Source organism: Sphingomonas sp. IBVSS2, assembly GCF_002127225.1.
Classification (GTDB): domain Bacteria; phylum Pseudomonadota; class Alphaproteobacteria; order Sphingomonadales; family Sphingomonadaceae; genus Sphingomonas.
Genome location: NZ_NFUR01000007.1, coordinates 109,344 through 164,677, shown reverse-complemented (window position 1 = coordinate 164,677; position 55,334 = coordinate 109,344). Strand labels below are relative to the sequence as shown.

Here is a 55,334-nt window from a genome sequence, read left to right as displayed (position 1 = left end):
ATCACCAATGCCGATGCGAATGTGCAGGCGCGCCGCCGCGCCCAGATGATGCTCTACGTCGCGGCGACCAGCCCGATGTTCCTGGTCGACCGCTGAGGAGCCGGACCGATGACGATTTCCCGACGCGACTTCCTCAAGGTCACTGCCGGTACCGGCGCGCTCGCCGCGATCGGCCAGCTCGGCCGCACCACCGCCATCGCCGCGCCGAGCGGCAGCTATCGCGCGATGGTGGGCGTGTTCCTGTTCGGCGGGAACGACGGCTGGAACATGGTGATCCCCACCGATGCCCGGCATGCCCAGTATCTGGCCTCCCGCGGCACCGTGGGCATCAAGGCGAGCCAGCTCACCGGGCTGACCGGCGCCCCCTATGCGCTGCATCCGGCGATGGCGGCGCTGCGCCCGCTCTGGGACGAGGGCAGCCTGGCGCTCGTCCTCAACGCCGGCACCCTCTTTGCCCCGCTTACCAAGGCAACCTATCAGTCGCGCGCCGATCTGCGCCCGATGAACCTGCTCAGCCACTCGGACGAGCAGGCGCACTGGCAGGGCCTGCGCGCCCGCGACTTCGCGACCGACGGCTTCATGGGGCGGTTGACCGACCGGATGGGCACGAGCGCGGTCCCGTCGATGATCTCGATCGCCGGCTCGAACCTGGCGGTGATCGGCAAGACCAGCTCGGCGCTGGTGCTGCCGTCCACCGGCACGCTCACCCGCTCGGGCTATTCGAGCATGAGCAACGCGGCGAACAACGCCAAGAACGCCGCGCTCGCCAGCTTCTCCTCCGCCACCGGCCTGGGCGACGTCGCCGAGGCGAGCGCGCGCGACATCAATGCCAGCTATGATCAGGCGATCACCGCCAACACGATCATCTCGGCGAACAGCGCGCTCGACGGCTATTTCGTCAATCCGGTGACCGGTGCCGCGCTCACCAGCGACGTCGCGCGCCAGCTGATGCGCGTCGCCCGGATGATCGACGCGCGCGGCAGCCTGGGCCATGGCCGCCAGACCTTCTTCGTCAGCCAGGGCGGGTACGACAATCACTCCGGCCAGACCAATGGCGGCAACAACGACACCGGCACGCATGCGAATCTGCTCGGCGACCTCGCCATGGCGCTGGCCGGCTTCCACCGCGCGATGCAGGCGATCGGCATGGCCGAGAACGTCACCAGCTTCACGATGAGCGACTTCGGCCGCACCTATCGCGGCAATGCCCAGAACGGCACCGATCACGCCTGGGGCAGCAATCACCTGGTGGTGGGCGGCAATGTCGCGCCCGGCGGGATCTTCGGCGCCTATCCGGACCCGGTGCTCGGCGGCGCCGCCGATGTGAGCAGCGAGGGCCGCTTCGTTCCCGCCGTGGCGCAGGAGGAATATATCGGCGCGATCGCCCGCTGGCACGGCGTCGCCGATGCGGACCTGCCCTATGTCTTCCCCAACTGGTCGACCTGGAGCACCGGCGGGCGCGGGCCGCTGGGCCTGTTCCGAACTTAGGTTCCTCGGCGCTTAACTGCGTATCGGGATTGCGCTATCGTTCCGCTCCGGTAATGGGGCGCGCCTTTCGGGGAGGCGGACGATGGCCAATCTCTATCGCGTTACACCGTTCATGCACGTGCCGGATTTCGAGAAGGCCGTCTGGTTCTTCACCGAGGTGCTGGGCTTCACGCTCTATTTCCGCACCTCCAACTATGCCTATGTCCAGCGCGAACAGGCCGCGTTCCGCCTGCTCGAGAATGCCGGAGACGACGGCGCCCCGCCGGGCAATCGGCGCTTCTGCTATTATGTCGACGTCGAGGATGTGGAGGCGATCGCCGAGGAACTGAAGCCCAGGGCGCACCTGCTCAACGATGGCGACATCCATGGGCCGGTCGACCAGATCTATGGCCAGCGCGAGCTGATGGTGGTGGCACCGGACGGCAACCTGCTGGTGTTCGGGCAGGACATCTCGAAGCGGTGATCAGAGGGGAACGCTCCCCTCCCCCATGAACCGGGCCCGTGTGGAGAAGCCCGCGCCTTCGATACTGAGCTCGTTGAACGAAGGCGGCCGTGCCCGCACCCGCTCGGACAAGGTGCCCGCCCCGATCAGCCGCACCGTCCGCTCGCCGATCCGCCGCTCGACATCGAACGGATCATGGACATGACCGGTGAGCACCGCATCCACCCCGGCCCGGCCCAGCGCGTCCAGGGCCTGGGCCCCGCAATGCGTCTCCGAGGTCATCTGCGTCCCGCCCTCGACCAACGGATGATGGCAGGCAACGAACACCAGGCCGCCCGGCGGCACGGCTTCGACCAATGCCAGCGATGTCCGCAGCGCCCGGCTGCTGACATAGCCCTTCGACCAGTTGAGCCGCCATTGGAAGCGCGCGGTGGTCTTGAGCGGCACTATCGCCACGCCCTTCATGTCGAGCGGCCGCTCGATCATCCGCTCGAGCGCATGGTAGCGCTTATAGGGCGTCACGAACCGCGCCCAGAGGTTGAACCAGGGCAGGTCGTGATTGCCCACCTCCAACGTCACCGGCCGGCCAAGGCCCTTGAGCCACTGCGCGGCGGCCGAGAATTCGCTTGCCCGTGCCTGCATCGTCAGGTCGCCGGTCACGATCACGGCGTCGGGCTGCTCCTCGCGCACCCGCGCGGCGAACCAGTCGACCGCGGCACGGTCCTCGCGCCCGAAATGGACGTCGCTGACATGGAAGAGCCGCGTCATCCCGGCCCCTGGCGCGTGGCGATGAAGGCCTTGCGGCTCAACCCCGCCGTGATCGGGGTTCCCGGCGCCAGCGGGACCGGCTCGCCATCGAACAGCGCCAGCACCGGCTTCTTCCCGCGGGCGGCGAACTCGCGGGTGAGGCTCTCGCTCACCGCATGCGCCGCGACCCAATCCCCGGTCAGCCATTCCCAGCCCAGCTGGACGATCGCGCTCCAGTCGCGCGCGTCCACCGCCGCCACGTGCAGTTCGCCCTTTTCGGGCCGGACGAACACCGCCTGATAGCGGCCCGCGAGCGCCGATATGCCGGAGATGCGGATGCCGCCGCCGAACGTGCGGGTCCATGCGACACGCGCCGCCTGGAACAGCCGCCGGAACGCCCCCTTGCGCACCGCCTCGCGCGCGCGGAACCAGGCAGTGGCGGGCCCCAGGATCAGCCCGACGAACGCGCGATGCCCGGCCGCCTGGACATAGGGCAGGGCGATGCGGGTGGCTTCGTCATGCGCGGCCTGGACGATCGCCTGGGGGTCGAGCGTGTCGTGCAGCGACTTGGCGAGGAGGTTCATCGTTCCGCCCGGCAGGATCAGGAAGCTGCCCTCCCATGCCCTGAGCGCCGAGAGTGCCGCGTTGATCGTTCCGTCGCCCGCGAACAGCACCACGGTGTCGACCCCGTCCCGATCGAGATCGGCCCCGGCGGGCATCTTCTGCTCCGGAAACTCGGTGCGGCCGACGAGCGCCAGCCCACGTTCCGCGAACACGATTTCAAGGGCATCGCATTTGGCCCTGGTGGTCGATCCCGAGCCGGGGTTGGTGATGAACCAGAGTCTTTCCATCCGGATCGTAACGCTCGAGATATGATTTGGCTCAACCGGATCTCAATAACGATAGAGCCGCACCTTCTGGATGCCGAACTGCCCGGGCGGCAGGCGGACGTGCCGGCCCTGATGCGTCTCGTCGCCGTTGAGCCTACGCCCGGCCACCCATTTCCCGTCGACGAACCTGCCCTCCTCGACGAAATCCAGGCCAATGCGCGGCCCGAAGGTCACGGTGATCCCGCTGCCCGCGACCAGATAGTCCTCGCCGCCCAGCCACAGCAGGATCCCGCCATGCTCGGCCGGCTCCTGCTTGTCCTTCGGCGTCCAGGGATCGACGAACCCGACGGTCAGAACATAGCCGCCCAGCGTCGCCGCCTGCGGCGCACTGTCGACCACCCCTTCGAAGCTCACCGGCGGCGCGAACCCCGCGCGCGCGCTGGCCGCGAACAGTGCCGGGGTCAGCTGCTCGAGCATCGCATAGAAGCTGCCCAGGCGGTCCTTGTCGGCAATGTTCTCGATCGCGAAGGGGCTGAACCCGATCGCGCCATGCTTGCCGATCACCCGCATGGCATTGGCCGGCGCGCGCGGATCGCCCGCCTGGTTCGCCTCGGGCACGAACAGGGGGTTGCCCGGCACGGCATAGCCGTCGGCAATGCCCGCGAAGTTCGGGAAGTAGATGTCGGGCGCGAGCATGTCGATCGCAGGCGCGGCCTCCCGCCATATCCGCATCAGATGCGCGAGCGGGCCGCCGCTCGGATAGTCGCCCGGCAGCTTGCCGGGTCGCCCCTGCGCGCCGTTGACGTACATCGGCAGTGCATATTCGCGCTTGCCGGCCTCGGCCACGGCATTGGCCCAGCGCGCATAATGACGCGCGGTGAACGCCTCCTCGCCGCCCTTCCATTTGGCGAAGGCGGCGTCGGCCAGCGGGCCGTGCTCGCGCGCGGTCGGCAGGAAGCCGATCTCGTTCTCCACCTGCACCATGAGCACGGTGTGCCGGCCGTCGTCGATCGCCTTCAGATGCTTCATCAACGCGGCAAAGGCCCGTGCATCGGCGTCACGCGTGGCCTTGCCGAACACCGACAATATGTCCTGCGGCTGCCCATCCTTGCCGGTCGAGCGCGGGAAGCGCTTGCCGTCGCGCTTCACCCAGGCGGGCACATAGGTCGACATGCTGTTCTTCCAGCTGCCGAACCATAGCAGCACAAGCCGCATGTCGTTGGCCCGCGCATCCTCGACCAGCCAGTCGAGGCTGGAGAAATCGAACCGGCCTTCCTCCGGCTCGATCGCTTCCCAGGTCACCGGTGCCAGCACCGTGTTGAGATGCAGCGCCTTTAGCCGCTGCCAGTGCGGCGCGAGCCAGGCGCGATCGGTGGCCGAACTGTTCCCCAGTTCGCCGCCCCTAATCAGGAACGGCTTGCCGTCGACGATCAGCCGCCCGCCCTCCAGATGCGGCGCCTGGGCGAAAGCGGGGGCGGCGAGGAAAAGGGCGAGCGCGGAGAGCCAGCGGAGCATGGCATGCACAATAGTCTGATTTAATCGCGCATGGGAACCACGCATGGCGTATCGCCCGCGATTCGCGGCAACGGCTTCGGAATCAACGGGAAGCTGGAGCGGGTAGCGGGAATCGAACCCGCGCTAGAAGCTTGGGAAGCTCCTGTGATACCATTTCACCATACCCGCTCGGGCCCGCCGAAATCCCCGCTTTTGCCGATTCTGTCAAGCCGCTCCGCTCAGTGTCGAAGCTTCAGACGATGCGGCAGCGGCCGGCGCTTGCGGAACAGCAGCTTCAGGCACACCCAGAGCAGCAGCCACTCCCATAAGGTCGGCACGCGATCGGCACGCATCACTTCGGCTCCCATGGCTCGAGGAAGGCGGGCGGCACCTGCTCGGTCAGCCACACCCCGTTGCTCGTGAGGAAGAAGTCCCGGCCGGCCTTGGCAAGCGCCGCCGCGCGAACCGCCAGGATGACCGCTGTCCCGCGCCGCTGCCCGACGCGCGTCGCGGTATCGAGGTCGCCCGAGAGGTGGACGTGATGGCGCCGCATCGGTTTCAGCCCCTCCGCCAGGATCATCGGCAGGAAGCGCTCGACGGTGCCGTGCCACAGCAAATCCGGTGGGTCGGCGCGCGGCCAGTCGAGCGCCACTTCCACGGAATGCCCCTGCCGGGCCCGGATCCGCGCCGCATCATCCGAAAGCTCGAAGCGCTGCTTGTCGCTTTCCTCCACGAGCCGGAGCAGGTCCTCCCAGTTGCAGGCCATGCCTGCCTGGGCGAAGCCCGCCAGCACCGCGTCCACCTCGGTCCAGCCCTGGGCGTCGAGCGCCAGTCCGCCCGCTCCAGGATCGTGCCGCAACCACAATGACAACCGCTTCGAGAGTCGAACATCGTTCACTGCCTTGCCCCCTCGATAGCAACCGCCGCGCCGGGCCATTCCTCGGCCGCGACCTGGTCGATCGGCCGGGCGATGCCGCGCGTCAGGCCGGCCGGCACCGTCACCCGGAAGCCGCGCGCGATCAGCCCCTCGATTGCCCAACGCACGCAATAGTCCGCCGCTACGCCGACCACCGTCACCGCCTCGATCCCGGCGCCGCGCAGCCCGCCGAAGAATGCGTCGCGATCCACCGCCTCGCGCACGCCGATCCGCTCCACCGCCAGGCCCGGCTCGGCCCACATGTCGAACACGCCCTTCTCCAGCCGCAGCACCGGGATCGCCGGATCGACCGCATCGGCGTCGACCACCAGCTCCCAGCCCGGCGTGCCCTTCTCGCAATGCGGCGGGAACTGCTTCGCCTCTTCGGAAATGGCGTAGATCGCCGGTACATGCGTATCGAAGGTGAAAAGCACGCCGGCCGTTTCCTCGGGACGCAGCCCGGCCAGCCAGTCCCGCATCGGCGCAACGATCTGCCCGGCGCCCGGAACCGGCAAGGCACCGTCCGCCGCCACGAAATCCCGCTGCATGTCCACCACGATCACGAAGTCCGACATCGTTCGTCTCCACATTCCGCATTTGACATATATCCAGTACGAACATAAGTAAAGTGCAGAACGCACATAAGGGTGACGCGATGGACGAGGCCGCCTTTCTCGAAAGCTATGATCCGGCCGTGTTCGAGCGCCCGTCGGTGGCGGTCGACCTGATCCTGATGAGCGTGGTCGACGGTGTCCCCGTGGTGCTGCTCGCCCGCCGCGACCAGCATCCCTTTCACGGCGCATGGGCGCTGCCCGGCGGCTTTGTCGGCATCGGCGAGAGCCTGGACGCGGCCGCGCGCCGCATCCTCGCCGATAAGGCGCACATGGCCGATGCCTGGGTCGAGCAACTCTACACCTTCGGCGCGGTCGACCGTGACCCCCGCATGCGGATCGTCAGCGTCGCCTATTTCGCGCTGATCCCCGCCAGCGCCTTCGCCGCCGCGCTCAAGGCCGCGCCCGAGTTGGCGCTGGCCGAACTGACCGTCCCCTGGCGGGGCGAGGCCGGTGGCCCGGTCGAGGTCCGGCCCGCCGAGGGAGCACCGCTCGCCCTCGCCTTCGACCATGGCGAGATGCTCGGCGTCGCGATGCGGCGGCTGCGCGGCAAGCTCGACTATTCCGGCATCGCCTTCGCCCTGCTGCCCGAGCGCTTCACCCTGCGTGCGCTCCAGGACGTGTACGAAGCGATCCTCGACACCCGTCTCAACAAGCCCGCCTTCCGCCGCCGCATGCTCGATCGCGGCTGGCTGGAGCCGACCGGCGAGCGCGAGACCGGCGCATCGTTCCGGCCGGCCGAACTCTATCGTTACCGCCCGCCCGGCGAAGCCCCTCGCTGAGCCGCGCCGCCGCGTCTATCGTCACCGGCCACATCCGGAGGAAGCCTTGCCCGTCACCGACATCGCCACTCGAGTCTACAATCATGGCTGGCGGCTCGATCCGATCGTCCGCAGCCTGCTCGACACCGATTTCTACAAGCTGCTGATGCTGCAGATGATCCGCCATCTGCACCCGGACGTGCAGGCGACCTTCTCGCTGATCAACCGCACGAGAAGCGTCCGCCTGGCCGAGGTGATCGACGAGGCCGAGCTGCGCGCCCAGCTCGATCATGCGCGCACCGTGCGCTTCTCGAAGAAGGAGCTGATCTGGCTCGCGGGCAACAGCTTCTATGGCAAGCAGCGCATGTTCGCGCCCGATTTCATCGCCTGGCTCGCCGAGTTCCAGCTGCCGGAATATGACCTCCACAAAGTCGACGGCCAGTTCGAGCTGCACTTCGCCGGGCCCTGGACCCACACGATGATGTGGGAGATCCCCGCGCTGGCCATCGTCAACGAGCTCCGCTCGCGCGCCGCCTTGAAGGGCAGGGGCCGGTTCGAACTCGACGTGCTCTATGCCCGTGCCAAGGCGAAGATGTGGGACAAGGTCGAGCGCCTGCGCCGGCTCCCCGACCTGGTGATCTCGGACTTCGGCACGCGCCGCCGCCATGGCTTCCTGTGGCAGCGCTGGTGCGTCGAGGCGCTGAAGGAAGGCCTGGGCGGCCGCTTCATCGGCAGCTCGAACGTGCTGCTCGCGATGGACAACGACCTGGAAGCGATCGGCACCAATGCGCACGAGCTGCCGATGGTTCTCGCCGCGCTCGCGGAGACCGACGAGGAAGTCGCCGCCGCGCCCTATCGCGTGCTGGAGGAATGGCGCGCCCATTATGACGGCAACCTGCTGGTCGCCCTGCCCGATGCGTTCGGCACCACCGCGTTCCTGCGCGACGCGCCGGACTGGGTCGCCGACTGGACCGGCTTCCGCCCCGATTCGATGCCGCCGATCGAAGGCGGCGAGCAGATCATCGCCTGGTGGCAGGCGCGCGGCCGCGATCCACGCACCAAGCTGCTGATCTTCTCCGACGGCATGGACGTCGACAGCATCGAGGCGACCTATCGCCACTTTCACGGCCGCGTCCGCATGAGCTTCGGCTGGGGCACCAACCTGACCAACGACTTCCGCGGCTGCGACCCGGCGGGCGGGCACGCCCTCGAGCCGATCTCGCTCGTCGCCAAGGTCACCAGCGCGAACGGCCGCCCGGCGGTCAAGCTCTCCGATAATCCATCCAAGGCCACCGGCGACCCGGCCGAGATCGACCGCTACCTGCGCATCTTCGGCGGCGAGGGCCGGGCGGCGCAGGACGTGGCGGTCTAGCGCGGCGCATCTTTGCACGGACGGCTCGGAAACATCCCCGATCCGGTCCGTCAGAACCCGATCGGGGACGCCGCCTCCGGCCGCGCCGCCGCTTCGGCCCGCAACCGCGCGACGATGTCCGCCGCGCCCTGTGCCGGCCGGTGCCGGAGCTGCCGCGCCACCACCGCGAAGTCGCCGGGCGTCAGTCCGTCGAGCCCCGCCGGCGCGTCCATCCCGAAGAAGCGCGCGAACGCCCGCGCCGACCGTTCCCGCCCCAGCGGCCGCAGCGCCAGCTTGAACACGAAACGGCGCAGCGTCGCCGGATCGAGCCTTCCCGCATGGTTCGTCGCCGCGACTACCGGCAGCGGATGCCGGTCGAGCCAGGTGAGCAGCTCGTTGACCTGCCCCACTTCCCAGCTCGCCTGCGCCGTCGTCCGGTCGAAGAGGAGCGAATCCGCTTCGTCGAACAGCAGCACCCCGCCCCGCCGCCGTGCCTCGGCAAAGGCATCGGCGATGTTCGCCTCGGTCTCGCCGACCCATTTGGACAACAGGTCCGAAGCGCGCTTGACCACCAGCGGCCGGTCGAGCCGCTGCGCCAGATGCCAGGCGAGCGCGGTCTTGCCCGTGCCCGGCGGCCCGGTGAGCAGCAGCGAGACGTCGGCCGCGCCCGACGCCGCGATGCCTTCGATCACTTCCGCCACCGGCGGATCGCTTTCGTACAGCGTCACGTCGAGCGCGCCCGGCCCCGGCTGCGGCAGCTCGCCGCCCCGAAGCGCCTTCACCAGCGCCTCGGCCGAGCGCACCCCGCCATCGGCCTCGCCCGCCAGCCGTCCGGCCCGCGCCGCCACGCGCAGCACCGTCGCCGCCTCGGGCGCCGCGTCGAGTAGCCGGGCGAAGCCGTCCCCCGGCGCCACGCCCTCGTCCGCCGCCACCCGCGCCAGCATCCGCTGCCCGGCGCCGCGCGAAGGCAGGCCGAGCTTCAGCACATGGCTCATCCGCCTGAGGATCGCGCCGTCGACATTGCCGATCGCATTGGTCGTCCAGATCACCGGCACCTTGTTGGTCTCGAGCATCCGGTTGACGAACACCTTGCTGCCCGTGCGCTTCTGGAACCAGTCGCCGTCGCTCGGGCTGGCATCGCCGATCAGGTCCTCCATCTCGTCGAACAGCAGCACCGCACCGCGCCGCCCGCCGAGCACCCGCTGGGAGAGCTGCATCGCCGCGATGCGCTCCCAACGCCTCGGCTCGGAGCCGTCCTCGTCCGCCTCGGCCACCGCATGCAGCCGCGCGCCCGCGGCCACCGCCAGCGTCCGTGCGAACTCGGTCTTGCCGGTGCCGGGCGGCCCATGGATCAGCAGGTTGATCCCCGCCGCCTGTTCGGCCAGCGCGCCACGAAGCAGCCGGACCAGATAGTCCGCCTCCTCCACCGCGAAGTCGTCGAGCCCGAGCCGCGCGACCTGGCAGGTGCCGGCCAGCGCCTCGAGCAGCGGCTGGCCGGGACGCGGCGCCGCGTCGAGCACCCGCTCGAGCGACCAGCTCAGGCTGATCTCGTCCCGGCCCTGATAGTCATGGCCGAAGCTCGCCAGCCCGAGCCGCACCGCCCCCGAGCGCCGGGCCAGCCGCCCGGCATCCACCGGCTCGGCCCCGGCCAGCGCGCCGAGCAGCTCGGGCAGGTCGATGCTCGCCCCGCAGAGCGCCTCGACCAGCCCATAGACGCGCGGCACCCGCCGCGCCGCGATCATCAGCTCGAGCAGCCCGTGGTCGAGCGGGCCGAAGCCGAGCAGCAGCGCCAGCTCGTCGGCGATCTGGAGCACCTGGGGGCGCACCTCGCCGAGCGGCCGCCAGCGCAGCGTCGCCGCGTGCAGCGCCTCCCAGCCGATATCCTCGCCCCCCACGGCCGAGCCGGTGAGCCAGTCGATATGCGGCAATGCCCATTCGTGCACCGCCTTGGCGAGCGGTGCCGTGGCCGGCAGGTTCCGGCCGATCCGGCGGAGCATCCGCCGGACGATCTGATGTTCGTGCATAAATTCCCGTGCTCGCCCCGGGCGCAGGCGCGCGTCTTCGCGACGCGCGGCATCGGCCGGCGCGGTTCTCTGATCATGTTATCGAGACGGATGCTGCGGGCGCCGCTCGGCTCCCACAGCGCTCAGGCGAGCACTATCGGAACGAAGCGACGCAGGGCAGAAGGCCGTTTCGGGCGTTCGTGGCCAACACGTCATTTCTCCATGTCGCCGGGCGGAAATGGTCCCCCGACTGGCGCGGGCTCCTACGCGCGTTTTCGCCCAGATTCAAGTTTGACCTCCCCCGGTCCGGCGCTAGCGTCGCGCGCAGGCAATGGGAGACAGGGGTAATGCGGGTTCTTGCAGGTGCGGCGCTGGTCGCGATGGCGTTCACCGGAACGGCCGCCCGGGCGCAGCAGAACCCCCAGGCGGAGGCGCAGGCGCTCGAGCTGCTCAAGCGCGGCATCGCTTTCCGCACCGTTGCCGGGCCGGGCAACCAGACGCCCGACTATGCCGCCTATCTGAAGGCCCAGCTCGTCGCCGGCGGCTTCGATCCCGCCGACATCCGCATCGAGCGGATCGACGATACCGCCTGGCTGGCCGCCCGCTATCCGGGCACCGACAAGGCGGCCAAGCCGATCTACATCTCCGGCCATATGGACGTGGTCGAGGCGAAGCCCGAGGACTGGACCCGCGATCCGTTCACGCCGATCGTCGAGAACGGCTATATCTTCGGCCGCGGCGCGACCGACATGAAATACGACCTGTCGACGATGGTCGCCACGCTGATCCAGCTGAAGCGCGAAGGCTATCGGCCGTCGCGCGACATCATCCTCCTCGCCTCGGGCGACGAGGAGACCAGCATGAAGACCACCGCCGCGATGGCCGAGCAATATCATGACGGCGAACTGCTGCTGAACATCGACGGCGGCGGCGGCGCGCTCGACGAGCATGGCAAGCCCGAGATCTTCGGCCTGCAGGGCGCCGAGAAGACCTATGCCGATTATGAGCTGACCTTCACCAATCCCGGCGGCCATTCGAGCGCGCCGACCAAGAGCAACGCGATCTATTCGCTCGCCCATGCGCTGGCGAAGATCGAGGCGTATCAGTTCCCCGGCGAGATCAACGACATCACCCGCGCCGGCTTCGTCCAGGGCGCCAAGACCGCCGATCCGGAGATGGCCGCGGCGATGCGCGCGTTCCTGGCCAATCCGCGGGACGCCAAGGCGCTCGCCGTGCTGCGTTCGGAGCCCGGGCTGATCGGCCAGACCGGCACCACCTGCGTGGCCACCATGGTCAATGCCGGCCATGCGACCAACGCGCTGCCCCAGCGCGCCACCGCCAACATCAATTGCCGCATCTTCCCCGGCACCTCGGTCGCGGCCGTCGCGGCGACGCTGGCCAAGGTGGTCGGCGATCCCGAGCTCAAGCTCAGGACGCTCGACAGCGGCACCGTCGCCAGCCCCGCCTCGCCACTGCGGCCCGACCTGATGAAGCTGGTGTCGGACGGCATCCACGCCCGCTTCCCCGGGGTGCCGATCGTCCCGGCGATGTCGGCGGGCGCGAGCGATTCGATGTGGTTCCGCGCCAAGGGGGTGCCGAGCTACGGGGTGAGCCCGATCTTCATGAAGGGTTCGGACAGCTTCGCCCACGGCCTCAACGAGCGCACCCCGCTCAGCGAGATCGCGCCGTCGATCGTATATTACAAATTCCTGCTCCAGGGCCTGACGAAATAGCCGGTTCAGGCCGGATCGCCGCCGTCGGGCGATGCCTCTCGTATCAGCGGGGACGGCCAGCCGATGCGGATCAGCATGCCGTCCGGGCCGGCGATCCCCACTTCGTAGAGGCCCCATTCCCGATGACGAAGCACGCCGCCGGGACGAATGATCAGATCGTCGACCAGGGCGGCGATCGCCTCCACTTCCGGCGTGCGGATGAAGACGCCGAACGGGTTGTGCTCCTCCGGCACGCGCCACGGGCCGGATCCCGCCTGGGTGAGGTTCACCTCGCACCCCCAGCCGGTCATGATCGCATAGGCGGCGTCGCCCCCCACCCGGGTGAAGCCGAGCCGCTCCCAGAACGGGATGGCGGCGGCAAGGTCGTTGTGCGGAACGATGGCGAACGCGCCCACCGTCGCGGGGATCGGCATCCTGCGCCTCCTTGCTTTCGAAACAGTCCTTCGCATGTCCCTTACCACATGCATGCGGGGCCTGGCTTCCGCGGATGGCGGGCGGCCATGGCGGATATCCCGTTCGCGCGGTAAGCCCATGCCGCAACGAAGGGAGAGCCGATGACCGCCAGATACGACGCCCTGATCATCGGGGGCGGCCATAACGGGCTGGTCTGCGCCTTCTACCTCGCCCGCGCCGGCCTGAAGGTGCGGGTGCTGGAACGCCGCCATGTCGTCGGCGGCGCGGCGGTGACCGAGGAATTCCACCCCGGCTTCCGCAACTCCACCGCCAGCTACACGGTCAGCCTGCTCCGCCCCAAGGTGATCGCCGACATGAAGCTCCCGGCACGCGGCTGGCGCGTGGTCGAGCGGCAGATCTCCAACTTCCTGCCGCACGAGGGCGGTTATCTGAAGCTGGGCGGCGGGCACGCGCGCACCCGCGCCGAGTTCGCCCGCTTCTCGGCCAGGGATGCCGAGGCACTGCCCCGCTACGAGGAAGCGCTCGAGCGCGTCGCCGGGGTGCTGCGCGACATGGCGCTGAGGACGCCGCCCAATGCCGGCGGCGGCATCCGCGCGCTGCTCGCCGCCGCCGCGCAAGGGCGCAAGCTGGCGGGCATGCCGATCGAGGCGCAGCGCGACACGATGGACCTGTTCGTCAAGTCGGCGCGCGACTTCCTCGATGGCTGGTTCGAGAACGACTATGTCAAGGCGGCCTTCGGCTTCGACGCCGTGGTCGGCAACTATGCCAGCCCCGATACCCCGGGCAGCGCCTATGTGCTGCTCCACCATGTCTTCGGCGAAGTGAACGGCAAGAAGGGCGCCTGGGGCCATTCGATCGGCGGCATGGGCGCGATCACCCGGCTGATGGCCGAAGCCTGTGCCGAGGCCGGGGTCGAAATCAGCCTGGAAGCCCCGGTCGCGAAGCTGCTGGTCGACGGGAACCGGGCTTCCGGCGTGCGGCTGGAGAGCGGCGAGGAGATCGCCGCCGGCATCGTCGCCGCCAATATCGGCCCCGCCCTGCTCTATCGCCAGCTGGTCGACCGCGCCGACATGCCCGCCGACTTCGCCCGGCGGATGGACCATTACAAGGCCGGCTCGGGCACCTTCCGGATGAACGTCGCCCTCTCCGAACTGCCCGACTTCACCGTCCTGCCCGGCCCCGGCGAGCATCATACCGCCGGCATCATGATCTGCCCGACGCTCGACTATATGGACCGCGCCTATACGAGCGCCAGGGCCAGGGGCATGTCCGACGAGCCGATCGTCGAGATGACCATCCCCTCAACGGTGGACGACAGCCTCGCCCCGCCGGGCCGGCACGTCGCCGCATTGTTCTGCCAGCAATTCGCGCCCGGCCTGGACTGGGACCGGCACCGCGAAGCCGCCGCCGACCGCATCATCGATACCGTCACCAGGCACGCGCCCAATTTCAAGGCATCGGTGATCGCGCGCCAGATCCACTCGCCGCTCGACCTGGAGCGCAAGTTCGGCCTGGTCGGCGGCGACATCATGCATGGCCATATGTCGCTCGACCAGCTCTGGGCCGCCCGCCCGGTGCTGGGCCATGGCGATTATCGCGGGCCGATCCGGGGGCTCTACATGTGCGGCGCCGGCACCCATCCCGGCGGCGGCGTCACCGGCGCGCCGGGGCACAATGCCGCGCACGAGATCCTAAGGGATCGCAGCCTCCTTGGCCGCCTGCTCGGCTGAACCGCGCATCAGGTAGAGCGGGATCGCGGTGGCCATCAGCAACAGGCTGAGCCCGATCGCCTCATAGCCCGCGCCCCAGATCGCCCAGAGCGCGAAGACCAGCCCGATCGCGGCGGCGGGCCGCACCACGCCCAGCACCAGCGCGGACAGGCAGGTGCCGGCATAGAACCACAGCGTCGCCGCCGTCGTCACGCGCAGCATGAAGTCGTAGATCGCGGCGGTATCGCGCGAGACGTTGCTGAGCACCAGCACGCTGGCGAGCACGCTCGACGCGAGCAGCGCCGCCACCGGCACGTCGCGCCCGCTGGTCCGGCCGATACGGGCGGGGATCACGCCCGCACGCGCCATGCCCAGCGGCACCTCGCCCTGCAGCAGCACCCAGCCGTTGAGCGCGCCGATCGCGGCCACCGCGGCAAAGCCGGCCACCGCCAGCCCGGCCCAATGCCCCCAGAAGGTCTCGACGAACAGCGCCACCGGGGCATTGGCGCCCGCCACCGATCCCTGCGGCATCGCGAAGATGATTCCCGAACAGGCGATCAGGTAGAGCAGCCCGGTCAGCCCCACCCCGGTCAGCGTGGCGCGGGGAATGGTCCGGGCCGGATCGCGCACCCGCTCGGCGGCGACGCCCGCGCATTCGAAGCCGACCATCGCGAAAAAGGCCAGCGTCACCGCCGATGCCAGCTGGCCGGCATCGAACGGCGTGTGCGGATGGGCGCTGGCGGCGAGGTCGCCCTTGGCGCCGAGCTGGGCGAGCAGCAGCACGATCGCGGCAAGCGGCACCAGCTTGACCAAAGTCGTCACGACCTGGAACTCGCCGGCCGCCCGCGCCCCGCGCAGGTTGAGCAGCGTGATCCCCCAGAGCAGCGCCACCGCCGCCAGCACCAGGCTCAGCGAAGACTCGGCCAGCGGCGGCCAGAACACCGCCAGATAGCGCACCGCGGTGAGCGCGATGAACGCGTTCGCCGCCCAGACGCCCACCCACATCGTCCAGGCAATCAGCACGCCGGGGAGCGGCCCCAGCGCGCGCGCGCAGATCGCCAGCGTTCCCGTCGCCTCGGGCATCGCGCGCGAAAGGCCGGCGATCACCCAGGCGATCACCATCGCCCCCGCGATCGCGGCGATCCACGCCGCCACGCTGGTGAAGCCATAGGGCGCGAGTTGCGCGGGCAAGGCGAAGAAGCCCGAGCCGATCATGTTGCCGATCACCAGCGCGGTCGCCGTCCAGAAGCCGAATGGCCGCCTCGATTCCGTCATGCCCCATCCCCCCGGAAAGTCAGATGCCGCCTTCGACCGCCTCCAGCCCCCGCTCGGCCAGCCCGCGGAGCAACGCGTCTCCGCATGCATCGAGCAGCGCCTGCCCGGTCGCGCGGACCACGAAATTGGCGCCGGTGCGGCCGTCGCGGAAGAAGGGATAGCTGCCGATCGCCACGCCTTCGTGCGCGCGTTCGGTCTCGCCCAGGAACTCGGCGATCTCGCTCTCCGCCACCCAGGCGCCGATCGTACGCGAGAGCACCGGGCGGCCGCCCTCCAGCGTGCCCGTCAGTGCATCGAGCATGCCCGCCGTGATGTGCGGCACGCCCGCCAGGATGAAGAGATTGCCCAGGCGGATGCCCGGCGCGCCGGACATGCGGTTGGGGATCAGCTCGGCACCCTCCGGCACCCGCGCCATGCGCAGCCGCGCGTCGGTGAGCCCGCCACGCGTCTCGTAATAGCGCTCCAGCACCGCGCGGGCCTGGGGGTGGATCACCACGCCGACGCCCAGGGCCGCGGCAATGGCATCGACGGTGATGTCGTCATGCGTCGGCCCGATCCCGCCGGTCGTGAAGCAATAGTCGTAGCGCGCGCGCAGGGCGTTCACCGCCTCGACGATCCGCGCCTCGACATCCGGCACCACGCGCACCTCGGCCAGGCGGATGCCCTGCACGTTCAGCCAGGTCGCGATCTGGGCGATGTTCTTGTCCTGCGTGCGGCCCGAGAGAATCTCGTCGCCGATCACTGCCAGTCCAGCCGTCCAGATGCGTTCGCCCATTTTCCCGGCATAGACGCATGCGGCGCCCGCGCCTAGCGTTGCGATCATGCTTTCGACGCTCGCCGCGCTCGCCCTTTCGGCCGCCACGCCTTGCCAGGCGGAGCTGGTCGTGCTCGGCACCTCGCAGGATGCCGGCACCCCCCAGATCGGCCATCCCGAGGATCCCGCCTGGCGGGACCCGCGCCTGCGGGCCTGGGCAGCCTCGCTCGCCCTGGTCGATCACGCCAGCGGCGCGCGCTTCCTGTTCGACGCCACGCCGGATCTGCGCGAGCAGTTGGAATGGCTCGACGTGCACGATCCGAAGCGCGCGCCCGGCCTGGGGATCGACGGCATCTTCCTCACCCACGCGCATATCGGCCATTATGCCGGCCTGATGTTCCTCGGCCGGGAATCGGCGAACACCAGCGGCGTTCCCGTCCATGCGATGCCGCGCATGGCCGAATTCCTGGGGAACAACGGCCCGTGGAGCCAGCTGGTCAGCCTGGGAAACATCACGCTCCGGCCGCTCGCCGCCGGGGCCGCCACCCGGCTGCCCGCAGGCATCGCCGTCACGCCCTATCTCGTCCCGCACCGCGACGAATATTCGGAGACGGTGGGCTTCGTCATCGCCGGCTCCGGGCGAAGCGCCCTCTACCTGCCGGACATCGACGGCTGGGACAAATGGGACCAGAAGCTCGAGGACATGCTGGCCCGGGTGGACGTCGCCTATCTCGACGGCACTTTCTTCGACGACACCGAACTCGGCGACCCAGCGCGGATGAAGAGCGTCCCCCATCCCCGCATCGCCGACACGATCCGCCGCCTGCCGCCCGCGCTCGCCGCGAAGGTCCGCTTCATCCATCTGAACCACACCAACCCGGCCCGCTTCCCCGCTTCGGCGAAGCGCCGCGCGGCGGAACGCGGCGGCGCGGGCTTCGCCCGGCTTGGCGAGCGTTTCTGCCTCTCGAAAAACGGCGCCGATCGGCCTATATCGCCGCGATGACCGAATATGTGACCGTTACTGCCGACATGCCCCAGGCGCGCGACGGCGCGATCAAGCTCCATGGCCCAGCGGGCTTCGAGGGCATGCGCCGCGCCGGCCGCCTCGGCGCCGAGATCCTCGATGCGCTCGTCCCCCATGTCGTGCCGGGCGTCGCCACCGCCGAGCTGGACGACATCGTCCGCGAAATGACCGTCGCCGCCGGCGGCGTGCCTGCGACGCTCGGCTATCGCGGCTATACGCACAGCTGCTGCATCTCGATCAACCATGTCGTCTGCCACGGCATCCCGAGCGAGAAGACGCTCAAGGACGGCGACATCGTCAATATCGACGTGACGCCGATGCTCGACGGCTGGCACGGCGATACCAGCCGCATGTTCCTGGTCGGCGATGTCGGCATCAAGGCGCGGCGCCTGGTCGACGTGACCTATGAATGCCTGATGCTCGGGCTCGAACAGGCCAGGCCGGGCAACCATCTCGGCGATGTCGCCCATGCCATCCAGCGCCATGCCGAGAAGCATCGCTACGGCGTGGTCCGCGATTTCTGCGGGCACGGGCTGGGCCAGATCTTCCACGACGCGCCCGAAGTCGTGCATGTCGGCCGCCCGGGCACCGGCCCGGAGCTGCGCCCCGGCATGTTCTTCACCGTCGAGCCGATGATCAACATCGGCCGGCCGGACGTGAAGCTGCTCGACGACGGCTGGACCGCCGTGACGCGCGACCGCTCGCTCTCGGCGCAGTTCGAGCATTCGATCGGGATCACCGAGGACGGCTGCGAGATCTTCACCAAGAGCCCCAAGGGCCTCGACCACCCGCCTTATTGAAGCCTCGCGCAGACGGCCAGTGACACCACGCAACGGGTTGCGTCCGCCAGCGGCCTGAGGGCCGGGCGGACGCATGCGGCGGGTGGAGGGAGTGGGCCGCACCGCCGCCGGGGCTCATTCGCTCGCAAATAGTCAAGCGCGAACCGATTCGAACAACTCACACAAGGAATCCCCATATCGACTAGGGAGTCAATGCAACTTCCCAGGGACATTATTCCCATTTTGGACAGTATTACTTCACAGCAATAGTAAACGCTATTACGTAAATTATGTTATTTGCTGAGGTGGGCCGCATATCAGTGCGCCGCACGCGACCAGAACGATAGCTGCTCCTCGGCAGCCGCCGCGTCCAGATCGCCAATCTCGCTGTGAATCCAGCAGGTCTTGCGCGCCTCGGGATCGAGTGCCAGCAACCCATGCGCCATGATGACAAGCGGCCCCGTGGCGACGATCACGTCGCCGTCCGGCAGGTCGTTCCCGCGCCGATGCAGTTCGGCGGGCAGGTCCATAGGCATAGGCTGCATACATCGCACCCCGGTACGCTCGCCGCCCCCAACGCGATCACACCGAAATGGTTCCACAAGCCGGTCGCCGATAATTTGTTGCCGCCGGGCAACGCTTTCGCCGCTGCCCCCAAATCCGGCACCGCCCGGGGCGCTGCCCATTTGATAGGCACTTGTTAAAGCGGCGCGGCGCGTGCAACCGAGAGGGTGAGCCGAGTCCCGCCTCTGGCACGAAGTTTGCCAGACGCGCGGACAGGCAAGCCTCATGTGCCTCGGGGGAAACCGTGAAAAAGATCGAAGCGATCATCAAGCCGTTCAAGCTCGACGAAGTGAAGGAAGCGCTGCACGAAGTGGGCGTCTCCGGCATCACCGTCACCGAGGCCAAGGGCTTCGGCCGCCAGAAGGGCCATACCGAGCTCTATCGCGGAGCCGAATATGTCGTGGACTTCCTTCCCAAGGTGAAGCTCGAGGTGGTGGTTGAGGATTCGCTTGCCGACCGCGTGGTCGAAGCGGTCGCCGCCGCGGCGCAGACCGGCCGGATCGGCGACGGCAAGATCTTCGTGATCCCGGTCGAGACGGCGCTCCGCATCCGCACCGGCGAGCGCAACGAAAACGCGATTTGACGCGCCGCAACATAGCGTCGATGTAGCGCCCGATTTGGGCAAGATTCTTTCCCGATTCGTCGGGTCAACGAAAGAGAGCGAAAGGGCTTAACAATGGCGAATTCGGCCAGCGACGTTCTGAAGATGGTGAAGGACAACGAGATCGAGTGGATCGATCTGCGTTTCACCGATCCCAAGGGCAAGTGGCAGCACCTCACCATGGTCGCCAAGGTGATCGGCGAGGACGAGCTGACCGACGGCCTGATGTTCGACGGCTCCTCGATCGAGGGCTGGAAGGCGATCAACGAGTCCGACATGATCCTGAAGCCGGATCTGGACGCGGTGTGGATCGATCCCTTCTCGGCCACCCCGATGCTGATCCTGGTCTGCGACATCGTCGAGCCCTCGACCGGCGAGCTCTATGCCCGCGACCCGCGCTCGACCGCGAAGCGCTCGGAAGCCTATCTCAAGTCGCTCGGCATCGGCGACACCGTCTATGTCGGCCCCGAGGCCGAGTTCTTCATGTTCGACGACGTCCGCTTCGAGAACAGCTACGCGACCAGCTACTATGCGATCGACGACATCGAGCTGCCGGGCAATTCGGGCAAGGAATATGAGGCCGGCAATCTCGGCCATCGTCCGCGCGCCAAGGGCGGCTATTTCCCGGTCGCCCCGGTCGACTCCGCCGTCGACATCCGCGGCGAGATGGTCGCGACCATGCTCGAAATGGGCCTGCCCTGCGACAAGCACCACCACGAAGTCGCCGCCGCGCAGCACGAGCTCGGCCTGACCTATGGCACGCTGGTCCAGACCGCGGACCGCATGCAGATCTACAAGTACGTCGTGCACCAGGTCGCGCATGCCTATGGCAAGACCGCGACCTTCATGCCGAAGCCGATCAAGGAAGATAACGGCTCGGGCATGCACACGCACATCTCGATCTGGGAAAAGGGCGCCAACACCTTCGCGGGCAATGGCTATGCCGGCCTGTCGGACGCATGCCTCTATTTCATCGGCGGCGTGATCAAGCATGCCAAGGCGCTCAACGCCTTCACCAACCCGACCACCAACAGCTACAAGCGCCTGGTGCCGGGCTATGAGGCGCCGGTGCTCCTCGCCTATTCGTCGCGCAACCGCTCGGCTTCGTGCCGCATCCCGTACGGTGCCGGCACCAAGGCGAAGCGCGTCGAGTTCCGCTTCCCGGACGCGCTGGCCAACCCGTATCTCTGCTATGCGGCGCTGCTGATGGCCGGCCTGGACGGCATCCAGAACAAGATCCACCCGGGCGACCCGATGGACAAGAACCTGTACGACCTGCCGCCGGCCGAGCTGTCGCAGGTGCCGACGGTGTGCGGTTCGCTCCGCGAGGCGCTCGACAGCCTGGAAGCCGATATGGACTTCCTGCTCAAGGGCGACGTGTTCTCGAAGGACCAGATCGAAGCCTATGTCGAGATCAAGCGCGGCGAGGTCGCCCGCTGGGAGATGACGCCGTCGCCGGTCGAGTACGACATGTACTATTCGGCCTGAGCCACGGGAAATCAGACGATGCGGAAGGGCGTCCGGGGAGACCCGGGCGCCCTTTCCGTTTCGGGAGCCGCGCGCGACGCCGCCGGACTCGACGCGACCCGCCGGTGCGCTCTAGGCTGGCCCCATCTGCCCGCCCCCCCCGCCACGAGGAGCCGAGATGGACGAGGATCATCGCCCGACCGACAAGCGATCGCCCCGCGAGCCTGCGACCGCGATCCCCCTCGAGATTCCGGGCCTCGGCTCGATTTCGCCCATCGGCGCGCTGCCCAAGCCCCCTGGCCCCCTGCCCGCGGACGCGATCGCCGAAGGCCTTGGCATCAAGGGCATCTCGGCACAATTCCCCGGCATCGGCCTGCCGTTCCTGCCCGCCTCTCCCCAGGCTTCACCGCAGGGCATTTTCGGGCACCCGATCGGCAGCCCGGGCGCTCCGCCGGGCGGTGCGCTCGCCATCCATCCCGGCATCCCGGGGACGGTGGGGCCAGGCAGCCAGATAGGAAGCGTGGCGGGCCAGCTCGGCTCGCTCCTCCCCTTCTCCGCCGCTCCGGCACCGGATGTCATGCCCGGAGCCACGCCGGCCGCAGGGGAAAAGGACGCCCCGTCGTCTTCCTGATGCGCCACCCGAACGCGCGCCACGGCTGGCAAAAATACGCCCGGCCCCGAAGGACCGGGCGCATTCCCCCTTTTAACGCGTCAGTGCCCGCCATTCGCTTGCGCAAGCCGTTGGCCCCGGATCATGACATCCCTGTTGCATTGCAGCGTAAGCCGCGTGACTTTCTTTGCCGCCGGAACGGTTCCTTTCCCGGAGACGGAAAGAAAGCGCGTCTCGCCAGTTAAACAATCGTCCTTAGAATGACGGCCATGCGCAGCCTCTCGACGATCTCCGCCCTGCTCCTCGTCGCTGCGTGCAGCGGAGGGGGGGGCAATGGGGGCACGCCGGCGCCCGCCAACACCGCGCCCAGCTTCACGTCGCCGGCCGCCGCGAACATGGTCGAGAACGGGACCGCCGCCTATCAGGCGACCGCGGTCGATGCGGAGGGGAACCCGATCATCTTCTCGATCGCCGGCGGTGCCGACGCGGCGCGCTTCGCGATCACCACCGCCGGGACGCTCAGCTTCGTCGCGGCGCCCAATTTCGAGGCGCCGACCGACGCCGATGGCGACAATGTCTATCGCGTCCAGCTGCGCGCCAGCGACGGTAGCGCCGCCTCGACGCTCGACCTGGCCGTGACCGTCACCAACAGCCGGGAGGGGATCGCGGTGAAACGGGTCGCGACCGGGCTGAACCAGCCGACCTTCGTGACCGGGATCCCCGGCAGCAGCGACGTGTATGTGCTCGAGAAGGGCGGCAACCTCTATCGCCTCACCCCGGCTACCGGCGCGCGCACCCTCGTCTTCACGGTGGGCGATCTCAGCACCGACGGAGAGCGCGGGCTGCTCGGCATGGCCCTGCTGCCCAATCCGATCAACGCCGATCGCTTCATGATCTTCTGCACCGCGGCGAACGGCGATATCGAGCTTCGCCAATATGTCTTCCACGCCGCCGGCTTTCCGCCGACGGTACTGGCCAAGCTGGTGATCCCGCATCCCGGGGCGAACAATCACAATGGCGGCTGGATGGGCTTCGGGCCGGACGGCTATCTCTATGTCGGGATCGGCGACGGTGGCGGTGCCGGGGATCCCGGCAACAATGCCCAGAATCCCTATTCGCAGCTTGGCAAGATCCTGCGGATCAACGTCGTTTCCGATCCCTATGCCGGCGCCGCGCCCATCTTTTTCACGCCGGCCACGGGCAATCCGTTCCTCCTCGGCGTGGGCGGCGATCCCTATGTCTTCGCGCTCGGCCTGCGCAACCCGTTCCGGGCCAGCTTCGGCCCGGACGGGCGCCTTTATATCGGCGATGTCGGCCAGGGCGCGATCGAGGAGATCGACGTGCTGCGACCGGACCAGCCCGGGCTCAATTTCGGCTGGCGCTATCTCGAAGGCACCCGGCCCTATTCCGGCACTGCGCCGGGCGGGCTCACGTCCCCGGTCTCGCAATATGATCATGGCAACGGCCCCAAGCAGGGCGCCTCGATCATCGGTGGCCATGTCTATCGCGGCCCCGTCACTTCGCTGCAGGGGCAATATGTCTTCGGCGACTATGTGAGCGGCAACATCTGGACGCTGCCGGCGGCCTCGCTCGTGCAGGGCCAGCTCTTCCCTGCCGCCGGCTACGAACGGCGCAACCTCGATTTCGCGCCCGACGCCGGCACGATCGGCAGCCTGGTCTCGTTCGGGGAAGATGCCGCCGGCAATCTGTTCCTCGTCGATATCGGCGGCAGCGTCTTCATGGTCCAGCCGGGCTGAGTCGCGCACTTGCGTTGCGAATGGCAACTGTCCATCTAGACGCCATACCGGGTTTTCGAGAATTGGAGAGGCGAGTGATGCGCAGCTATCTGAAGCAGTTCATCGGGGGCGAATGGGTCGAGAGCCAGGACGGCACCCGGCACGAAGTGATCAACCCGGCCACCGAGGAAGCCGTCACCGAGATCACGCTCGGCTCCGCGGCCGATGTCGACCAGGCGGTGGCCGCCGCGCGCAAGGCGTTCGAGAGCTTCTCGCGCACCAGCGTTGACGAGCGGGTGGCGCTGATCGAGTCGATCCTCGCCGAATACAAGGCGCGCGCGGGCGACATGGCCGAGGCGATCAGCCAGGAAATGGGCGCCCCGATCAGCCTGGCCAGGACCGCGCAGGTCGGCTCCGGCCTGGGCCACCTGATGTCGGCCGCCAAGGCGCTGCGCGAGTTTCAGTTCGAGGAGCAGATCGGCAACAGCCTGGTCGTGCACGAGCCCATCGGCGTCGTCGCCATGATCACGCCCTGGAACTGGCCGCTCAACCAGATCGTCTCCAAGGTGGCGCCCGCGCTCGCCGCCGGCTGCACCATGGTGCTCAAGCCCAGCGAGGAAGCGCCGCGCTGCGCGATGATCTTCGCCGAGGTGCTGGCCGCCGCCGGCGTGCCTGCGGGCGTGTTCAACCTTGTCAATGGCGACGGCCCCGGCGTCGGCACCGCGCTCAGCCGCCACAAGGGCGTCGACATGGTGAGCTTCACCGGCTCCACCCGCGCCGGCGTACTCGTCGCCAAGAATGCGGCGGAGACGGTGAAGCGCGTCCATCAGGAGCTGGGCGGCAAATCGCCCTCGCTGATGCTCGAAGGCGCCGATCTCGGCCGCGCGGTCCAGACCACCTTGTTCAGCGTGCTGATGAATTCGGGACAGAGCTGCATCGCCCCCACCCGCCTGCTCGTGCCGAAGGACATGCAGGAACAGGTCGCCGCCGCCGCCGCCGAAGTGATGAAGGCCACCCACACCGGCGATCCGGCCGAGGAGGGCCGCCATATCGGCCCGCTGGTCAACAAGTCCCAATGGGAGAAGGTCCAGGGCCTGATCGCCCGCGGCATGGAGGAAGGCGCCAAGCTCGAGGCGGGCGGCCCCGGCCGTCCGGACGGCGTCGAGACCGGCTATTTCGTCCGCCCCACGCTCTTCTCGGGCGTGCGGAACGACATGACGATCGCCCGCGAGGAGATTTTCGGGCCGGTGGTGACGATCATCCCCTATGAGGATGAGGAAGACGCGGTCCGCATCGCCAACGACACCGATTACGGCCTGTCCGCGGTCGTCTTCGGCGATGCCGCGGCGGTGAAGCGCGTCGCCCCGCGGCTGCGCGCCGGCATGGTCTATGTGAACGGCGGCCAGCCGGACCCGAACCTGCCCTTTGGCGGCTACAAGCAGTCGGGCAATGGCCGCGAGCACGGCAAGTTCGGCCTGGCCGAGTTCATGGAAGTGAAGGCGATGGTCGGCGCGCTGGCATGATGCGCGCGGCCTTCCTCCTCCCTCTCGCGCTGCTCGCGCCGTCCATCGCGGCGGCGCAGCAGCAGGCCGGCGACCGGTTCCAGCTCGTCCGCACCACCCTGGTCGAGCAGCGCGGCCCCGGCACGATGCGCAGTTCGCAGAACAGCGACGCGCTGATCGAGCGCATCGTCGCGGTGACGCCGGCCGGGGTCGAGCTCGAATACAGCCTGCCGCCCGGCAGCCAGGGAGGCGACTGGACCTTCCCGGTCCGCGTGTTCCAGCCCCAGGACGGCCCGCGCCAGCTGCGCGACCGCGCCGCGCTGGAGGCCCGCATCGACAAATGGCTGAAGGACGCCAACCTGACTCGCGCGGCATGCGGCCATTGGGTCGCCGGCTGGACCGCCTTTCGCATCGAGTGCGACCCCGACACGGCGCTGCGCACGGTGGATGCCTTCGCGATCGGCCAGTTGAAGCTCGTCGACGGCGCGCCCTATGCCGATGCCCAGGCGGCACGCCCGGCACCGCTAAGGGCCAGGCCCGACGGCAAGGGCTTCACCGCCGAGCTGGCGGTCGACCCCGCCGCCATCCGCGACGAGCTGGCCCGGGCCGATGTCGCGGCGGCCGAGATCGGCGGGCAGGCGCTCGGTCTCGACGCCGCGCGCAAGGCGCATGCGGGCGACCAGATCGCGGGCACGATCAAGGTGACGATCGACCTGGCCGGCACCATCAGCCGCCGCACCCGCATCGCCACCTGGACGATCACGCGGAGCGGCCGGACCGAGACGCGCACCACCACCGAAAGGGTCGAGCGCCGCCCGATCCAGCAGCGCGTCGATCCGAACAGCATCTGATCTCCTCCCTCTCCCCTGAGAGGGAGGAGATCACGCCCGCCATTGCAGGCAGATGCCGTACCCATCGGGATCGGCGAGATAGAGCTGGCGCATGCCATAGGGCGTCGTCACCGGCGCCCGTGCCGATGCCACGCCCCGGGCCTGAAGCTCCGCCCAGGCGCCGTCCAGGTCGGCGCAGCCGACATAGAGACAGATATCGTCGCCCAGCCGCGCCGTCCGTGCCGGATCGCGCGCCGGCGGACGCTCGCCCGCATCGTGCAGCGTGTTGAGCATCAGTTCGCCCCCGCCGTGGCGCAGCCAGCACCAGTGGAAATAATGCCCCTCCGCCGCTTCGATCTCGGGCGAATGCTCGACAAGCTCGAAGCCGAGCACGTCGCGATAGAACGCCACCGATTCCGGCATGTCGAACACCTGAAGCAGCGGCACCAGACCTTGCAGCTTCATCGCGGCCTCCCCTCTCTCAGGGCAGCAGGATCGTCGATCCCGTCGTCTGCCCGGCTTCCAGCGCCCGGTGCGCTTCGGCCGCGTCCTCCAGCGCGAATCGCTGGTTGACGTCCACCCGCACCGCGCCCGAGCGCAGCATCTGGAACAGCCGGGCGCTGCCCGCGGCGCGTTCCTCGGGCGTCACATAATAGTCGAACATGGTCGGCCGCGTCACGTAGAGCGAGCCCGCCCGGGCCAGCGCACCCAGCGCCACGCCCTCCACCGGCCCGCTGGCATTGCCGAAGCTCACCACCAGCCCGCGCCGCCGGGCGGAGGCCAGCGACGCTTCCCAGGTCGCCTTGCCGACGCCGTCGAGCACCACTTCCACGCCCGCGCCGCCGGTGATCTCGCGCACCCGCGCGGCAATGTCGTCCTCGCGCGAGAGCAGCACATGGTCCGCCCCCGCCGCGCGCGCCAGCGCCACCTTGTCGCCATGCCCCACCGTCGCGATCACCGTCGCGCCGATCGCCTTCAGCCAGCGCACCGCGATCTGCCCCACGCCGCCCGCCGCGGCATGGACCAGCACCGTCCAGCCCGGCTCGACCCGGGCACAGCGCTCGACCAGGAACTCCACCGTCCCGCCCTTGAGCAGGGCCGCCGCCGCCGTCTCGTCGCCGATGTCGTCGGGCAGCGCGAACAGGATCTTCGCCGGCACGTTGCGCGCGGTGGCATAGGCGCCCAGCCCCGGCCCGAAGGTCGCCACCCGGTCGCCGACGGCGAAATCGGTCACGCCCTCGCCCACCGCCTCGACCACGCCCGCCGCCTCGCCGCCCAGCCCGCTCGGCAGCGGCACCGGGTACAGGCCCGAGCGATGATAGGTGTCGATGAAATTGAGTCCCACTGCGGTGTTGCGCATCCGCACTTCGCCCGGCCCGGGCGGTGCCAGCGCGACATCGCTCCACCCGATCACCTCGGGCCCGCCCGTCCGCTCGATCCGCGCCATCCGTTCCATATGTGCGACTCCCGTCAGAATACCGGCCATACCCATAGGATCAGCGGCGTTCCCACCGCCAGCACCAACACCGAGAGCGGCGCGCCCAGCCGGGCATAGTCGCCGAACCGATAGCCCCCCGGCCCCATCACCAGCGTGTTGCACTGGTGGCCGATCGGCGTGAGGAAGTCGCAGCCCGCGCCCACCGCGGTCGCCATCAGGAACGCCTCGGGCCGATAGCCGAGCTGCCCCGCGAAGGTCGCGGCGATCGGCGCCATCACCAGCACGGTCGCGGCGTTGTTGAGGAAGGGCGTCACCGCCATCGCCGCCGCCAGGATCAGCGCCACCGCCCCCCAGGGCGGCAGCGTCGCGGCGAACTGCCCCAGCCAGTCGCCGATGATCTGGCTCGCCCCGGTGGTCCGCAGCGAATCGGAGACGGGGATCAGCGCGCCCAGCATCACCAGGATCGGCCATTCGATATGGTCGTACGCTTCGCGCACCGGCAGCGCGCCGAGCAGGATGGTGAGCCCGGCGGCCGCGAAGAAGGCCACTGCCACCGGCACATAGCCGAGCGCGGTCGCCGCCATCGCCGCAGCCAGGATGGCGACGGGCAGCAACCCCTTGCGGGCGCTGCCGAGCCGCAGCGTCCGCTGGGCGAGCGGCAGGCAGCCCAGCTCACCCAGCCGCTCGAACAGCAGCTCCAGCGGCCCCTGCAGCACGACCACGTCGCCCGCCTCCAGCACGATCGCGCCCAGCCGGCTCGCCAGCCGCTCGCCCTGGCGCGAGACCGCGATCAGGTTCACGCCGAAGCGCTCGTGCAGGCCCAGCCGCCCGGCGCTGCGCCCGATCAGCGGGCTCTCGGTGCCGATCACCGCCTCGATCACGCCCAGCTCGCCCTCGGCGCCCTCCGGCCGCTCGCGCTGCGAGCCCTCGAGCTCCAGCCGGTCGCCGGCGATCACCCGCTCCAGGCTGTCGGGCGCGCCGGTGAGGATCAGCAGGTCCTCGGCCCGCAGCACCGTGTCGGGGAAGGGCGTGGCGCGGATGCCGGCGCGCAGGATCGCGGTGACCTTCACTTCATCGTCGTGGCGCGCGCGAAAGGCGGCGACGGTCTCGTCCACCGCCGGCGACCCGGCGGGAATCGCGGCCTCGGTCACATAGTCCTGGATGTCGATCGCCTCGCCCAGCGTCGGTGCGGCCCGCCGGTCGCGCGGCAACAGCCGATAGGCGAAGCGCAGGAAGACCAGCCCCATCAGCGTCAGCCCCAGCCCGACCGGCGCATAGTCGAACATGCCGAAGGGCCGGCCGGTCATCTCCTCGCGCACCCGGCTGACGATGATGTTGGGCGACGTGCCGATCAGCGTGATCAGCCCGCCGAGCAGCGAGGCGAAGGACATCGGCATCAGATAGGCGGCGGGCGATATGTTCGAGCGCTTGGCCATCTGGAAGGCGACCGGCATCATCATCGCCAGCGCCCCGATATTCTTCACCAGGGCCGAGGCGAAGCCGACCGAGGCGCAGAGCAGCAGCAGTTGCGAGCGGATCCGCGTCACGCGCCGCTGGAGCAACAGCATCGCGCGCTCGATCACGCCCGAGCGCTGCACCGCGCCCGAAAGCACCAGCGCGCTGGCCACGATGATCACGATGTCGTCGGAAAAGCCGGAAAAGGCCTGTTTGGGCGAGACGATCCCCAGCGCCAGCGCCGCGAGCAGCGCGATCACCGCGACCATGTCGTAGCGGAAACGTCCCCAGACAAAGAGCAGCATCATGCCGGCGAGCACGCCGACGGAGAGCAATTGGGGCGTGTTCATCGCTGGAGGAACGCCGCGCGATGGCTTCGGGTCCGTGCCAGGTAATTCCTCCCCGAGCTCGTCTCGGGGAGGGGGACCGTTCGCGTCAGCGAATGGTGGAGGGGCCGCCGGCGAAGTCGGCGGTGTGCCACCGCCGCCCCTCCACCACGCCGCTTCGCGTCGCGGTCCCCCTGCTGGGGGAGGATCCGGATCGTCAGTGCACCGTCCCCACCGCCCGGCCGACCGACATCAGCACGATCAGCCGCTCGATCTGGCGCCAGCGGCAGAAATGGATGTGGTTGCCAAGGTCGCGGCTGCGATCGGCAAGCGCGGCGGCCTCGCTGCCGGCCAGTTCGCCGAACCGGGCGATGAGTTCGTTGGCGTCGGCGATTTCGCGGCGATCGCCGAGATAAGGCATCATGTCCATGCGCGCACGACACTCACGCATCGTGCCAGTTCCGCGGAATCCCCTGCTGCGCGCGCCACACGATGCTGAATTCCCGCTAACCATCCCGAAAATGCCGTATCGCCTGCCCCGGTTCGGCACAGGTGGCGTCCCGGCCCGGGACGTGGCAGAGGAGCGGCCATGACCAAGACCCCCTCCAAGACGCCGATGGCCGGCGGCTTCCTGCTCGCGCTCAGCCTGATCGTCGGCGTGTTCGCCGGCATCGCCCGCGGCGAAGCCTCGTTCGGCTTCCTCATCGGCCTGGGCGTCGGCATCGCGCTGCTGATCCTGGTGTGGCTGGCCGATCGGATGCGGACGGGGCGGTAATTCCCGATCCTCTCCCAAGGGAGAGAGGATCAGATCGCCCGGCCCAGCCAGGCCACGCGCCCCACCACGTCGACCAGCGCCGCCGGCACCACCCGCGCCTCCCAGGCCGGATTGTCCGAGATCACTTCGATCCCGCCCACGCCGGCGCGCAGCCGCTTCACCATCAGCTCGCCGTCGAGCCGGATCACGAACACCCCGCCCCGCCCCTCGACGCGGCGGCGGTCGCGATCGACCAGTATCTCGTCGCCATCCTCCAGCGTCGGCGCCATCGAATCGCCCTTCACCCGGATCATCGAGGCGGCCTCGGCCCGCACGCCCAGTGCGCGCAGCAAGTCGGGCGCGAAGTTCCCCGGCCGCCGACGCGCCTCGCCCTCGACCAGGCCGCCAGGGCCTGCCGAGGCGCCCACGTCGAGCCGCGCCACCGCGACCATCCCCGGCACCTCGGGCCCGCCCAGCCGCGCCTCCGGCACCCCGAAATAGCGCGCCAGCAGCGCGCGGTCCGCCTCCGCCAGCAACCGCGGCGTGCCCCGCATCAGATATTGCTGGAGATAGGCCGGATTGCGCCCGAGCAACCGCGAAAGCTCGGAGAGGCTCGTGCCGTTCTCCGCGATCAGCGCTTCCAGCGCGGCACGTTGCGCTTCCGGATCCATGACATCTCCATACCCGTAGGATTTTTCCTAGACAAGTAGGAAATATAGAACAAATTAGGAACGATCTTCAGCGAATCGGACGGGAGACAGGCGGATGTCGGTGCATCGCAAGATCGAGAAATTCCTTCGGGCGACGGACATGCCGCCCACCAAGTTCGGCCGGCTGGCAGTGCGCGACCCGCGCTTCGTGCTCGACCTGCGCCGGGGCCGCGAACCCGGCCCGCGCATCGTCGCGCGAGTCGAGGCGTTCCTGGCCGCCCAGCAACCGGTACAGCCCCCGCAGCGCGAGACCGGGCAATGAGCCGCGGCCCCGATGCGGAGGCGCTGTTGCGCCGGGCGCTGGAGGCCAGCGCGGAGGCGGCAGGCTGCCCGGTAGCGCTGGTCGAATCGGACTGGACGCGCTGGGCCAGCGCCACCTTCACCGGCGCGCGCCATCTCCTCACGCTCGCCGCCCCGCCCTCGGCCGCGCTCGACGCCTGGATCCTCGGCCTGCCCGATGCGGAACTGCGGCTGCGCCGCCATCTGGTGGCGGACCTGATGATCGAGCATGTCCGCCGCGCGGGCGATCGAGTGACGATCTCGCTCGAAGTGCTGACGGTGGAGGAGGGACGGTGAGCGTTCGCGCGAAATCCATCATCCCGCGAGGACGGGGATGACGAAAGAGACGATCCCGCGCGGTATCAGGCCGTCCGGCGCGCCAGGTTGCGCAGCGTGACCAGGGCCTCTTCCAGTCCGCGTTCATGCTGCTTCGGCGTCGGCGGCGTCGCGGGCGCCAGGCCCTTGTCGGCCACCCCGCGCTCGAGCCGTTCGAGCAGCGCGTGGATCGAGGCATCGGTTTCCGGCCGCACGATCCGTTCGCCCCTGGGCGGCAGCACCGGGGCCTCGGCGGCGGGTTCCGGCACATGGCGGCGCACCGCCGGTGTCAGTTCGAATATCTCGAACCGCTCGCTCTCCTCGAAGATCGACGGGCGCGGCGAGCGGCGTAGCGGAGCGAGCGGCACCGGCGCGGGCTTGGGCACGGCCGGAATCGCCTGCGGATCGAAGGCAGAGAGCGGCTGGTCGAAATCGGCCGGCAGTTCCTGCTCGGCGAGCGGCTGGCGCGCGCGCGCATGGACGTCGCGGCCTTCGTGACCTTCCGGCGTCTCGACGATCGGCTCGGGGGCGGGAATCGGGGCTTGCATGGGATGAACTTCGGAAACTTCCGGCACCGTGATCACGGGCTCGGGCGCGGCGGCAGCCACCGGCACCACAACGGGGGCGGGCGCCGGTGCCACCGGCTCCTTGGGCGGCGTGATCGCACGCGGCGGGAAGATCGCGTCGAAATCGATATGCTCGTCCTCGGGCGCGGGCGCGGGCGGCGCGGGCGTTGCGGCGTGGATTTCGAGGAACGGCCGGCCCAGGTCGCGCGTGGCGAGCAGCGGGGGGCGCGGCGGCGCATCGGGATGCGCATCGGCGCGGCGGAGCACCGGCAGCGGCACTTCCTCCGGATCGAGCGCGATGTCTTCCGCCTCGCCGATGGTCAGCCCGCGCGAGCCGAGCAGGATGAAGGCCGAGAGCCACATGAACGCGCCGACGAACGCGCCGGTGCCCAGCGCCACCGCGAGGCGCGCAGTGGTGCCCAGCGGCGGCTCGGCCGCGGCGAGGATGGAGGGAAGGCCGGAATCCATCACCAGCGCCTCGAGCGCGGGCACGGGGATCATCGCCACGCCGAGCGCGGCGAGCCCCCCCGCGACTGCGGCGATCAACGGCGCCAGCGGCAGGTTCATGCGCTCACCATGGGCGTATGCGACCACGAGTCTTCCATGGCCCCGACTTTGGCGAGTCTTTGGTAAACGGAGTCATAACGCCCGACATTCGTCGCCCAGTTGCGCTCCGCCTCGACAAAGGCACGGCCGCGCGCGCGGCGGGCTTCCCATCCGTCGCGCTCGGCGAACAGCCGGGCCACGGCCTGTGCGAGCGCCACGGGATCGTCGGGCCTGAACAATGTCCCGGTATCGCCATCGCGGATCAGCTCGCGATGCCCGCCCACGTCGGACGCCGCGACCAGCCGGCGCTGGGCCATGGCCTCGAGCGGCTTCAGCGGCGTCACCAGGTCGGTGAGGCGCATATGCTTGCGCGGATAGACCAGCACGTCGATCACGCTGTAGTAACGCTCGACCTGCTGGTGCGGCACCCGGCCGACGAAATGGATGCGATCCGCGACGGGCGAGGCCGCCGCCTGCGCCGTCAGCGCCGCGTCGCACGGTCCGCCGCCGACGAGCACCAGGTGCATCTTCGGCCGCGCGGCAACCAGTGCCGGCATCGCCTCGAGCAGCACGTCGAGCCCCTCATAATCGTAGAAGCTGCCGATGAAGCCGATCGTCTCGGCGCCGTCGATCCCCAGCTCCCTTGCCAAGGCCCCGTCGTAAGGCAGAGGTTCGCCGAACACGCCCAGGTCCACGCCGTTGGGCGAGATCATGATCTTGCCCGGATCGATCCCGCCACGGGCGACCAGGTCGTTCTTCAGCCCCTCGCAGATCACCGCGACGGCATCGGCCCTGCGCACCGCCCGGGTTTCCAGCCAGCGAGTCGCCCGGTATTTCCAGCTGCCTTCGGTCCCCGTGCCGTTGCCCACGGCCGCGTCTTCCCAGAAGGCGCGGATCTCATAGACCAGCGGCAGGCCGAGCCTGTCCGCCACCCGTTGCGCCGCCATTGCCCCCAGCACCGGCGAATGGGCGTGGAGCACGTCCGGCCGCCACTGGCGCGCCACGGCTTCGATCCGCCTGGCGAACGCCGCGACTTCGCGCAGTTCGCCGATCACCGGCGGCCCGGAATTAACCCGCGGCGTCCGGTAGAAGCGGATGCCGTCGATCGTCTCCTCGTCGGTGTCGAACTTGCCGTGGCGCGGGCTGGTCACCGCCGCGACTTCCCAGCCACGCGCCATCTGCGCCTTCAGGATCGCCCGGGTCCGGAAGGTATAGCCGCTGTGCAGCGGCAGGCCGTGATCGAGGATATGGAGGATCCGCATGCCCGCCCATTGCCACGGGAGCACTTAACGCCGCGTCAACCGCATCCCGCTACACCGGCGCTTCGAAGCAGGAGCGCCGACGGGCACATGATCGACAATCTATCGCTCGCGATATCGCACGGGCTGATGCTGCTCGCGGCCTTCCTGCTGCTGCGCCGCCCCGATCTCGACCACGAACCCGGCCCCGGCGACGAGCCGTCCAAGGCCAAGCCCAGCCGCTGGGGCAAGCCCGGTGCGTGATCTCGTCTTCGTCGCCTTTCTGCTGGCCTTTTTCGGGATGGGCTTCCGCAAGCCGTTCCTCTTCGTGCTCGTCTACGCCTATATCGACATCGTCTCGCCGCAGCGGCTCACCTATCTCCTGCTCAACTCGGTGCCGATCTCGCTGATCGCGGTGGGCCTCTCGGTGCTCGGCTGGCTGGCGATGGACGACAAGCGCGACGTGCGCGTCGCGCCGCGCCAGCTGATGATCGTCCTGCTGCTCGCCTATTGCTTCTACACCACCAAGAACGCCGACTTCAAAGTCGAGGCCTTGGACAAATGGGACTGGGTGTGGAAGGCCCTGGCCTTCGCCGCCTTCCTGCCGCTGACGCTGCGCACCAAGCTGCGCATCGAAAGCCTGCTGCTCTTCATGATCCTTTCCGCCGCCTCGATCATCATCGTCGGCGGGATCAAGACGCTCGGCTCGGGCGGCGGCTATGGCGAGCTGAACCTGATGGTCGCCAACAATTCGGGCCTGTACGAAGGCTCGACCATTTCCACCGTCGCGATCGCGATCGTTCCGCTGATCATCTGGTTCATGCGTTTCGGAACCATTTTCCCGCCCGACTGGAAAGTGAAGACGTTCTGCATCGCCCTCATCTTCGCCTGCCTGCTGATCCCGGTCGGCACCTCGACGCGCACCGGCCTGCTCTGCATCGGGCTGGTCGCGCTGCTGATGCTCCGCGATACCAAGCGCAAGTTCGTCTATCTGGCCGCGCTGGGCTGCCTCGGCCTCGTCGCCGTGCCCTTCCTGCCCTCGGCCTTCACCGAGCGCATGGGCACGATCAAGACCTACAAGGCCGACGCCTCGGCCTCCACCCGCCTCGCCGTGTGGCAGTGGACGATCGACTATGCCAAGACCCATCCGATGGGCGGCGGGTTCGAGGCCTATCGCCAGAACCATATCCGCTACGAGAAGGTGGCCGTGGAGAGCGATGGCGCCGGCCAGGCGACCGTCGACCGCAGCCTCGAAGTGGACAAGGCCCGCGCCTATCACAGCGCCTATTTCGAGATGCTCGGCGAACAGGGCTATCCCGGCCTGGCGCTGTGGCTGACGATCAACCTGCTCGGCATCTTCCGCATGGAAGTGCTGCGCCAGCGCTATCGCAAGCCCGATCCGGGCCAGGAATGGGTCGCCCCGCTCGCCTCGGCGCTGCAGACTGCGCACATCGTCTACATGCTGGGCGCCACCTTCATCGCCATCGCCTTCCAGCCCTTCGTCTACATGCTGATCGGGGCCCAGATCGGGCTCGACACCTATATGGCCCGCAAGCGCGAGGAAGCGAGCTGGCGGCCGCTGCGCAAGGCAAGGCCGGCGCTGGCATGAAGGAGGAACGCGCCAGGGGCGAACTCAGGGCCCTCACCAGCGTCCGCGGCATCGCGGCCTGGTTCGTGGTGTTCTTCCACATCCGCTTCGCGCTGGGCCTGCCCGATCCGGAGCTGCACCTGCTCGCCAAGGGCTATCTGGCGGTCGACTTCTTCTTCCTGCTCTCCGGCTTCGTCATCTGGATGACCTGGAGCGAGCGCATCCGCGCCGGCGGGCCGGCCGCGGTGCCCGGCTTCCTGCGGCGGCGTGTCGCCCGGGTCTGGCCGCTCCATCTGTTCATGCTCGGCACGGGCGTGGCGATCGCCGCGGCGCTGGAACTCACCGGCCGGGGCAGCGACCAGTTCCCCTGGCACGAGCTGCCGCTCCATGTCCTGCTGCTCCAGAACTGGGGCTTCACCGAGCATCTGACCTGGAACGACCCGGCCTGGTCGATCTCCTGCGAGCTCGGCGCCTATCTGATCTTCCCGCTGCTCGCCCTCGCGATCGACTGGCGGCGCGTGCCGAGCTGGGCGGTGATCGCCGCCATCGCCGCGCTGCTCGGCCTGCTCCACGCGATCTTCGCCAGCCGCGGCGCCTGGGCGCTCGGCCAGGAAATCACCAGCCTGGGCCTGGTCCGCTGCGTGATCGAGTTCGCCGCCGGCACCGCGATCGCCGCGCTGTGGCTGCGCTGGCGCGAACAGTGGCGCGGGCCCGCGCTGGCCGCCGCCGCGCTCGCGCTCGCCCTGGCCGCCGGCTGGGCGCTGGGCCTGCCCGAGACCTTCGCCGCGCCCGCCACCTTCGCCGCCCTGCTGCTCGCCCTGGGGCTCACCGCCGCGCGCCGCGGCAATCCGCTCGAGGCGGGCTGGATCCATTATCTCGGCGAGATCAGCTACGCGACCTATCTCTCCCACTATCTCCTCTGGTTCGCTTTCAAGCTCGCCTTTGTCGAGAACGAGCATGCCGTGCCCTGGCCGCTGGTCGGCGGATTCCTGCTGCTGGTGCTGCTCGCTTCGATCGCGCTCTACCATCTGGTCGAGCGGCCGGCGCAGCGCTGGGTGAACGCCGCCGGGCTCCCCCGGGGCGCCCCGGAACGGGCGCTGCCCTAGCCCCGCCTCCGGAACGAAGCGAAGGGCCGCGCATTGACCCGGGCATCGCGAGGAGGACCATGCCCGAACCCGAGATCGTCTATGTCGACGACCAGCAGCCCGGCATCACCCGGCACAAGGTGCGCCACGGCTGGGGCTATCGGGACAGCGACGGCATGCGCATCGCCGATCGCGGCACGATCGACCGGCTGAACGCGATCGGCCTGCCCCCGGCCTATGCGGATGCCTGGTTCTGCCCGGATCCGCACGGCCATATCCAGGCGACCGGCCATGACGAGAAGGGCCGCAAGCAATATCGCTACCACGCCGCCTTCCGCGAGGCGCAGGAGGCCGCGAAATATGATCGCTGCGCCGATTTCGGCGCGCATCTGGCGAGGCTCCGCGCCCGGGTGGCGCACGATCTCGGCCTGCGCGGCCTCTGCAAGGAAAAGGCCGTCGCCGCCGTGGTCCGCCTGCTCGATCTCGGCAGCATCCGGGTGGGCAACGAACAATATGTCCAGGCGAACCGGAGCTTCGGCGCCACCACGCTCCGCAAGCGCCACGCCCGGGTGAAGGGGCAGACGCTCCGCCTCCAGTTCCGCGCCAAGTCGGGCAAGCTGCGCGTGCTGACGATCACCGACGGCTCGCTCAGCCGGTTCGTCAGGAAATGCCAGGACCTGCCCGGGCAGCACCTGTTCCGCTGGCTCGACGAAGCCGGCGAGGCGCATCCGGTCACCTCGACCGACGTCAACGCCTATATCCGCGCGGCCATGGCCGAGGATTTCACCGCCAAGCATTTCCGCACCTGGGGCGCCAGCGTGCTCGCCTTCCGCGCGCTGGCCGAGGCACGCGACCCTCTCGGCCTCAAGGCGATGCTCGAGCCGGTGACCGAAGCGCTGGGCAACACGCCCGCCATCGCCCGCAAATCCTATGTCCACCCCGCGCTCGTCGATCTCGCCAAGGATCGCGAAGCCCAGGCGGCGTGGCGCACCGGTCTCCACTTGCCCCGCGCCACGCGCTGGCTCAATCGTTACGAACGCGGCCTGGTCGCCTTTCTCGACGCTCTCGCCGCGCACCAACAGCCCCGAAAGGCCGCATGATCATCAACCGCACCGCCACCGGCTTCCCGCAGAGCGACGACCTCGAGATCCAGGCCGAGGCCTTCGCCAACGACAGCTGGGCCTGGGCCCAGTCGCACTGGCTCCAGATCCTGATCGCCACCGGCATCGCCATTGCCGTGTTCTTCCTCCTCCAGGCGATCAAGGGCTGGGGCGCACGGGTGTGCAAGAAGGGCGAGGGCGTGGCCAACTGGTATGCGGTCATCGGCCGCGCAGTTGCCAAGACCGGCAATTTCTTCATCCTGATGGTCTCGATCCGGCTGGTCACCGGCTATGCCAATCCCCCCCAGATGGTCGAGCGCACGGTCGAGTTCCTCTTCACCATCTCGGCTGCGTTCCAATGCGCGATCTGGCTGCGCGAGCTGATCTTCGGCGCGATCGAGCGCAAGACGACGGCCGACAATTATCACGGCTCCGGCCTTGCCAGCGCGCTCGGCATCATCCGCATCCTGATCACGGTGGTGCTCTTCGCCATCGCGACGGTGATGGTGCTCGGCAATCTGGGCGTGAACGTCACCGGCCTGGTCGCCGGCCTCGGCGTCGGCGGCATCGCCATCGGTCTCGCCGCGCAGGGCATCTTCGCCAACCTCTTCGCCGCGCTGACCATCCTCTTCGATCGCCCCTTCCGCGTCGGCGACAAGATCCGCTTCGACCGCAACAGCGGCACGGTCGTGTCCATCGGCCTGATGAGCACGCGCATCCGCTCGTTCATCGGCGAGGAGCTGGTCTTCTCGAACAAACAGCTGCTCGACAAGCTGATCGAGAACCTCTCGCTGCGCCACCATACCCGCACCAAGCTGCCGATCGGCGTCGCCTATGAAACGCCGGTCGAGAAGCTCGAGGCGCTGCCCGCGATGTTCCGGGAAATCGTCGAGCAGGCCGGCGGCACGCTCTCGCGCGCGAGCACCGAGGGGTTCGGCGCCAGTTCGATCGATTTCGTGATCGAGTTCGACGTGGCCGGCGACGACGTGCCGCACGCCCAGCTGGTGCGCGACAAGATCATGTTCGCGATCCTGCGCCGGTTCGCCGCGGAAGGCATCTCGATCCCCTATCCCACCCAGACCAGCTATACCGCCGATCCCAGCGGCAAGTTCATCCTGCCCTATCCCGAGGAAGCCAGGGCCTGAACGCCCGTGCCGGTGACGATCTGGAGTGAATATCCCATGCTCAAGGACCATAGCAGCCACGCGATCCTCCCCTGCCGGGACATCGCCATCGCCAAGGCCTTCTATACCCAGACGCTCGGGCTGCCGCTGGCAGCGGATCATGGCGAGGTCTTCCTGCTCCGCACCGGCACCACGCTGCTCAACGTCTATCGCAGCGACTTCGCCGGCACCAACCAGGCCAATGCGGTCGTCTTCGACGTGCATGACGACCTGAAGACGATCGCCGCCGACCTGCGGGCCAAGGGCGTGAGGCTGGAGGAATATCCCGGCGGCTTCGACCGGGTGGAGGACGGCGTCCATATCCTCGGCGATTTCCGTGCCATCTGGTTCAAGGATCCGGACGGCAACATCCTCCACGCCAATAGCGGCGGATGACGGCCCCGGGTTCGGGAATGGCGGCGCTTACGTGCCCGGACCGACTCGGAGGCTCGGATTTTCGAATATCGGGTTTGCATCATCGCCGCGTCGACTCCACGTTCCGTCCCCAGCCGGACGCTACGTCAGTCGTGACTTTCAAATTTCCGGTCGGCTGAGGCTTGCGGGAGCCACCGCCTCGCCACTAGATGGGCGCAGAACAGGCGAGAGGACCGCTATCTTGGCGACGATCACCGTGCAGCAGATGGCCGAGAGCATCGGCACCGAACGCGTTTCCGACTGGGTGGAAGTGACCCAGGCGATGATCGACCAGTTCGCCGAGGCGACCGGCGACCACCAGTTCATCCATGTCGACCCCGTCCGCGCCGCGCAGACGCCGTTCGGCGGCACCATCGCCCATGGCTTCCTCACGCTCTCGCTGATGCCGATGCTCGCCGCGCGCACCGATGCGCCGGCGATCGAAGGCGCGAAAATGGGAGTCAATTATGGCGGCAACAAAGTCCGCTTCATGCAGCCGGTACGCTCGGGCAAGCGCGTCCGCGGCCGTTTCAAGCTGCTGAAATTCACCGAGCGCAAGCCCGGTGTCTGGGAACAGGTCCAGGAATATGCGCTCGAGATCGAAGGCGAGGCGAAGCCGGCGCTGATCGCCGAGTGGATCGCGCTGGTATATGTATGAGCGCGCCCCGCATCGCTCCCCTCGAAAGGCCGTTCCCCCCCGCGTTCGATGCCCAGATGAAGGTGCTGATGCGCGGTGCCGAGCCGCTGCGGCTGTTCACCACCCTGGCGAAATCCGATCGCGCCTGGACGAAATTCTCGGCCGGCTCGCTGCTCGACCGCGATAGCCCGCTCTCGCTTCGGCAGCGCGAGATCGTCATCCACCGCACGACGGCACGGTGCGGCTGCGAATATGAGTGGGGCGTCCATGCGGCGATTTTCGCGGCGGCCGTAGAGCTGGACACGACCCAGCTCCACGCCACCGTGCACGGTCCTGCCGACGCCGCGATATGGAGCCCGGAGGAGCGCGTGCTCCTCGCCACGGTCGACGCCTTGCTCGACGATCGCCGGCTGGACGGCGACGCCTGGGCCGGCCTCAAGGCGCATTTCAGCGACGAGCAGGCGTTCGAAATCGTCCAGCTCGTTGCCTTCTACCACGGCGTGGCGCTCATCTGCGGCGCGTTCGATCTTCCCCTCGAAACCCAAGCGGCACGCTTTCCCGCCGCCTGAAGGAGAATAAGTCCATGTCTCGCTCCGCAGTCATCGTCTCCACTGCCCGTACCGGCATCGGCCGCGCCTATCGCGGTGCGTTCAACGCCACGCCGGCGCCGACGCTCGGCGCGCATTCGATCAAGGCCGCCGTCGAGCGCGCCGGCATCGATCCGGCGGAAGTGCAGGACGTCGTGTTCGGCGCCGCGCTCCAGCAGGGCAGCCAGGCCGGCAACATCGCCCGCACCGCGCTGCTGCGCGCCGGCCTGCCCGTCACCGTCGCCGGCATGTCGGTCGATCGCCAGTGCGCCTCGGGCCTGATGGCCATCGCGACCGCCGCCAAGGAGATCATCGTCGACAATATGGACATCGCCATCGGCGGCGGCGTCGAATCGATCAGCCTGGTCCAGACCCCGCAGATGCGCGTCGAGCCCGATCGCGAGCTGCTCGCGATGCATGGCGACATCTACATGCCGATGCTGCAGACCGCCGAAGTGGTCGCCGCCCGCTACGGCATCGGCCGCGACCGCTGCGATGCATATGCCCTCCAGTCGCAGCAGCGCACCGCCGCCGCGCAGGCCGCGGGCAAGTTCGACGACGAGATCGTGCCGGTCACCGCGACGATGAACGTCGTCAACAAGGAGACCAAGGAAGTCTCCCAGAAGGAGATCACGCTCGCCAAGGACGAGGGCAACCGCCCCGAGACGACCGCCGAGGGCCTGGCCTCGCTCCAGCCGGTGCTGCCGAACGGCACCGTCACCGCCGGCAACGCTTCGCAGCTGTCGGACGGCTCCTCGGCCAGCGTGCTGATGGAGGAGAAGGTGGCGGAGAAGCGTGGCCTCACGCCGCTCGGCCGCTATGTCGGCATGGCCGTCGCCGGCACCAAGCCGGACGAGATGGGCATCGGCCCGGTCTTCGCGATCCCGAAGCTGCTCGAGCGCTACAACCTCAAGATGGACGATATCGGCCTGTGGGAGCTGAACGAGGCGTTCGCGGTGCAGGTGCTGTATTGCCAGGACCAGCTCGGCATCCCGAACGAGCTGCTCAACGTCAATGGCGGCGCGATCTCGATCGGCCACCCCTATGGCATGTCGGGCGCCCGCATGACCGGCCATGCGCTGATCGAAGGCAAGCGCCGCGGCGCGAAATATGTCGTCGTCACCATGTGCATCGGCGGCGGCATGGGCGCGGCCGGCCTGTTCGAGGTGCTGTGATCGCCCTTCGTTGAAGGATGACATCTGCAATGCAATAGAGGTGTTGCAAGCGTCATTGGGTTCGTCCCGTTGATATGGGCCCCGATCGTGGCAGCGATCGGGGCCCAAATCGTTCGGGGCCCGGCTGCCAGGCCGCCCTTCGTTGAAGATCAACGTCCGCCATGCTATTCGGATGGCAGGCGATGACATAGGCGCCTTTCTGTGAGCCCCGGTTGTGTCAGCAACCGGGGCTCAAACGTTTGGGGCCCGAGTGTCAGCTCGAGCCCCGCCCGTGCACCTATTTCTTTCGAGTCGCCTCGATCGCCTTCACGACCAGGGTCGCAAAGGCGAACAGCACGCCAAGGAACAGGCACAGATCGGCGAATGACATAGGTTCACCTTCCTGTTGCAGCGGCAGGATTGCCGCCACGCCGAACCTACATCCGGATCGATCATGTGCCGGGAGACTGGCCCGCAACGGATGCGTCTACCGAACCCGGTTGAAATAGTTCGTCCGCATCACCGGCTTGCCGTCCGCGCCGATATAGCCGGCGGTCTCGATCATGGTCTTCCCGTCCGGAGCGACCGTGTAGATCCGCGTCGAGGCGGGGACGCCGCCCTTGCCGAGCACCATCACCAGCACATTGGGCGCCGGCAGCTTGACCGCGGCGATATCGGCTTCCGGGCTGCCCTCCACCACATAGGGCGTGCCGTCGGGCGTATAGGTGCCGGCCGTATGGTTCTCGTAATCCTTGCCGATGATGTCGACCCTGGTCTGCCACCGGCCGCCGGCCACCTCGCTATAGGTGATCGTCACGCTCTTCGGCCGCGCCTCCGGCGGCATCGGCAAGCGCTCGAGATCGACCGCCCAGCTGCCGAGCAGCGGCGACGGCGCCGCCTGCTGGGCCAGGGCAGGCGCGGCATGGCCCAGGCCAGCCGCCAGCAGGATCGCGAAAAGCACCTTCATCCGTCTCTCTCCCAAAGTGGATCCGGCGAGAGGATATGCCGAAGGTCGACGCGCTGTCGCGCCGTAACGCCCTGTGCAGCGATGTAAATCCGCATGTAACAAAGCCGCTTGCATGGGCGCAGTTGTTCGATTTACTCTCTGACAACGCTGCCAATCATAATCTTGTTACGCGCGGAGGGATTGCCGGCGAGAATGAATCCAGACCTCGCAAAGCGAGGCCGGCGAAACAGGGGGTGCGCCAAATGGGCGAGGGCTTGGCATTGGTGGCCGATATCGGCCGCCAATCGGTGCGGTTCGGGCTGACCGGCGGCGAGGCGGGAGCGGCTCCGCGCGACATCCGGCGCTTCTCGACCAGCGAGCATCCCACCTTCACCAGCGCCCTCGTCTCCTATCTGAGCGGCCTCGGCCTGCAGGACGCCAGATTGCCAAGCGTGCTGGCGGTGGCCGGCGCGGCCCGTGGCGACCTGATCAACCTGACGGGCAGCCGCTGGTACATCTCGCTCTCCGGCGTCGAGGCGGTGCTGCGCGCGCCGCCCCGCGCGCTCAATGAATGCGCCGCCAACGCGCTGGCGCTCACCACCCTGCCGCCCAGCGCCTTCACCCCGCTGCACGGGCCGCCGCCCCGCCCCGTCGAGCCCGGCGGCAATTATGTCGTGATCGGCACCGGCACCGGGCTCGGCGTCGCTGCGTTGATCAGCGCGGGTGGCCGGCTCGTCCCCGTGCAGAGCGAGGCCGGCCACATCGCCTTCGCGCCCGAGACGGCGGACGAGCGCACATTCGCCGAATTCTGCCGGAAGCGCGGCCATGCGCTCGACGTGGAGACGCTGCTCAGCGCGCCCGGGCTGTGCCTCGCCTATGAAGCATTGTCCGGCGGCACCAGGCTGGCCTCGCCCGAGGACGTCACCCGCGGCACCGCGCGCGATCCGGTCGCGGCGGCGGTGGTGCGCATGTTCGTCGAGCATCTCGGCGCCTTTGCCGGGGACCTCGCGCTCGCCTTCGGCGCCTGGGACGGCGTCTATCTCACCGGCGCGATCAGCCGCGCACTCCACGCCCATCTCATGGATCGGGGCTTTCGCCGCCGGATGGAGGGCAAGGCCGTGTTCCGCCGCCAGCTCTCCGAAGTCCCGGCAGTGCTGGTCAACCGCAACGATCTCGAGCTGATCGGCGCGGCGGCGGCATATGGCAGCGCCTGACGCAAAGCCCCCGCCAAGGGTGCCGCGCACGACGGATGGCGCTTGACGCTGGGAGCGGCCCGAGCCACCCCGTGTCCATGACCGGACCCTCGCTAGCGCACCGCATCCGCACCGAAGCGCACGCCATCTGGTTCGCGGTGCGCGATCCGCGCACGCCGTTGCTCGCCAAGCTGGTCGGCGTGCTGGTCGCCGCCTATGCGCTTTCGCCGATCGACCTGATCCCGGACTTCATTCCGGTCCTCGGCCTTGTCGACGATGCGATCGTCATTCCGATCGGCGTCTGGCTGTTCGAAAAGCTGATCCCGCCCGCGCTCTTCGCCGAGCACCGCGCCCGCGCCGAGATCGAGACGCAGCGGCCGGTAAGCTGGCCCGGCGTGCTGCTCATCCTGGCGATCTGGATCGGCGCCGCCTGGCTGATCTGGAGCATAGTCGCGACCAGCGAGTATAATTAGGCAAGCGTCACCCCGAACCCCATCGTCATCCCGGCGAAAGCCGGGAGCCCGTGCGGCTCAGCCCTGCGCCTTCGCCCGAGACCCCGGCTTTCGCCGGGGGACGATCTGGGCCCTAGGCGGAATGCGCCGCCATCCACTGCTCCAGGATCGGCGCGATGCGGTTGCGCCACTTGGAGCCGTTGAAAATGCCGTAATGGCCCACGCCCTCGGCGAGGTGATAGTGCTTCAGTTCCTCGGGGAGCGCCGTCGCGATGGTCAGCGCCGCCCTGGTCTGGCCGATGCCCGAGATATCATCCTTCTCGCCCTCGATCGCGAGGATCGCCACGTCGCGGATCGCCGCCGGATCCACCTTGCGCCCGCGATGCGTCATCGTGCCGCGGGGCAGCGCATGCGCCTGGAACACCGTGTCGATCGTCTGGAGATAGAATTCGGCGGTCATGTCGCAGACCGAACGATATTCCTCGTAGAACTTCATCGTCGCATCGGCGCTCTCGTCGTCGCCCTGGACGAGATGCTTGAACATCTCCCAGTGCGAGATCATGTGGTTGCCGAGGTTCATCGTCATGAAGCCCGCGAGTTGCAGGAAGCCCGGATAGACTTTCCGCCCCGCGCCGGCATAGCTCATCGGCACGGTCGCGATGACGTTCTGCTCGAACCAGCTGAACGGCCGCTCGGTGGCGAGCGTGTTCACTGCCGTCGGCGCTTCGCGCGTGTCGATCGGGCCGCCCATCATGGTGAGCGTCGCCGGGCGATTCGGATGCGCGTCGGCGCTCATCACCGCGACGGCGGCATAGGCCGGCACCGAGGGCTGGCACACCGCCAGCACATGCGGCCGCGGATCGCCGTCCTTGCCGATAAAGGCGAGGAACTCGACCAGATAATCGATATAGTCGTCCAGGTCGAAGCGACCGTGCGCGAGCGACACCAGCTTCGCGTCACGCCAATCGGTGATGTAGACGTCCGCCACCGGCAGCATGCGCTCCACCGTGCCGCGCAGCAGCGTGGCATAGTGGCCGGACATGGGCGCGACGATCAGCAGCTTCGGTCCGCCTTCGACCCCTGCGCGCACGAAGCGCTTGAGCTGGCCGAACGGCTTGCGCAGCACCACTTCCTCGTGAACCTCGACCTGCCGGCCGTCGACCACCGTGTGATCGAGCCCGAATTCCGGCTTGCCGCGCGGTGCGGAGGCGTGCGCGAACACCTCGAGCGCCGAGGCGAGCACCGGTCCGCCGCCGAAATAGGCGAAGGGATTTGCGGGGTTGTTCAGCAGACCGGCGGAAAAATTGGCCAGCGCGCTCGCACCTGCGAGAAGCGAGCGCTGAATCTCATAAGCGTCGTACAGCATTGCGTCCCTTCCGCCGTCCCCCTCCCCAAAAACGGCGGCGGCTATGTTAGCGTTATAGGCGAGCCGTGCTGCGGCGCAACGCCGGGCGCAGCCGTAATGCGACGGAACGATGCTCCGCTCCCATACCGCAACCACGAAATCGCAGTCGATATCCGGCTAACCCCCTCTGTACACACGACGAACTGGCCGTTCCGGAATTCCTGTGGATATCTAGGCAACCCGTCCCGGCAAAGGACGGTTCCCCTCTCTCTCCAATCGCGCTAGTCCGCCGCGCATGGCCGAACCCGTCCCGCCTGCGCCCGCGCTCCCCCCGTCCGATGGGCCGCAGCGGCGCAAGATCTCCAATCTCCTGGTCGTGTGGGGCTTCACGCGGCGCTATCCGCTTCAGCTGCTGATCGCGATCGTCGCGCTGATCGGTTCGTCGCTGACGACGCTGCTGATCCCCCGCACCTTTCAGAAGATCGTCGACCATGGCTTCGCCGCCGGGGCCGATACCAGCCGGATCGGCATCTATTTCCAGGGATTGCTGCTCGTCGTCGTGGCACTCGCAGCCTTCACCGCAGTCCGCTTCTATTTCGTCTCCTGGCTGGCCGAGCGCACCGTCGCGGACCTGCGCATGGCGGTGCATCGCAACCTGCTCCGCCTCCCGCCCAAATGGTTCGAGGAGAATCGCCCGTCCGAGATCGCCTCGCGCCTCACCGCGGACACCGCGATCGTCGAGCAGGTGGTCGGCTCCACCGTCTCGATCGCGCTCCGGAACCTGCTCACCGGCGCGGGCGGCGTCCTCTATCTCTTCGCGCTCGCCCCCAAGATCGCCGCCTATCTCGTCGTCGGCATCCCCGTCACCATCCTGCCGATCGTCTGGCTGGGCAGCCGGGTGCGGCAATTCTCGCGCACCAGCCAGGACCGGGTGGCCGATGTCGGCGCGATCGCCTCGGAGACGCTGGGCGCGATGCGCATCGTCCAGGCCTTCGGGCAGGAGCAGCGCGAGGCCGAGCGCTTCCAGGGCGCCGTCACCCGCACCTTCGAGGCGGGCAAGCGCCGCTTCGGCCTGCGCGCGATCATGACGGCGCTGGTGATCGGCTCGCTGTTCACGGCGATCACGCTGATCGTGTGGGCCGCCGTGGCCGATGTCGCCGCCGGCCGGCTCTCGGGCGGCTCGATCATGGCGTTCGTCCTCACCGCCGGCCTCGTCACCGGCTCGTTCGGCGCGCTCACCGAAGTCTATGGCGACCTGCTGCGCGCCTCGGGCGCCGCCAGCCGCCTCGCCGAGCTGCTCCACCAGGAGCCCGACATCGCCGCTCCCGCCAACCCGGTGCCGCTTCCCCAGCCGCCCCTGGGCGCACTCGCGTTCGACCGGGTCACCTTCCGCTATCCCACCCGCCCGGACAGCGCCGCGCTCACCGATTTCTCGCTCGACGTCCGCCCCGGCGAGACGGTGGCGGTGGTCGGCCCCTCGGGCGCCGGCAAGTCGACGCTGTTCCAGCTGCTCCAGCGCTTCTACGATCCCGATGCCGGCGAAGTCCGTGTCGACGGCGTACCGGTCCGGGCAGCCGATCCGGCCGATATCCGCGCGCGCATGGCGATGGTGCCGCAGGAGACGGTGATCTTCGGCGCTTCGGCACGCGACAATCTGCGCTATGGCGCCTGGAGCGCGACCGACGACCAGATCTGGGCCGCCGCCGGTGCCGCCAATGCCGCCGATTTCCTGCGCGACCTGCCCCAGGGCCTCGACACGTTTCTCGGCGAAGGCGGCGCGCGGCTTTCGGGCGGGCAGCGCCAGCGCGTCGCCATCGCCCGCGCGCTGCTCCGCGACGCCCCCATCCTGCTGCTCGACGAAGCCACCTCCGCGCTCGATGCCGAGAGCGAGCGCCTCGTCCAGGACGCGCTCGAGCGGCTGATGGCGAACCGCACCACGCTCGTCATCGCCCATCGCCTCGCCACGGTGCGCGCCGCCGGCCGGATCATCGTGATGGACGAGGGCCGCATCGTCGAGACCGGCACCCATGCCGAGCTGGTCGCGCGGGGCGGCCTCTATGCCCGGCTGGCCGCGTTGCAGTTCCACGAAGCCTGAAAGGCTTCGCGGCGACACGAACCACGCTTCCCACATCCGATCCGGTCTGCTTCACTCGCCGCGGGGAGAGGGTACGGGCAAGGATGGGAAAACCGGTTTACGTCCTCGGCACGGGGCTGTCGCACAATGGCTCGGCAGTGCTGCTGCGGAACGGCCAGGTCGCGGTGGGGATCGAGAAGGAACGCCTCACCCGCCGCAAGCATGACGGCGGCAACGACAGCGATGCGATCCGCTATTGCCTGGATGCCGAGGGGATCGGCCTCGCGGACATCGCCCTCGTCGTCCAGTCCGCCAATTTCGACGTGCCGTCCCGGGCGCGCTTCCAGGGGGCCCGCCTGTTCGCGGACGATGCCCATCCGCCGATCGCCACCATCTCCCACCATCTCGCCCATGCCTGGAGCGCCGCCGGCACCAGCCCGTTCGACAGCTGCGCCATCCTGGTGGTGGACGGCTGCGGCAGCCCGCTTGCGCAGTGCACCGACCTTGCCGGCGCCGTCCTGCCCGGTGACCTTACCGGCCCCGATGCGCCGATGTGGTGCGAGAAGGACAGCTTCTATCGCTTCGACGGCCGCCGCATGACGCCGCTCGTCAAGGATTTCAGCCCGCTCGACCGCACCGCCGATCGCTTCCGCATGAACGCCACCCGCCATTCGATCGGCGGCTTCTATTCGGCGGTGAGCCATTATGTCTTCGGCAACCTGGACGATGTCGGCAAGCTGATGGGCCTGGCCCCTTATGGCCGGCCCGGCGCGGTGGATGCCGCTGCCTTCGCGATGCGCGAAGGCCGCATCTTCGTCGCCGATGGATGGAAGGCAGCGCTCGATCGCCCCTCCACCGGCCATGACGCCTTTCGGGCCGACTTCCAATATTATGCCGACATCGCCTTCTGGGCGCAGCGCCAGGTGGAGACGGCGATCGCCGCGCTGTTCCAGGATCGGCTCGCCCGCTTCCCCGCAAGCCACGCCTGCTATGCCGGCGGCGTCGCGCTCAACGCCGTCGCCAATGCCAGGCTGCTCGACGACGGCGTGGTCCGGCAACTCTATATGGAACCCGCCGCGGGCGACAACGGCATCGCGCTCGGCTGCGCCTATCATGGCTGGATCGAACTGCTCGGCCGCGAGAAGGTGCCGCACGACGGCAGCACCTGTTTCGGCCGCGCCTATGGCCCCGCGGCGATCGGCGCGGCCCTGGCCGATGCGCCCGGCGACTGGGAGATCACCCGCCCGGAGGCGCTTGCCGCGCAAGTCGCCGCGCTGCTCGCCGAGGGCAGGACGATCGGCTGGTTCCAGGGCGGCAGCGAATTCGGCCCCCGCGCGCTCGGCCGCCGCTCGATCCTCGCCCATCCGGGCTGGCCGAGGCGCTGCGCAACGTCACCCATGTCGACGGCACCGCCCGGGTCCAGACGGTGCAGCGGAACTGGAATCCCGAATTCGCGGCGCTGCTCGAGGCGTTTCATGCACGGACCGGCATTCCCGCGCTGCTCAACACCAGCTTCAATCGGCGCGGCATGCCGATGGTCGAGCGCCCGGAGGAAGCCGTCGCGCTGTTCGCCGAAACGGCGCTCGACGCGCTCGTCCTGCACGACGTGCTGGTGCGCAAGCGAACCGGCTGATCCCCGGATCGCTGCCGGCCCCGGCGGACCGGCAGCGATCGGGCGAGACGATGCCTCAGGCGATCGTCAGCCCCACATCGAGGTTGTTGCGGGTCGCGTTGGAATAGGGGCAGATCTGGTGCGCGGCCTGGACGAGCTTCTCGGCATCGGCCTGCTCCACGCCGGGCAGGCTGACTTCCAGATCGGCGGTGATGCCGAAGCCGCCCGCCGCGCGCGGGCCGATGCCGACGGTCGCGGTCACGCTGGTCTCGGCCGGAACCTTGATCTTGAGCTGCATGCCCGCAACCTTCAGCGCGCCGATGAAGCAGGCCGAATAGCCGGCCGCGAACAACTGCTCGGGATTGGTCCCCTCACCGCCCGCGCCGCCCAGTTCCTTCGGCGTCGAGAGCCTGGCGACGAAACGTCCGTCCTCGCTGCGGGCCTCGCCGTCGCGGCCGCCGGTGGCAGTGGCGCGGGTGCTGTACTTTACGTCAACCGACATGCTCGATCTCCTCACTAAGGTTCGCGATATCATTTATCGCGATACCGTTTAGCTAATATGCGAGTCGGGGCTTGTCCAGCGAATTCGTTATCGCGATATGGTTTTGATGATATCGGCCTCGGCCAAGGAGACGAACATGCCCGCCGCGATGCCCCTCGACGACCAGCTCTGCTTCTCGCTCTACGCGACGAGCATGGCGATCACGCGCGCCTACAAGCCGATGCTCGACCGGCTCGGCATCACCTATCCGCAATATCTGGTGCTCCATGCGCTGTGGGAGCAGGACGGGCGTACCGTGGGCGCCATCGCCGACCGGCTCGCGCTCGAATCGAGCACGGTGACTCCGCTGGTGAAGCGGCTGGAGGCGGCGGGCTTCGTCACGCGTGAGCGCAATCCGCAGGACGAGCGCCAGGTCCAGGTGCGCCTCACCGATCGCGGCGGCCATATGCGCGAGGAATGCGGCTGCCTGGCGGAGGAACTGCTGGATCGCTCGGGGATGCGCGGCGAGGACCTGGGCGCGCTCAACCGCGAAGTGAAGACGCTGTGGAACGCGCTGCGCGAGACGCGGGACTAGGCGGACGGAAGAACCGGCCCCACGCACCGATACGCTGCGTCAATCACCATACCGCCTCTTCCAATCTTGGAATTTCCCTGCTTCACTGTATCCGTCACTCGCCGCGTCGCTTCGGGAGCCGGGCACATCGCCGCCCTCTCTCGCGCACAGGAGAGCGCACCAAGAGATTCAATGAATCGTTCGACCGGCCGGTTGAGCGTCGAGGAGCAGGAAACGGGCAGATGGCAGACCGCGAATTCGATATCATCGTCTATGGTGCCACCGGCTTCACCGGCCGCCTCGTCGCCGAATATCTCGCGGGCCATTATCCGGACGTGAAATGGGCGATGGCCGGGCGCTCGCTCACCAAGCTGCAGGAGGTCCGCGACGCGATCGGCGCGCCGGCGGCGACGCCGCTGCTCACCGCCAATGCCGACGACCCCGCCGCGCTGCAGGCGATGGTCGCGCGCGCCACGGTGGTGATCACCACGGTCGGCCCCTATCAGCTCCATGGCGAGGCGCTGCTCGCCGCCTGCGTCGAGACGGGCACCGCCTATGTCGACCTGTGCGGCGAGCCGGCATGGATGGGCCAGATGATCCGCAAATACGAAGACGCGGCCAAGGCCAGCGGCGCGCGCATCGTCTTCTCCTGCGGCTTCGATTCGATCCCCTTCGATCTCGGCGTGTGGACCGTGCAGCAGGCGGCGATCGCCCGCTTCGGCCGGCCGGCGCCCCGCGTGAAGGGCCGGGTGCGGGCGATGAAGGGCACCTTCTCGGGCGGCACCTTCGCCAGCGGCAAGGCCTCGATGGCCGCGGCGGCCCGGGATCCCGCGATCCTCAAGCTGATGCTCGATCCCTTCGCGCTCACGCCGGGCTTCGCGGGGCCAGCGCAGCCGAACGGCATGGTCCCCTATCATGACGAAGCGGTCGACGCATGGGTCGCGCCCTTCATGATGGCGGTGATCAACACCAAGAACGTCCATCGCTCGAACTTCCTGGCGGGCCAGCCCTATGGCGCGGACTTCCGCTATGACGAGATGCTGGTCGTCCCCGGGCTGGGCGAGGTCGGCAAGGCGGCGGCGGAAGCGCTGGCCAAGGTCAATCCGATGGCGGCGGACAAGGGCCCGGCGCCTGGCGAGGGGCCGAGCAAGGAGGAGCGCGAGACCGGCTTCTACGACCTCGCTTTCGTGGCGGAGATGCCCGACGGGCAGCGCCTCTCGGCCACCGTAAAGGGGGACCGGGATCCCGGCTATGGCTCGACGAGCAAGATGATCGCCGAAAGCGCGCTCTGCCTGATCGAGGATGTGCCGGCGGCGGGCAAGGGCGGCATCTGGACGGCCGGGGGCCTGATGGCCGCGCCGCTGGCCAAGCGGCTCGAGGCGCATGCCGGCCTCAGCTTTGCGGTCGACTGATCAGTAGAACAGCATCGTCACCCCGGCGATGGCGAGGCAGAGGACGATCACCACCGGCACCATGATCGCCCGGGTGCGGTCCAGCTGCCTCCGGAAGGCCGCAAGGTCGAACCAGTAGCGCCCCGCCTCCGCCTCGTGAACGATGCCGGCACCGCGCATGCGCTCGAACTGGGTCCGTTCGATCCGGTCCTGGGGCACGAAGGAGACCGCCTCCTCGGCGGTCACCGCGTGCTGGGCAAAGAAATGCGCGCGGATCCGCCGCCGCGCCCGCATGGCCAGGGCGCCGATGGAGACCGGAGCATGGGAGCGGAACATCATCCGGGCGCCCTCCGCCTGCCCCGCGCCACTGCAGCGGCGCGTACCGGGACGAAGAGGACGGGCGTCGACATCTGGTCGGTTCCCCCGGAATATTAGAAGGCGATCATAAACCCTTGCGCTCGCCGGTTCAATCGCCCCCGGTCAGCGGCTCTTGTGCCGGATGTTGGGCGGCCGGCCGCGGCGCTTGATCGGGCGGGGGCGCCCCTTGCCGCGATCCCTGGCAAAGGCGGACGGACCTGCCGAGCCCTTGCCGTCGGGCAGTTCGAAGCGGAGCGCGCCGGAGACCGGATTGGCCTCCACCAGCCGGAGCCGGAGGCGCTGGCCAAGGGTGAATTCCTCGCCGCTCTCGTCGCCCACCAGCCGTTGCCCGGCTTCGTCGTAGCGGAAATATTCGGTGCCCAGGTCCCGCGCCGCCACCAGCCCGTCGCCACCCACGCCGTCCACCGTGGCGAAGAAGCCGAAGCTCTGCACCCCGGTGATCCGCGCCTCCAATATCTCGCCGACATGGTTGGCGAGATAGGCGGCGACATAGCGGTCGATCGTCTCTCGCTCGGCCTCCATCGCACGGCGCTCGAGGCTGGAGATGCTCTCGCCGATCCGCTCCATCCCCGCGGCTTCCTCGCCGGTGAGGCCGCCGGGGCCGAGCGCATAGGCCTCGACCAGCGCGCGGTGGACGACCAGATCGGCATAGCGACGGATCGGCGAAGTGAAATGGGCATAGCTGCCCAGCGACAGGCCGAAATGGCCGTGATTGGCGGGCCCGTAATAGGCCTGGGTCTGGGTGCGCAGCACCTGCTGCATCACCTGCTCGCGGAAATCGCTCTCCCCCACCCGCTCGAGGATGCGGTTGAAGGTGGCCGGCTTGATCACCTGGCCCAGTGCGAACTCGATGCCGAAGGTCTTGAGATATTCGCGCAGCGCGACGAGCTTCTCGCGGGCTGGCGGCTCGTGGATGCGGTACATCACCGGCGCCTTCTTCGCCTCCAGCGCCTTGGCCGCGGCGACGTTCGCCGCGATCATATAGTCCTCGATCAGCTTGTGCGCGTCGAGCCGCTCGCGCGGCGCCACGGAGAGGATGCGGCCCATCTCGTCAAGCACGATCCGCCGCTCGGGCAGATCGAGGTCGAGCGGCTCGCGCTTGTCGCGCGCCTTGTTGAGGGCATGCCAGCAGGCCCAGAGCGGCCTGAGCGCCGTCTCGGTCAGCGGGTGCTCGAGCGTGCCGTCGATCGCCGCCTGCGCGTCTTCATAGGCGATGTTCGCCGCGATGCTGACCACCGCGCGGGTGAAGCGCCAGCTCTTCAGCTCGCCATGCTTGCCGATCTGGAGGTGGCAGGCCAGCGCCGCCCGGTCCTCGCCCTGCTTGAGCGAGCAGACTTCGGCCGAGAGGATCTCCGGCAGCATCGGGACGACGCGGTCGGGGAAATAGACCGAATTGCCGCGCTTGCGCGCCTCGCGATCCAGCTCCGAGCCGGGGCGGACATAGAAGCTGACGTCCGCGATCGCGACCACGGCCTTCCAGCCGCCTTCGTTCTTCGGATCCTCGTCGGGCGCGGCCCACACCGCGTCGTCATGATCCCGCGCATCGGCCGGATCGATCGCCACGATCGGCAAGTGGCGAAGATCCTCGCGCTTGCCCAGATCGAGGCGGGACACCCGCTCGGCCTCGTCCAGCAGGTCTTCGGAAAAGACATTGGGAATCGAGTGCCGGTGGATCGCGATCAGCGAGAAGCTGCGCGGCGCGAAGGGATCGCCCAGTATTTCGACCACCTTGGCGGTGATCCGCGGCGGCCGGCCGGCCTTTTCGGCGAGGACCAGGTCGCCCGATTGGGCGCCGCCGGCATCGGAGACCGGCCAGTTGCGCCGCTCCTTCTTCTCCACCCCCTGCAGCCAGAGCCGCCCGGCCTCTTCCTTGAGCACGCCGAGCATCAACTCCTCGCCGCGGGCGAGCTTCTTCATCGGATGCGCGATCCAGCCCTTGCCGGCCTCTTCGGTGCGGGCGAGGATGCGGTCGCCGATCGCCAGCGCCGATCGCTTGCCGCGCGCCTCGCGAACCCGCAGGCGCGGCACCGGCACGCCCTCGGCTTCCCAGCGCTCGGGCACCGCCCAGGTCGTGTCGCCGTCCGCATCGGTGACGCGCAGCACGGTGACCTTGGGCACGCCGCCCATCTTGTGGAAGGCGCGGCCCGGGGCGACGTCGATCAGCCCCTCGTCGCTCATGTCCTTGAGCAAGGCCTTGAGCAGGATCTTGTCCTGCCCGTGCAGCCCGAAGGCCTTGGCGATCTCGCGCTTGCCTGCCGGCGTATCGGAATTGGTGATGAAATCGAGAATCTGCTGCCGCGTGGGCAGCCCTGCTTTGATTTTGGTTTTTGCCATTGACCCCCAAGATAGGGACTCGCGGGCCCGCTGCCAACGCCGTAACCTGCCTTCGTGGCATATGACCTGCTCATCGCCGGCGGCGGCATCAACGGGTGCGCGATCGCCCGGGAGGCTTCGCTGCTCGGCCTCGAGGTGCTGCTCGTCGAGAAGGACGATCTGGCCAGCCACACCAGCTCGGCCTCGACCAAGCTGATCCATGGCGGGCTGCGCTATCTCGAGAGCTATGAGTTCCGCCTGGTCCGCGAGGCACTGCACGAGCGCGAGCGGCTGCTGGAGGCGGCCCCGCACCTGATCCGCCCGCTCACCTTCGTGCTGCCCCATGCCCATGCGGTGCGGCCGTGGTGGATGGTCCGGCTCGGCCTCTATCTCTACGACGCGCTGGCGGTGGGCGGCAATTCCACCCTGCCCCGCTCGCGCAGCCTGCATGCCAGGGACAAGGCGTTCACCGATCCGCTGGCCGGCACGCATCGCGGCTTCGTCTATTCGGACTGCCGGGTGGACGATGCCCGCCTCACCCTGGCCAATGCGCTCGACGCCGCGCATCACGGCGCCGAGATCGCGACGCGGACGGAGTTGCTGGCCGCGCGACGCGAAGGCGGAGCCTGGCACGCCGAACTGTCCGACGGCCGCACCGTCACGGCGCGCGGGCTGGTCAACGCCGCCGGCCCCTGGGTCCGGCGCCTGCTCGACAAGCTGGCTATTGCTAATCATTCGCGGATACGGCTGGTCAAGGGCAGCCATATCGTGGTGCCCAGGCTGTACGACGGCGACCATGCCTATATCCTCCAGCAGCCCGACCGGCGGATCGTCTTCGCCATTCCCTATGAAGGCGGCTTCACCGAGATCGGCACCACCGACATCCCGGTCGACCGGCCGGAGGACGCAGTGTGCTCGCAGGAGGAACAGGCCTATCTCTGCGAGGCGGTGAACCGCTATTTCACCCGCCGGATCGTGCCCGCCGACATTGTCTGGAGCTGGTCCGGCGTGCGGCCGCTGCACGACGACGGCGCGGCCAGGGCCCAGTCGGTGACGCGCGACTATGTGCTCGAGCTCGACGAGGATGGCCCGCCGCTGCTCTCGATCTTCGGCGGCAAGATCACCACGGCGCGGGCGCTGGCCGAGGAAGCGCTGGGGAAGATCGGGCCGGTGCTCGGCGCGAAGGTCGAGCCGGTGACGCGGGCCCGCGTCTTCCCCGGCGGCGCGATCGCCGATTTCGACCGGTTCGTCGCCACCGCCAAGGTGCGCTGGCCGTTCCTGGGCGCCGCGCGGGCCGAGCGGATGGCGCATGCCTATGGCTGCGGCCTGGCCGACATGCTGCGCGACCGGACCGACCTGGGCGAGGATCTGGGCGCGGGGCTCACCGCCACCGAGATACGCTGGATGCGCGACCATGAATGGGCCCGCACCGCCGAGGACGTGCTGTGGCGGCGCAGCAAGCTGGGGCTGCATGCGGGGCCGGAGCTGGCGGAACGGGTGACCAAGGTGCTGGAGGAGAAATGATCGCTGCCCTACTGGCCATGGCCCTTGCCGGCGGCCCTCCGACGCTCTGCCGCAC

Annotated in this window: 57 protein-coding genes, 1 tRNA gene and 1 pseudogene (2 of these 59 cut by a window edge); 36 read left to right on the top strand and 23 right to left on the bottom strand. The window is 68.7% G+C overall.

Annotated features, from left to right (window positions below; genetic code table 11):
- The 3 genes from CAP40_RS19115 to CAP40_RS19105 all read left to right on the top strand — a co-directional run.
- A protein-coding gene (locus CAP40_RS19115; RefSeq protein ID WP_179188374.1) for a DUF1800 family protein crosses the window boundary here: on the top strand, positions 1–96 show its 3' portion. It extends 1,545 nt beyond the left edge of the window; the window shows 96 of its 1,641 coding nt (coding positions 1,546–1,641); its start codon lies beyond the left edge, outside the window; its stop codon occupies positions 94–96.
- 12 nt (positions 97–108) lie between these two features.
- Positions 109–1,488, top strand: coding sequence for a DUF1501 domain-containing protein (locus tag CAP40_RS19110; RefSeq protein WP_086131148.1), 1,380 nt, complete (start codon positions 109–111; stop codon positions 1,486–1,488).
- Between the two features lie 82 nt (positions 1,489–1,570).
- Positions 1,571–1,951, top strand: a complete 381-nt coding sequence (locus CAP40_RS19105) for a VOC family protein (RefSeq protein ID WP_086131147.1) — start codon at positions 1,571–1,573, stop codon at positions 1,949–1,951.
- On the opposite strand, the gene CAP40_RS19100 is transcribed toward CAP40_RS19105, so the two are convergent.
- The 6 genes from CAP40_RS19100 to CAP40_RS19075 all read right to left on the bottom strand — a co-directional run bounded on the left by CAP40_RS19100 (position 1,952) and on the right by CAP40_RS19075 (position 6,492).
- A complete protein-coding gene (locus tag CAP40_RS19100) occupies positions 1,952–2,698 on the bottom strand; it encodes a metallophosphoesterase (RefSeq protein WP_086131146.1) in 747 nt (248 codons plus the stop codon).
- Positions 2,695–3,528 carry a diacylglycerol kinase family protein gene (locus tag CAP40_RS19095; RefSeq protein WP_086131145.1) on the bottom strand — a complete coding sequence of 278 codons (834 nt, stop codon included), beginning with the start codon at positions 3,526–3,528 and terminating at the stop codon, positions 2,695–2,697. The genes CAP40_RS19100 and CAP40_RS19095 overlap by 4 nt, the downstream gene beginning before the upstream one ends.
- 42 nt (positions 3,529–3,570) lie before the next feature.
- A complete protein-coding gene (locus CAP40_RS19090; protein ID WP_086131144.1) occupies positions 3,571–5,022 on the bottom strand; it encodes a DUF5597 domain-containing protein in 1,452 nt (483 codons plus the stop codon).
- 94 nt (positions 5,023–5,116) lie between these two features.
- A tRNA-Gly gene (locus CAP40_RS19085) sits at positions 5,117–5,190 on the bottom strand.
- 163 nt (positions 5,191–5,353) lie between these two features.
- Positions 5,354–5,899 carry an RNA 2'-phosphotransferase gene (locus CAP40_RS19080; protein ID WP_218822180.1) on the bottom strand — a complete coding sequence of 182 codons (546 nt, stop codon included), beginning with the start codon at positions 5,897–5,899 and terminating at the stop codon, positions 5,354–5,356.
- On the bottom strand, positions 5,896–6,492 hold the full coding sequence (locus tag CAP40_RS19075) for a cysteine hydrolase family protein (protein WP_086131142.1): 597 nt from the start codon (positions 6,490–6,492) through the stop codon (positions 5,896–5,898). The genes CAP40_RS19080 and CAP40_RS19075 overlap by 4 nt, the downstream gene beginning before the upstream one ends.
- A 53-nt stretch (positions 6,493–6,545) precedes the next feature.
- On the opposite strand from CAP40_RS19075, the gene CAP40_RS19070 reads away from it, so the two are divergent.
- Both CAP40_RS19070 and pncB read left to right on the top strand, forming a co-directional pair.
- Positions 6,546–7,310, top strand: a complete 765-nt coding sequence (locus tag CAP40_RS19070) for an NUDIX domain-containing protein (RefSeq protein WP_256924379.1) — start codon at positions 6,546–6,548, stop codon at positions 7,308–7,310.
- 46 nt (positions 7,311–7,356) lie between these two features.
- Entirely contained in the window at positions 7,357–8,661 is a 1,305-nt protein-coding gene (gene pncB, locus CAP40_RS19065) for a nicotinate phosphoribosyltransferase (protein ID WP_086131141.1), read from the top strand.
- Between the two features lie 50 nt (positions 8,662–8,711).
- On the opposite strand, the gene CAP40_RS19060 is transcribed toward pncB, so the two are convergent.
- Positions 8,712–10,664, bottom strand: coding sequence for an AAA family ATPase (locus CAP40_RS19060; RefSeq protein ID WP_086131140.1), 1,953 nt, complete (start codon positions 10,662–10,664; stop codon positions 8,712–8,714).
- 326 nt (positions 10,665–10,990) lie between these two features.
- On the opposite strand from CAP40_RS19060, the gene CAP40_RS19055 reads away from it, so the two are divergent.
- Positions 10,991–12,376 carry a M20/M25/M40 family metallo-hydrolase gene (locus tag CAP40_RS19055; RefSeq protein WP_086131139.1) on the top strand — a complete coding sequence of 462 codons (1,386 nt, stop codon included), beginning with the start codon at positions 10,991–10,993 and terminating at the stop codon, positions 12,374–12,376.
- Between the two features lie 5 nt (positions 12,377–12,381).
- On the opposite strand, the gene CAP40_RS19050 is transcribed toward CAP40_RS19055, so the two are convergent.
- Positions 12,382–12,789: a glyoxalase gene (locus CAP40_RS19050; protein ID WP_086131138.1), complete on the bottom strand. Its 408-nt coding sequence runs from the start codon at positions 12,787–12,789 to the stop codon at positions 12,382–12,384.
- Between the two features lie 141 nt (positions 12,790–12,930).
- Here CAP40_RS19050 and CAP40_RS19045 point away from each other — a divergent pair, with 141 nt between their 5' ends.
- The gene (locus tag CAP40_RS19045) at positions 12,931–14,520 is read left to right on the top strand and encodes an NAD(P)/FAD-dependent oxidoreductase (protein ID WP_086131137.1); all 1,590 of its coding nucleotides are present in this window, start codon (positions 12,931–12,933) and stop codon (positions 14,518–14,520) included.
- On the opposite strand, the gene CAP40_RS19040 is transcribed toward CAP40_RS19045, so the two are convergent.
- Both CAP40_RS19040 and CAP40_RS19035 read right to left on the bottom strand, forming a co-directional pair.
- A complete protein-coding gene (locus CAP40_RS19040; RefSeq protein ID WP_179188373.1) occupies positions 14,482–15,774 on the bottom strand; it encodes an APC family permease in 1,293 nt (430 codons plus the stop codon). The two genes, CAP40_RS19045 and CAP40_RS19040, sit on opposite strands and share 39 nt — an antisense overlap.
- Positions 15,775–15,793: 19 nt before the next feature.
- On the bottom strand, positions 15,794–16,549 hold the full coding sequence (locus CAP40_RS19035; RefSeq protein WP_086131135.1) for a molybdopterin-binding protein: 756 nt from the start codon (positions 16,547–16,549) through the stop codon (positions 15,794–15,796).
- 46 nt (positions 16,550–16,595) lie between these two features.
- On the opposite strand from CAP40_RS19035, the gene CAP40_RS19030 reads away from it, so the two are divergent.
- Both CAP40_RS19030 and map read left to right on the top strand, forming a co-directional pair.
- The gene (locus CAP40_RS19030; protein ID WP_086131134.1) at positions 16,596–17,531 is read left to right on the top strand and encodes an MBL fold metallo-hydrolase; all 936 of its coding nucleotides are present in this window, start codon (positions 16,596–16,598) and stop codon (positions 17,529–17,531) included.
- Positions 17,528–18,352, top strand: a complete 825-nt coding sequence (map, locus tag CAP40_RS19025; protein ID WP_086131133.1) for a type I methionyl aminopeptidase — start codon at positions 17,528–17,530, stop codon at positions 18,350–18,352. The genes CAP40_RS19030 and map overlap by 4 nt, the downstream gene beginning before the upstream one ends.
- Before the next feature lie 296 nt (positions 18,353–18,648).
- Here the strand turns inward: map and CAP40_RS19020 are convergent, their stop codons facing one another.
- The gene (locus CAP40_RS19020; protein ID WP_086131132.1) at positions 18,649–18,861 is read right to left on the bottom strand and encodes a hypothetical protein; all 213 of its coding nucleotides are present in this window, start codon (positions 18,859–18,861) and stop codon (positions 18,649–18,651) included.
- 278 nt (positions 18,862–19,139) lie between these two features.
- Between CAP40_RS19020 and CAP40_RS19015 the strand changes: the two genes are divergently transcribed.
- From CAP40_RS19015 to CAP40_RS18990, 6 genes are all read left to right on the top strand, one after another.
- Positions 19,140–19,478 carry a P-II family nitrogen regulator gene (locus tag CAP40_RS19015; protein WP_086131131.1) on the top strand — a complete coding sequence of 113 codons (339 nt, stop codon included), beginning with the start codon at positions 19,140–19,142 and terminating at the stop codon, positions 19,476–19,478.
- A gap of 93 nt (positions 19,479–19,571) precedes the next feature.
- Entirely contained in the window at positions 19,572–20,984 is a 1,413-nt protein-coding gene (gene glnA, locus CAP40_RS19010; protein WP_086131130.1) for a type I glutamate--ammonia ligase, read from the top strand.
- 157 nt (positions 20,985–21,141) lie between these two features.
- On the top strand, positions 21,142–21,594 hold the full coding sequence (locus CAP40_RS19005) for a hypothetical protein (RefSeq protein WP_086131129.1): 453 nt from the start codon (positions 21,142–21,144) through the stop codon (positions 21,592–21,594).
- A gap of 239 nt (positions 21,595–21,833) precedes the next feature.
- Positions 21,834–23,330 (top strand): sorbosone dehydrogenase family protein, encoded by a 1,497-nt coding sequence (locus CAP40_RS19000; RefSeq protein ID WP_086131128.1) that lies wholly within the window; start codon positions 21,834–21,836, stop codon positions 23,328–23,330.
- A gap of 77 nt (positions 23,331–23,407) precedes the next feature.
- Complete coding sequence (locus CAP40_RS18995) at positions 23,408–24,832, top strand: aldehyde dehydrogenase family protein (RefSeq protein WP_086131127.1); 1,425 nt, start codon at positions 23,408–23,410, stop codon at positions 24,830–24,832.
- Positions 24,829–25,662, top strand: a complete 834-nt coding sequence (locus CAP40_RS18990) for a hypothetical protein (RefSeq protein WP_086131126.1) — start codon at positions 24,829–24,831, stop codon at positions 25,660–25,662. Before CAP40_RS18995 ends, CAP40_RS18990 begins: the two co-directional genes overlap by 4 nt.
- A 30-nt stretch (positions 25,663–25,692) precedes the next feature.
- Here the strand turns inward: CAP40_RS18990 and CAP40_RS18985 are convergent, their stop codons facing one another.
- The 4 genes from CAP40_RS18985 to CAP40_RS18970 form a co-directional block, all read right to left on the bottom strand.
- A complete protein-coding gene (locus CAP40_RS18985) occupies positions 25,693–26,106 on the bottom strand; it encodes a VOC family protein (protein ID WP_086131125.1) in 414 nt (137 codons plus the stop codon).
- Between the two features lie 16 nt (positions 26,107–26,122).
- Positions 26,123–27,097 (bottom strand): quinone oxidoreductase, encoded by a 975-nt coding sequence (locus tag CAP40_RS18980; RefSeq protein ID WP_086131124.1) that lies wholly within the window; start codon positions 27,095–27,097, stop codon positions 26,123–26,125.
- Positions 27,098–27,111: 14 nt separating this feature from the next.
- Complete coding sequence (locus CAP40_RS18975; protein WP_086131123.1) at positions 27,112–28,884, bottom strand: SLC13 family permease; 1,773 nt, start codon at positions 28,882–28,884, stop codon at positions 27,112–27,114.
- Between the two features lie 193 nt (positions 28,885–29,077).
- Positions 29,078–29,290 (bottom strand): hypothetical protein, encoded by a 213-nt coding sequence (locus tag CAP40_RS18970; RefSeq protein ID WP_179188372.1) that lies wholly within the window; start codon positions 29,288–29,290, stop codon positions 29,078–29,080.
- Between the two features lie 159 nt (positions 29,291–29,449).
- Here CAP40_RS18970 and CAP40_RS20275 point away from each other — a divergent pair, with 159 nt between their 5' ends.
- Positions 29,450–29,635, top strand: coding sequence for a hypothetical protein (locus CAP40_RS20275; RefSeq protein ID WP_144034440.1), 186 nt, complete (start codon positions 29,450–29,452; stop codon positions 29,633–29,635).
- Between the two features lie 29 nt (positions 29,636–29,664).
- Here the strand turns inward: CAP40_RS20275 and CAP40_RS18965 are convergent, their stop codons facing one another.
- The gene (locus CAP40_RS18965) at positions 29,665–30,285 is read right to left on the bottom strand and encodes a LexA family transcriptional regulator (protein WP_086131122.1); all 621 of its coding nucleotides are present in this window, start codon (positions 30,283–30,285) and stop codon (positions 29,665–29,667) included.
- 94 nt (positions 30,286–30,379) lie between these two features.
- Between CAP40_RS18965 and CAP40_RS18960 the strand changes: the two genes are divergently transcribed.
- A complete protein-coding gene (locus CAP40_RS18960; protein ID WP_086131121.1) occupies positions 30,380–30,586 on the top strand; it encodes a hypothetical protein in 207 nt (68 codons plus the stop codon).
- Positions 30,583–30,900 (top strand): hypothetical protein, encoded by a 318-nt coding sequence (locus CAP40_RS18955; RefSeq protein ID WP_179188371.1) that lies wholly within the window; start codon positions 30,583–30,585, stop codon positions 30,898–30,900. Before CAP40_RS18960 ends, CAP40_RS18955 begins: the two co-directional genes overlap by 4 nt.
- A gap of 65 nt (positions 30,901–30,965) precedes the next feature.
- On the opposite strand, the gene CAP40_RS18950 is transcribed toward CAP40_RS18955, so the two are convergent.
- Together CAP40_RS18950 and CAP40_RS18945 are read right to left on the bottom strand one after the other, a co-directional pair.
- Entirely contained in the window at positions 30,966–32,051 is a 1,086-nt protein-coding gene (locus CAP40_RS18950; RefSeq protein WP_086131120.1) for a hypothetical protein, read from the bottom strand.
- Positions 32,048–33,292 carry a TIGR04063 family PEP-CTERM/XrtA system glycosyltransferase gene (locus tag CAP40_RS18945; protein ID WP_086131119.1) on the bottom strand — a complete coding sequence of 415 codons (1,245 nt, stop codon included), beginning with the start codon at positions 33,290–33,292 and terminating at the stop codon, positions 32,048–32,050. The genes CAP40_RS18950 and CAP40_RS18945 overlap by 4 nt, the downstream gene beginning before the upstream one ends.
- An 87-nt stretch (positions 33,293–33,379) precedes the next feature.
- Here CAP40_RS18945 and CAP40_RS20605 point away from each other — a divergent pair, with 87 nt between their 5' ends.
- The 9 genes from CAP40_RS20605 (at position 33,380) to CAP40_RS18905 (ending at position 41,017) form a co-directional block, all read left to right on the top strand.
- Positions 33,380–33,532 carry a hypothetical protein gene (locus tag CAP40_RS20605; RefSeq protein WP_179188370.1) on the top strand — a complete coding sequence of 51 codons (153 nt, stop codon included), beginning with the start codon at positions 33,380–33,382 and terminating at the stop codon, positions 33,530–33,532.
- Complete coding sequence (locus CAP40_RS18940) at positions 33,525–34,877, top strand: putative O-glycosylation ligase, exosortase A system-associated (RefSeq protein ID WP_086131190.1); 1,353 nt, start codon at positions 33,525–33,527, stop codon at positions 34,875–34,877. Before CAP40_RS20605 ends, CAP40_RS18940 begins: the two co-directional genes overlap by 8 nt.
- Entirely contained in the window at positions 34,874–35,962 is a 1,089-nt protein-coding gene (locus tag CAP40_RS18935) for an acyltransferase (RefSeq protein WP_086131118.1), read from the top strand. The genes CAP40_RS18940 and CAP40_RS18935 overlap by 4 nt, the downstream gene beginning before the upstream one ends.
- Before the next feature lie 59 nt (positions 35,963–36,021).
- A complete protein-coding gene (locus tag CAP40_RS18930; RefSeq protein ID WP_086131117.1) occupies positions 36,022–37,041 on the top strand; it encodes a DNA topoisomerase IB in 1,020 nt (339 codons plus the stop codon).
- Entirely contained in the window at positions 37,038–38,186 is a 1,149-nt protein-coding gene (locus CAP40_RS18925) for a mechanosensitive ion channel family protein (protein ID WP_086131116.1), read from the top strand. The genes CAP40_RS18930 and CAP40_RS18925 overlap by 4 nt, the downstream gene beginning before the upstream one ends.
- 12 nt (positions 38,187–38,198) lie before the next feature.
- Positions 38,199–38,600 (top strand): VOC family protein, encoded by a 402-nt coding sequence (locus CAP40_RS18920; RefSeq protein WP_256924376.1) that lies wholly within the window; start codon positions 38,199–38,201, stop codon positions 38,598–38,600.
- Between the two features lie 220 nt (positions 38,601–38,820).
- The gene (locus tag CAP40_RS18915) at positions 38,821–39,276 is read left to right on the top strand and encodes a MaoC family dehydratase (protein ID WP_086131115.1); all 456 of its coding nucleotides are present in this window, start codon (positions 38,821–38,823) and stop codon (positions 39,274–39,276) included.
- 56 nt (positions 39,277–39,332) lie between these two features.
- Positions 39,333–39,824: a carboxymuconolactone decarboxylase family protein gene (locus CAP40_RS18910; RefSeq protein WP_218822179.1), complete on the top strand. Its 492-nt coding sequence runs from the start codon at positions 39,333–39,335 to the stop codon at positions 39,822–39,824.
- A 14-nt stretch (positions 39,825–39,838) separates the two neighbouring features.
- On the top strand, positions 39,839–41,017 hold the full coding sequence (locus tag CAP40_RS18905; RefSeq protein WP_086131113.1) for an acetyl-CoA C-acyltransferase: 1,179 nt from the start codon (positions 39,839–39,841) through the stop codon (positions 41,015–41,017).
- Between the two features lie 466 nt (positions 41,018–41,483).
- Here CAP40_RS18905 and CAP40_RS18900 read toward each other — a convergent pair whose 3' ends face one another.
- The gene (locus CAP40_RS18900; RefSeq protein WP_086131112.1) at positions 41,484–41,963 is read right to left on the bottom strand and encodes a hypothetical protein; all 480 of its coding nucleotides are present in this window, start codon (positions 41,961–41,963) and stop codon (positions 41,484–41,486) included.
- A gap of 242 nt (positions 41,964–42,205) precedes the next feature.
- Here CAP40_RS18900 and CAP40_RS18895 point away from each other — a divergent pair, with 242 nt between their 5' ends.
- Both CAP40_RS18895 and CAP40_RS18890 read left to right on the top strand, forming a co-directional pair.
- Positions 42,206–43,156 (top strand): glucokinase, encoded by a 951-nt coding sequence (locus CAP40_RS18895; protein ID WP_086131111.1) that lies wholly within the window; start codon positions 42,206–42,208, stop codon positions 43,154–43,156.
- A 77-nt stretch (positions 43,157–43,233) separates the two neighbouring features.
- Positions 43,234–43,608 (top strand): YkvA family protein, encoded by a 375-nt coding sequence (locus CAP40_RS18890; RefSeq protein WP_086131110.1) that lies wholly within the window; start codon positions 43,234–43,236, stop codon positions 43,606–43,608.
- A 112-nt stretch (positions 43,609–43,720) separates the two neighbouring features.
- Here the strand turns inward: CAP40_RS18890 and CAP40_RS18885 are convergent, their stop codons facing one another.
- Entirely contained in the window at positions 43,721–44,953 is a 1,233-nt protein-coding gene (locus tag CAP40_RS18885; RefSeq protein ID WP_086131109.1) for a polyhydroxyalkanoate depolymerase, read from the bottom strand.
- A 274-nt stretch (positions 44,954–45,227) separates the two neighbouring features.
- Between CAP40_RS18885 and CAP40_RS18880 the strand changes: the two genes are divergently transcribed.
- From CAP40_RS18880 to CAP40_RS20930, 3 genes and pseudogenes are all read left to right on the top strand, one after another.
- Positions 45,228–47,027 (top strand): ABC transporter transmembrane domain-containing protein, encoded by a 1,800-nt coding sequence (locus tag CAP40_RS18880; protein ID WP_086131108.1) that lies wholly within the window; start codon positions 45,228–45,230, stop codon positions 47,025–47,027.
- Positions 47,028–47,110: 83 nt separating this feature from the next.
- Positions 47,111–48,364, top strand: a pseudogene (locus tag CAP40_RS20845) (carbamoyltransferase N-terminal domain-containing protein); the annotation flags it as partial.
- 68 nt (positions 48,365–48,432) lie between these two features.
- Entirely contained in the window at positions 48,433–48,639 is a 207-nt protein-coding gene (locus tag CAP40_RS20930) for a carbamoyltransferase C-terminal domain-containing protein (RefSeq protein ID WP_373384963.1), read from the top strand.
- A gap of 55 nt (positions 48,640–48,694) precedes the next feature.
- Here CAP40_RS20930 and CAP40_RS20840 read toward each other — a convergent pair whose 3' ends face one another.
- Positions 48,695–49,120, bottom strand: coding sequence for an organic hydroperoxide resistance protein (locus tag CAP40_RS20840; RefSeq protein WP_086131106.1), 426 nt, complete (start codon positions 49,118–49,120; stop codon positions 48,695–48,697).
- A gap of 136 nt (positions 49,121–49,256) precedes the next feature.
- Between CAP40_RS20840 and CAP40_RS18860 the strand changes: the two genes are divergently transcribed.
- Together CAP40_RS18860 and CAP40_RS18855 are read left to right on the top strand one after the other, a co-directional pair.
- The gene (locus CAP40_RS18860) at positions 49,257–49,694 is read left to right on the top strand and encodes a MarR family winged helix-turn-helix transcriptional regulator (RefSeq protein WP_086131188.1); all 438 of its coding nucleotides are present in this window, start codon (positions 49,257–49,259) and stop codon (positions 49,692–49,694) included.
- Between the two features lie 221 nt (positions 49,695–49,915).
- The gene (locus CAP40_RS18855) at positions 49,916–51,085 is read left to right on the top strand and encodes a trans-acting enoyl reductase family protein (protein WP_086131105.1); all 1,170 of its coding nucleotides are present in this window, start codon (positions 49,916–49,918) and stop codon (positions 51,083–51,085) included.
- On the opposite strand, the gene CAP40_RS18850 is transcribed toward CAP40_RS18855, so the two are convergent.
- Together CAP40_RS18850 and rnr are read right to left on the bottom strand one after the other, a co-directional pair.
- Positions 51,086–51,400: a hypothetical protein gene (locus tag CAP40_RS18850; protein ID WP_144034438.1), complete on the bottom strand. Its 315-nt coding sequence runs from the start codon at positions 51,398–51,400 to the stop codon at positions 51,086–51,088.
- 144 nt (positions 51,401–51,544) lie between these two features.
- A complete protein-coding gene (gene rnr / locus CAP40_RS18845) occupies positions 51,545–53,776 on the bottom strand; it encodes a ribonuclease R (RefSeq protein ID WP_086131103.1) in 2,232 nt (743 codons plus the stop codon).
- 54 nt (positions 53,777–53,830) lie between these two features.
- Here rnr and glpD point away from each other — a divergent pair, with 54 nt between their 5' ends.
- Together glpD and CAP40_RS18835 are read left to right on the top strand one after the other, a co-directional pair.
- Positions 53,831–55,279, top strand: coding sequence for a glycerol-3-phosphate dehydrogenase (gene glpD, locus CAP40_RS18840; RefSeq protein ID WP_086131102.1), 1,449 nt, complete (start codon positions 53,831–53,833; stop codon positions 55,277–55,279).
- Positions 55,276–55,334 carry the 5' end (the start) of a hypothetical protein gene (locus tag CAP40_RS18835; RefSeq protein ID WP_144034436.1) on the top strand. 289 nt of this gene lie beyond the right edge of the window, so only the first 59 of its 348 coding nucleotides appear in the window; the start codon lies at positions 55,276–55,278; its stop codon lies off the right edge, out of view. Before glpD ends, CAP40_RS18835 begins: the two co-directional genes overlap by 4 nt.

Coding starts and splice junctions, on each gene's coding strand:
- CAP40_RS20275 (WP_144034440.1), top strand. CDS start 29,450: ATGACCAAGACCCCCTCCAAGACGCCGATGGCCGGCGGCTTCCTGCTC.
- CAP40_RS18890 (WP_086131110.1), top strand. CDS start 43,234: ATGACCGGACCCTCGCTAGCGCACCGCATCCGCACCGAAGCGCACGCC.
- CAP40_RS18945 (WP_086131119.1), bottom strand. CDS start 33,292: ATGCGGATCCTCCATATCCTCGATCACGGCCTGCCGCTGCACAGCGGC.
- CAP40_RS20840 (WP_086131106.1), bottom strand. CDS start 49,120: ATGTCGGTTGACGTAAAGTACAGCACCCGCGCCACTGCCACCGGCGGC.
- CAP40_RS18955 (WP_179188371.1), top strand. CDS start 30,583: ATGAGCCGCGGCCCCGATGCGGAGGCGCTGTTGCGCCGGGCGCTGGAG.
- CAP40_RS18990 (WP_086131126.1), top strand. CDS start 24,829: ATGATGCGCGCGGCCTTCCTCCTCCCTCTCGCGCTGCTCGCGCCGTCC.
- CAP40_RS19110 (WP_086131148.1), top strand. CDS start 109: ATGACGATTTCCCGACGCGACTTCCTCAAGGTCACTGCCGGTACCGGC.
- CAP40_RS19050 (WP_086131138.1), bottom strand. CDS start 12,789: ATGCCGATCCCCGCGACGGTGGGCGCGTTCGCCATCGTTCCGCACAAC.
- CAP40_RS19030 (WP_086131134.1), top strand. CDS start 16,596: ATGCTTTCGACGCTCGCCGCGCTCGCCCTTTCGGCCGCCACGCCTTGC.
- CAP40_RS18935 (WP_086131118.1), top strand. CDS start 34,874: ATGAAGGAGGAACGCGCCAGGGGCGAACTCAGGGCCCTCACCAGCGTC.
- CAP40_RS18925 (WP_086131116.1), top strand. CDS start 37,038: ATGATCATCAACCGCACCGCCACCGGCTTCCCGCAGAGCGACGACCTC.
- CAP40_RS19005 (WP_086131129.1), top strand. CDS start 21,142: ATGGACGAGGATCATCGCCCGACCGACAAGCGATCGCCCCGCGAGCCT.
- CAP40_RS18910 (WP_218822179.1), top strand. CDS start 39,333: ATGAAGGTGCTGATGCGCGGTGCCGAGCCGCTGCGGCTGTTCACCACC.
- CAP40_RS19060 (WP_086131140.1), bottom strand. CDS start 10,664: ATGCACGAACATCAGATCGTCCGGCGGATGCTCCGCCGGATCGGCCGG.
- CAP40_RS19040 (WP_179188373.1), bottom strand. CDS start 15,774: ATGACGGAATCGAGGCGGCCATTCGGCTTCTGGACGGCGACCGCGCTG.
- glnA (WP_086131130.1), top strand. CDS start 19,572: ATGGCGAATTCGGCCAGCGACGTTCTGAAGATGGTGAAGGACAACGAG.
- CAP40_RS18895 (WP_086131111.1), top strand. CDS start 42,206: ATGGGCGAGGGCTTGGCATTGGTGGCCGATATCGGCCGCCAATCGGTG.
- CAP40_RS19035 (WP_086131135.1), bottom strand. CDS start 16,549: ATGGGCGAACGCATCTGGACGGCTGGACTGGCAGTGATCGGCGACGAG.
- CAP40_RS18885 (WP_086131109.1), bottom strand. CDS start 44,953: ATGCTGTACGACGCTTATGAGATTCAGCGCTCGCTTCTCGCAGGTGCG.
- CAP40_RS18900 (WP_086131112.1), bottom strand. CDS start 41,963: ATGAAGGTGCTTTTCGCGATCCTGCTGGCGGCTGGCCTGGGCCATGCC.
- CAP40_RS18980 (WP_086131124.1), bottom strand. CDS start 27,097: ATGGAACGGATGGCGCGGATCGAGCGGACGGGCGGGCCCGAGGTGATC.
- CAP40_RS18880 (WP_086131108.1), top strand. CDS start 45,228: ATGGCCGAACCCGTCCCGCCTGCGCCCGCGCTCCCCCCGTCCGATGGG.
- CAP40_RS19020 (WP_086131132.1), bottom strand. CDS start 18,861: ATGGACCTGCCCGCCGAACTGCATCGGCGCGGGAACGACCTGCCGGAC.
- CAP40_RS18970 (WP_179188372.1), bottom strand. CDS start 29,290: ATGGACATGATGCCTTATCTCGGCGATCGCCGCGAAATCGCCGACGCC.
- CAP40_RS19095 (WP_086131145.1), bottom strand. CDS start 3,528: ATGGAAAGACTCTGGTTCATCACCAACCCCGGCTCGGGATCGACCACC.
- map (WP_086131133.1), top strand. CDS start 17,528: ATGACCGAATATGTGACCGTTACTGCCGACATGCCCCAGGCGCGCGAC.
- CAP40_RS18960 (WP_086131121.1), top strand. CDS start 30,380: ATGTCGGTGCATCGCAAGATCGAGAAATTCCTTCGGGCGACGGACATG.
- rnr (WP_086131103.1), bottom strand. CDS start 53,776: ATGGCAAAAACCAAAATCAAAGCAGGGCTGCCCACGCGGCAGCAGATT.
- CAP40_RS18995 (WP_086131127.1), top strand. CDS start 23,408: ATGCGCAGCTATCTGAAGCAGTTCATCGGGGGCGAATGGGTCGAGAGC.
- CAP40_RS18855 (WP_086131105.1), top strand. CDS start 49,916: ATGGCAGACCGCGAATTCGATATCATCGTCTATGGTGCCACCGGCTTC.
- CAP40_RS18850 (WP_144034438.1), bottom strand. CDS start 51,400: ATGTTCCGCTCCCATGCTCCGGTCTCCATCGGCGCCCTGGCCATGCGG.
- CAP40_RS19100 (WP_086131146.1), bottom strand. CDS start 2,698: ATGACGCGGCTCTTCCATGTCAGCGACGTCCATTTCGGGCGCGAGGAC.
- CAP40_RS20605 (WP_179188370.1), top strand. CDS start 33,380: ATGATCGACAATCTATCGCTCGCGATATCGCACGGGCTGATGCTGCTC.
- CAP40_RS19090 (WP_086131144.1), bottom strand. CDS start 5,022: ATGCTCCGCTGGCTCTCCGCGCTCGCCCTTTTCCTCGCCGCCCCCGCT.
- CAP40_RS19075 (WP_086131142.1), bottom strand. CDS start 6,492: ATGTCGGACTTCGTGATCGTGGTGGACATGCAGCGGGATTTCGTGGCG.
- CAP40_RS18905 (WP_086131113.1), top strand. CDS start 39,839: ATGTCTCGCTCCGCAGTCATCGTCTCCACTGCCCGTACCGGCATCGGC.
- CAP40_RS18975 (WP_086131123.1), bottom strand. CDS start 28,884: ATGAACACGCCCCAATTGCTCTCCGTCGGCGTGCTCGCCGGCATGATG.
- CAP40_RS18950 (WP_086131120.1), bottom strand. CDS start 32,051: ATGAACCTGCCGCTGGCGCCGTTGATCGCCGCAGTCGCGGGGGGGCTC.
- CAP40_RS18965 (WP_086131122.1), bottom strand. CDS start 30,285: ATGGATCCGGAAGCGCAACGTGCCGCGCTGGAAGCGCTGATCGCGGAG.
- CAP40_RS19000 (WP_086131128.1), top strand. CDS start 21,834: ATGACGGCCATGCGCAGCCTCTCGACGATCTCCGCCCTGCTCCTCGTC.
- CAP40_RS18930 (WP_086131117.1), top strand. CDS start 36,022: ATGCCCGAACCCGAGATCGTCTATGTCGACGACCAGCAGCCCGGCATC.
- CAP40_RS19055 (WP_086131139.1), top strand. CDS start 10,991: ATGCGGGTTCTTGCAGGTGCGGCGCTGGTCGCGATGGCGTTCACCGGA.
- CAP40_RS18985 (WP_086131125.1), bottom strand. CDS start 26,106: ATGAAGCTGCAAGGTCTGGTGCCGCTGCTTCAGGTGTTCGACATGCCG.
- CAP40_RS19105 (WP_086131147.1), top strand. CDS start 1,571: ATGGCCAATCTCTATCGCGTTACACCGTTCATGCACGTGCCGGATTTC.
- CAP40_RS19045 (WP_086131137.1), top strand. CDS start 12,931: ATGACCGCCAGATACGACGCCCTGATCATCGGGGGCGGCCATAACGGG.
- CAP40_RS18860 (WP_086131188.1), top strand. CDS start 49,257: ATGCCCGCCGCGATGCCCCTCGACGACCAGCTCTGCTTCTCGCTCTAC.